A 57,671-nucleotide genomic window follows, 5' to 3' on the forward strand; every position below is an offset into this window, starting at 1 on the left:
TGAACGGTGAGAAACAGCGAGAGTCTTTTTCCGAGCCGGTTCGAGCCTGAAATGAGAGCACCGCGCAGCGGCAACGTTTGCGGCAATAACGGGTGTTACTGAAACATAGCCAGCGAGCGATAGCGCGTGTTGAAAAAGCGTGGGGAAATCCAAAAGGGGAAAAGCACTTTCCCCTTTTGGTCGGTTTCGGCGCCAGCCGCTGAGTGATAGCTGTTCTTGAAAAACCGAAATTTTCCCGGTCATAATCCCAGCCCCTCACTGCAAGTGAAAAGCCGCCCAATTGCAGCGGCTTCTGCAATCTATCACCCGATTGTCATCAGACTCGCATTCCCGCCCGCTGCCGCGGTATTCACACTCAGTGAACGCTCATGCAACAGGCGCTCCAGCAGGATGTTATCTTCGCCGCGCGCAAACCCTTGTACTGAAATAATCGCGCCAGGGCGCTTGGCGATAAGCTGACAAAGTTCGCGGAGCTGATCGGCGTCGCCGTGGTAAATCACCGCGTCAAATACCGGCGCCTCGTTCTGCCAGTCTTTGGCGAAATCGACACGTTCCTGTACCGCTTTCGGTAACTGGCTGAACAGTTCGCGCTGTAACGGCGCATCCGGCCAGAGAATACGGCAACCGGTCGCGGTGACGGCGGCGAGCTGGGTCAGCGCATCATCCTGATTGTCTGACAACGCCAGAACGCGCTCACGCGGCAATAATGCGTAAGTGTTACGTTCCCCGGTTGGCCCCGGCAGGGTACGCAAAGTGCCGCCCTGACTGGTTTGTGCGAAGCGCTCGCACACGGCAATCAGGTCTTCGCGATGTTTCTGCTCCGTCGCCCATTGTTGCAACGCGCGGTGCGGTGCCAGTAACGCTTCGCGTACAGACGTGTCCAGCGGCAGTTCGCGATCCTGACGCAATAACGTTTGCTGCACGGCGTCCTGCGGGCGGCTGCTCAGCAGGCGGTACAGGTACAGCGGACCACCGGCTTTCGGGCCGGTTCCGGATAAGCCTTCACCGCCAAACGGCTGCACACCCACGACAGCGCCGACCATGTTGCGGTTCACGTACATGTTGCCGACGTGCGCCTGCTGCGTCACGCGGTGGATGGTTTCGTCGATGCGGGTATGTATCCCCAGCGTCAGGCCGTAACCGGCGGCATTAATCTGACCGATCAGCTTATCCAGATCCTGACGGGCATAACGCACCACATGGAGTACCGGGCCGAAGATTTCTTTCTTCATTTCATCGAAGCTTTCCAGCTCGATAAGCGTCGGTTTGATGAAGGTTCCGCGCGTCCATTCCTGCTGATCGGCGGCAAATTCCTGCGTGGCCTGATACACCGTGCGGCCTTTGGCGCGCATGGCATCGATGTGTTTCTCGATACCGGCTTTGGCTTCGGCGTCGATCACCGGCCCGATATCGGTACACAACCGTTCAGGGTTGCCCATGCGGCACTCGGCCATCGCGCCGCGCAGCATTTGCAGCGTATGGTCGGCGACGTCGTCCTGAATACACAGCACGCGCAGGGCGGAACAGCGCTGACCAGCGCTGTCGAAAGCTGACGCCACGACATCGGTCACCACCTGTTCGGTGAGTGCGGAGGAGTCCACAATCATCGCGTTCAGGCCGCCGGTTTCGGCGATAAGCGGCGTCGGACGCCCCTGCGGATCCAGACGACCGGCGATGTTGCGTTGCAAAATTCCTGCCACGTCGGTGGAACCGGTAAACAGCACGCCGCGGACGCGTTCGTCGTTCACCAGTTGCGAGCCCACTGTTTCCCCCTGGCCCGGCAACAGTTGCAGCACACCCGTCGGAACACCGGCTTCATGCAAAATGCCCACGGCCAGCGCGGCAATCAGCGGCGTTTGCTCAGCCGGTTTTGCCAGCACGCTGTTGCCTGCGGCGAGGGCGGCGGCAATCTGCCCGGTGAAGATCGCCAGCGGGAAGTTCCACGGGCTGATACACACAACCGGCCCGAGCGGACGGTGCGAGTCATTGGCAAAGTCTTCACGGATCTGGCCTGCGTAATAGTGCAGGAAATCCACCGCTTCACGTACTTCGGCGATAGCGTTATTAAAAGTCTTTCCGGCTTCACGCACCAGTACGCCAAGCAAGCTTTGCAACTGCGCTTCCATCAATTCTGCGGCGCGTTGCAAGATTGCGGCGCGCTCTTCGGGAGGCGTCGCAAACCAGATAGCACCGGCGGCGGTGGACGCATCCAGCGCACGGCTGATTTCGTCCTGCGTGGCTTCACGCACGTAGCCGACGATATCGCCGTTTTCAGCCGGGTTAATGACTGGCAGGAATTCGCCCTCATCGGTCTGTGCATCAATCATCGCCTGGGCTTTCACCGGATGGCTGGCGCTTTGCAGCAGGGCGCTGGAAAGCGACGCCAGACGGTGTTCGCTCGACATATCCAGCCCCGCAGAGTTCACGCGTTTGTCGCCGTACAAATTGCGCGGCAACGCGATACGCGGATGCGGTAAACCGACCTGACCTTCGCTGGCGGCCAGCGCTTCGACGGCCAGAACCGGATCGGCAACCAGTTCGTCAATCGGCAAGGTGGCGTCAGCGATACGGTTAACGAAGGAGGTGTTCGCACCGTTCTCCAGCAGACGACGCACCAGATACGCCAGCAGCGTTTCATGCGTGCCGACCGGGGCATAAATGCGGCAAGGGCGGTTCAGTTTGCCCTCGCTGATTTTGCCGACAACCTGCTCGTACAGCGGTTCGCCCATGCCGTGCAGGCACTGGAATTCGTACTGACCGGGATAGTAGTTGTTACCGGCCAGCTGATAAATTGCCGCCACGGTGTGCGCGTTGTGTGTCGCAAACTGCGGATAAATGAGGTTGGGCACCGCCAGCAGTTTGCGGGCACAGGCCAGATAGGAAACGTCGGTGTAAACCTTGCGGGTGTAAACCGGATAATCTTCCAGCCCGTCCATCTGGGCGCGCTTAATCTCGCTGTCCCAGTACGCGCCTTTAACCAAACGGATCATCAGGCGGCGGCGGCTGCGCTGCGCCAGATTGGTCAGGTAATCGATGACCATCGGGCAGCGTTTTTGGTAAGCCTGAATAACGAAGCCGATGCCGTTCCAGCCCGCCAGTTCCGGCTCAAAGCAGAGTTTTTCCAGCAAATCGAGGGAGATTTCCAGACGGTCGGCTTCTTCGGCGTCAATATTGATGCCGATGTCATAACTGCGCGCCAGCAGCGTCAGCGAGAGCAGGCGCGGATAAAGCTCTTCCATCACGCGTTCGTACTGCGCACGGCTATAGCGCGGATGCAGGGCGGAAAGTTTGATTGAAATGCCCGGCCCTTCATAAATGCCACGACCGTTTGAGGCTTTACCAATCGCGTTAATCGCCTGCTGATATGACTGCAAATACGCCTGCGCGTCTTTTTCGGTCAGCGCCGCTTCACCCAGCATGTCGTAGGAGTAACGGAAACCTTTTTCTTCATGTTTACGCGCGTTAGCCAGCGCTTCCGCGATGGTTTCGCCGGTCACGAACTGTTCGCCCATCAGGCGCATCGCCATGTCCACGCCTTTGCGTATCAGCGGTTCGCCACTTTTGCCGATAATACGGTTCAGGGATTTCGACAGGCTGGCTTCATTGTGTGTCGCTACCAGTTTGCCGGTAAACAGCAAACCCCAGGTCGCGGCATTGACGAACAGCGACGGGCTGCGGCCCAGATGTGAATGCCAGTTGCCGTTGCTGATTTTGTCGCGGATTAACGCATCGCGCGTTGGCTTATCGGGAATACGCAACAATGCTTCGGCCAGACACATCAGTGCCACGCCTTCCTGCGAGGACAGGGAGAATTCCTGCAACAGGCTTTGCACCATACCGGCGCGGCCGTTTGCACTTTTCTGGTTACGCAGTTTGGTGGCGATCTCGGCGGCCAGTTTCAGGGCCGCGTCGTTGAGCGGAGCAGGCAGACGGGCCTGTTCGAGCAGCATGGAAACGGCTTCCGGCTCCGGGCGGCGATAGGCGGCGGTAATGGCTGAACGACTGACCGACTGCGGCAAAATCTGCTCGGCGAAATCAAGGAATGGCTGATGCATTTCCTGTACCGGCTGACCGGCGGGATCTTCCGCGTCGCCAGGCGCTGCGCCATTAAGCGCCGGGATCTCCGGCAGCGAATCGCCATTTTCCAGACGTTCCAGATAGGAAAAAATCGCCTGTTTAATCAGCCAGTGCGGCGTGCGGTCAATCTGCTGAGCCGCAATTTTTAGCCTGTCGCGTGTGCCTTCGTCCAGCTTCACACCCATCGTCGTCATACCCATACGCAACCACTCCCTATGAAAAGGTTCAGGTGAATTCATTATCTTTATGGCAAGCAATATCTTCTATGTTGCAACCTTGTGCAACCCTGTTAATGCACGAAGTATGCCTGATGTGATTTATTTGGCATTTTTAACATTGAATCAACGCAGGAAGGACGGGTTATTCGCGGTAACCGCCTTAATAACCTCAAAGTTATAGGTGCAACTGAGGGGAATGTAACGTGCAACCCGCTCTCATCATAAATGTGATGCGCCGTAAATTTTACGTATCCCAAATGTTAAAACATTTGAAATGTAGCGATCACTCAACCAGTATCGCGACCGACAGTTAATTTGAATAAAAACCACATTAAGTACGCTGAAAAAGAAAAAAAATGGAGAGTCATGCTGCATCCTTCGCGGGTTTCAGCCATCATCTCGCCCGGCATGGTTTTGGCCGCCTTTTGAAAAAGGTGTGTCAGGACAGACAGATGCCGACCTGCATTGCAAACACGTATCGCAAAAAATAAGAAAGTGGAGAAGGACATGACAATGAACACACCGATGCTGGTGACGTTTTGTGTTTATATTTTCGGGATGATTTTGATAGGGCTCATCGCGTATTTACGGACCAAAAACTTTGATGATTATATTCTGGGTGGCCGCAGCTTAGGCAGCGTGGTGACGGCACTTTCCGCCGGTGCTTCGGACATGAGCGGCTGGTTATTAATGGGTTTACCGGGCGCGATTTTTCTTTCCGGTATTTCCGAAAGCTGGATTGCCATCGGCCTCACGATTGGCGCGTATCTGAACTGGAAGCTGGTGGCGGGGCGCTTACGCGTTCACACCGAGGCCAACAATAATGCGCTGACGCTGCCGGATTACTTCACGCACCGCTTCGAAGATTCCAGCAAATTGCTGCGTATTATCTCGGCTGTCGTGATCCTGGTGTTCTTCACCATTTACTGTGCTTCCGGGATTGTTGCCGGTGCGCGTTTGTTTGAAAGTACTTTCGGGATGTCTTATCAGACCGCGCTGTGGGCGGGTGCCGCAGCGACCATCATTTATACCTTTATCGGCGGTTTTCTGGCAGTCAGCTGGACTGACACGGTGCAGGCCAGCCTGATGATTTTCGCGCTGATCCTGACGCCAGTGATCGTCATCCTCGCGGTCGGCGGCATTGACAGTTCGATGCTGGTGATTCAGGCGAAAAATCCGGAATACACCGACATGTTCAAGAATATGAATCTGGTGGCAATTGTGTCCCTGCTCGGCTGGGGACTGGGGTATTTCGGTCAGCCGCATATTCTGGCGCGTTTTATGGCCGCCGATTCGCATCATACTATCCGCAGCGCACGCCGTATCAGCATGACGTGGATGATTTTGTGTCTGGCGGGCACCATCGCCGTGGGCTTCTTCGGGATTGCGTATTTCAGCAATAACCCGGCAGTAGCGGGCAATGTGACGCAAAACGCTGAGCGGGTGTTCATCGAGCTGGCGAAAATCCTGTTCAACCCGTGGATTGCCGGGATCTTGCTGTCGGCTATTCTGGCGGCGGTGATGAGCACCCTGAGCTGCCAGTTGCTGGTGTGTTCAAGTGCTATTACCGAAGATTTGTACAAGGCGTTCCTGCGCAAAGGCGCAAGCCAGCGTGAGCTGGTGTGGATTGGTCGCGCGATGGTGCTGGTTGTCGCGCTGGTGGCAATTGCGCTGGCCGCCAACCCTGAAAACCGCGTGCTCGGTTTAGTCAGCTACGCCTGGGCAGGTTTTGGCGCGGCATTCGGGCCGGTGATCCTGATTTCCGTGATGTGGAAACGCATGACCCGCAACGGCGCGCTGGCCGGAATGGTCACCGGCGCCGCGACGGTGATTCTGTGGAAAAGTTACGGCTGGGTTGAACTGTACGAAATCATTCCTGGGTTTATTTTTGCTTCGATCGCCATCTGGGTGGTCAGCCTGATGGGGCGTAAACCTTCCGTGGCAGTCGAAGAGCGCTTCAACGCTGCCGAAGCGGAATACAACACTCTCTGATTTTCCCCGCGTTATCGTGATAAACCGGGATCGTCCTGATCCCGGTTTTCTGTTTTTTCGTGCGCATTTCCCCGACAGGTTTCAAAAAAGAGCCCGTCACCTCTTGTATTTCTTTTGGCAAGAATGATAATCACTATCGTTTCTTTTTACTTTTCTTTACAGAGACCTTACAGTTTTTGCCGATCAACGGGGTCAGGAGTTTTCGCTATGTTCGTTCCGTTTCTCATTATGTTTCGCGAAGGGCTGGAGGCGGCGCTGATTGTCAGCCTGATCGCCAGTTACCTTAAACGGACGCAGCGCGGGCAGTGGCTCGGTGTGGTCTGGATTGGCGTGTTCATTGCTGCAGCACTGTGTCTGGCGCTGGGGCTGTTCATCAACGCCACCACCGGCGAGTTTCCGCAAAAGCAGCAGGAGTTGTTTGAAGGCATTGTGGCCGTCATTGCGGTGTGCATTCTGACCTACATGGTGTTCTGGATGCGTAAGGTGTCGCGTTCCATCAAAGTGCATCTGGAAGGCGCGATTGATAACGCGCTCAATTCCGGTCGCGGTCAGGGCTGGGCGCTGGTAGCGATGGTGTTTTTCGCGGTCGCGCGTGAAGGGCTGGAATCGGTATTTTTCCTGCTGGCGGCGTTCCAGCAGGATGTCGGCATTGAAGCACCCATCGGTGCGTTACTCGGTCTGGGCGCGGCCATCGTGCTGGGTTTCCTGATTTACTACGGCGGCGTGAAGCTGCATCTGGCGAAGTTCTTCAAGTGGACCAGCCTGTTTATTTTGTTCGTCGCGGCAGGTCTGGCGGCCGGCGCTATCCGCGCTTTCCACGAAGCCGGTTTGTGGAACAGCATGCAGGATATCGCGTTTGATTTCAGCGGCACGCTGTCCACGCATTCCCTGTTCGGTACCTTGCTGGAAGGGATGTTTGGTTATCAGGAAGCGCCGACCGTCAGTGAAGTCGCGGTGTATTTCCTGTACCTGATCCCGGCGCTGTTCCTGTTCTTTATGCCTCAGGGAAAATCAGCCGTCACGGCTCCGGCCGGACAAAAAACACAACGCTGATTTTTAACAATATTGTTGTTCATACATTCTCTATTCACACAGTTTGTCACGGAGTGGTACATGTCATATTCATCCCCGCTGTTTCGCCGTAAAGCTTTACAGGTCGCGCTGCTGTCACTGCCCGCTTTTGCGCTGAGCGCTAATGTGCTGGCGGCTGATGTCCGTCAGGTCAAAATTGCTGTAAACGACAAACAATGTGAACCGATGGCGCTGACCGTGCCGGCCGGTAAAACGCAGTTTGTTATCCATAACAACAGCCAGAAAAACCTGGAATGGGAAATTCTGAAAGGCGTGATGGTGGTGGAAGAGCGTGAAAACGTGGCGCCGGGCTTCACGCAGAAAATGACCGCCAATCTGGAGCCGGGCGAATACGACATGACCTGCGGCTTGCTGAGCAATCCGAAAGGCAAACTGACCGTCACGGCGGAAGGCGCGGCGACCTCCGCAAAACCTGACGCCATGGCGCTGGTTGGCCCGATTGCGGAATACAAAGTGTATGTGACGCAACAGGTTGCTGAACTGGTTTCCCACACCAAAGCGTTCACGGATGCGATTAAGAAGGGCGATCTGGCGAAAGCGCAGGCGCTGTACGCCTCTACCCGCGTTTATTACGAACGTATCGAACCGATCGCCGAGCTGTTCTCAGACCTCGACGGCAGCATCGATGCCCGTGAAGATGACTTCGAAAAGAAAGCCGAAGACCCGAATTTCACCGGTTTCCACCGTCTGGAGAAAATCCTGTTCGCCGATAAAACCACTAAAGGCGCTGAGCCTTTTGCTGACAAGCTGTATACCGACACCGTTGATTTGCAAAAACGTATCACCGACCTGACTTTCCCGCCGAACAAAGTGGTCGGCGGTGCAGCAGGCCTTATCGAAGAAGTGGCATCGAGCAAAATCAGCGGTGAAGAAGACCGTTACAGCCGCACAGACCTGTGGGATTTCCGTGCAAATCTCGACGGCGCGCAGAAAATCGTGAACCTGCTGCGTCCGCTGCTGGAAAAAGCCGACAAGCCGCTGCTGGATAAAATCGACGCGAACTTTAAAACCGTGGATACCCTGCTGGACAAATACAAAACCAAAGACGGTTACGAGAACTACGAGAAACTCTCCGACGCTGACCGTAATGCGATGAAAGGGCCGATCACGACGCTGGCAGAAGATTTAGCCAAGCTGCGCGGTGTTTTAGGTTTAGATTGATACTCCTCCCCCTGCGAAGGGAGAGGCTGGGAGGGGGTTTAGCAGACCATACAATGGCTGATGCACACTTCAACTTTTTGATTTTGCTTTAATACCCCACCCCAACCCTCCCCTTCGCAGGGGAGGGAGCTTTTAAATTCCTGAGGCATAGCAATGAGCAATAAAAACGATAATAAGTCCGTACAACAGGACGCGACTTCTTCTTCACGCCGCCGTTTACTCAAAGGCGTGGGATTGTTAGGCGGGGCATTTGCCCTCGGCGGCGCGGCCGGTGCGCAGGCAGAAAAAACACCGGGTGCCAAAAAAGAGTACACACCGGGAACCGTTTCTCCCGATGAACGCTGGGGCAAGCAGCCTTATTACGGCGAACATCAGGCAGGGATTTTAACGCCGCAGCAGGCGTCAATGATGCTGGTGGCGTTTGATGTTCTCGCGACCACCAAAGCCGATCTCGAGCGTCTATTCCGTCTGCTCGATACCCGTTTTGTCTTTCTGACTACCGGCGGCACGGCGCCATCGGTAGATCCGAAATTCCCGCCGATGGATTCGGGCGTAATGGGCGCGGAAATCTACCCGGACAATTTGACCATGACGCTTTCCGTGGGCGATTCGCTGTTTGACGAACGCTTCGGGCTGGCCGCTCACAAACCGCTTAAATTGCAGCGCATGGCGCGTTTTCCGAATGATTCCCTTGATGCCAAACTCTGCCACGGCGATTTGCTGTTGCAGATTTGCGCCAATAACAGCGACACCGTGGTTCACGCGCTGCGCGACATCATCAAGTACACGCCGGATTTGCTCAGCGTGCGCTGGCGTCGTGACGGATTTATTTCTTCCCACGCCGCGCGCAGCCAGGGCAAAGAAACGCCGGTTAACCTGCTGGGCTTTAAGGACGGCACGGCGAACCCGGATGCCAAAGATAAACCGCTGATGGACAAAGCCATCTGGGTAACTGCCGATCAGGGCGAACCGGGCTGGACGACCGGCGGCAGTTATCAGGCGGCGCGTCTGATCCCGTTCCACGTTGAGTTTTGGGATCGCACGCCACTTCAGGAACAGCAGACGATTTTTGGTCGCCACAAAGCGACCGGTGCGCCGCTGGGCATGGAAAAAGAGCATGATGTGCCGGATTACAGCAAAGATCCGGAAGGGAAGGTGATCCCGCTGGATGCGCATATTCGTCTGGCCAATCCGCGCACCAAAGAAACCGACGACAACCTGATGCTGCGTCGCGGCTACAGCTATTCGCTGGGCGTCACCAATTCCGGGCAACTGGAAATGGGGCTGCTGTTTGTCTGCTATCAGCACGATCTTGAGAAAGGTTTCCTGACGGTACAAAAACGCCTGAACGGTGAACCGCTTGAGGAATATATCCGGCCGGTCGGCGGCGGTTTCTTCTTTACGCTGCCGGGCATCCCGGATGAAAATCACTATCTGGGGCAAACCCTGATCGAAGCCTGATTTGTTTTCCTCCTCCGTTCCCCGCGGAGGAGGAATATTACCGGTCATCTTTTTTACCGTTCGTTACCGAATTCACGCCCTGTTAATACACCCGCGCACTCCTGAAAACGTCAGTAATGTCATGATGATAAATCGTTAACGGCTTTATCACGATGCCTGCCCTGAGACTGCTATGACCATCAGCCATTCCCGCAGAAAACTGCTGATTTTCGGCATTGGCCTGTCGCTGGCGACACCGCGCCTGTACGCCGCACAAAAGGCCGTACGCGTTTCAATGATGTCCGATGCGCGCCAGATTACCGTATCCCTGCCCGCCGCCGATAAACGCAGCCGCGTATTCAGGCTCGGCGCACCGGAACGGGTGGTGATCGACATGCCGGTGGCGTCATTTCCGCCTGAACTGGAACATGCGCTGACGGTGGTCCGCCAGAAATTCCCGTGGATTGAGGAAGGGCGCATTGCCCATTTCAGCCCGGACGTGGCGCGTATTGTTCTGACGGTGAAGGGTAAACCGGTGATCACGCGCACCACAGAAAACGGCGTGATGAAGGTTGTCATCACGGAGGAAGGCCTCGCTGCACAAACGGCAGCGCAGGCTTTGCCTTTAGCCACCAAAGCGCCACTGGCGGAAAAACCCCTGCTGGTGATGATTGATCCCGGCCACGGCGGGAAGGACCCCGGCGCGATTGGCAATGAAGGGACCTATGAAAAACACGTGGTTCTGCACATCGCCAAACGGCTGCAAACCTTGCTGGATCAGCAGCACGGTATTCACGCGGTGCTGACGCGGCAGGATGACGTTTTTATTCCGCTTTATCACCGCGTCAGCCTGGCGCATCAGCACGAAGCCGACCTGTTTATTTCTATTCACGCCGACGGATTTACTAACGATCAGGTATCCGGCGCATCGGTTTTTGCGCTGTCAGAACACGGCGCGGGCAGCGCGATGGCGCGGTATCTTTCGCAGAGCGAGAACAGCGTCGACGTGCTGTATGACAATGATTTTAAGACCGACGATGAGTATCTGAAGGAGACGCTTTTCGACCTCGATCAGCACGAAACCATTCACCGCAGCATGGATTTCGGCAGCCATCTGGCGGCGAACATTGTCAAAGTGCATCACATGCACAGCCCGCATCCGGAACAGGCGGGCTTCGCGGTGCTGAAATCCCCGCGCATTCCGTCGGTGCTGGTGGAGACGTCCTTCATCACCAACAAGCAGGAAGAAAAACTGCTCGGCGAACCGGTCTTTCAGGAAAAAATGGCGAGGGCGCTGGCGGAGGGCATTAACAGTTATTTTCTCAACGAAAAGAAAAATAACTTGCTGAGCTGACGTGCGGTTTAACTGATGTTTTGTAAGCTGTTTAGAGAACCCAAACATCAGATATTAATGCGGAGTGCCTGCGTTGAATAATTCCGAAATTTCCAGCCCGTTATGGCGGCTGACGGCAGCGACATTGTGTACCGGCGTGCTGGCCGGTCTCGGTGGCATGATGCTGGCGCTGATCCTGCACTACATCCAGCATCTGGCCTTCGGCTACAGTCCGGATTTTATCATCAGCAGTGAAAGCTTTTTGCAGGGCGTCAGCGAAGCCACGCGCAGCCGGCGGCTGATCGTGCTGATTATCTGTGGTGCGGTTGCCGGCGCAGGCTGGTGGGCGCTGTACCGCTGGGGAAAACCGCTGGTGAGCATTGCCGCGGCGGTGAAATCAGAAAATCCGCGTATGCCGTTTGTCAGCACGACGATTCATGCGTTGCTGCAAATTATCACCGTCGCGCTCGGTTCGCCGCTCGGACGTGAGGTCGCGCCGCGCGAAATCGGTGCGGTCAGCGCAAACTGGCTGTCGCTGCGCTTCAGGCTGACGGCGCGCGAAACGCAAATCATGATTGCCTGCGGCGCAGGTGCGGGGCTGGCGGCAGTGTATAACGTTCCGCTTGGCGGCGCAGTGTTTGTGCTGGAAGTGCTGCTCGGTGCGTTCCGCTGGCCGCTGTTGCTGCCTGCAATAGCGACATCCTCTATTGCTGCGCTGGTGGCGTGGACAGGGCTGGGCAACGAATCGCAATATCACCTGATGCAGCTGAACACCACACCCGCCTTGCTGGTCTGGTCGGCGGTCATGGGGCCGGTATTTGGCGTTGCGGCTTACGGGTTTACGCGGATGACCAACCGGGCGAAAGCGCAGGCCCCGAGCGATGCGCGTCTGATTATTTATAACCTGCTCAATTTTGCGTTTATCGGCATTCTGGCGGGCTGGCTCCCGCAATTATTGGGCAACGGCAAAGGCCCGGCGCAGCTGAGTTTTGATAATCAGATTACCGTAGCGTTAGCGGCAACCGTGCTGGTGGGGAAACTGGTGATTACCTGGAGCACATTACGCGCCGGGGCGCAGGGCGGATTACTGACGCCGGGATTATCCAATGGCGCATTGCTGGCCTGTATTTTGGGCGCGCTGTGGAATATTTTCTGGCCGAGAACATCGCTGGGTGCATTTGCCATTATTGGGGCGGCGGCATTTCTGGCGTCCTCAATGAAAATGCCCGTCACCGCTATTGTGCTGATAATGGAGTTCACGCGGGTGGATCATGACTTCTTAATTCCGATCCTTTTTGCCGTCAGCGGGTCGGTCGCCTGCTTTACTTTATGCAGTAAAATCACGGATAAAAAATAACCAGGGCGAGGATCGTAAAAAAGATCCTCATGATCCTATTGACGACAGTCACAAATTTTTTTACATTTTGGTAACGCAAATGTTTCAGCTGTCATTATACTGAAATTATATCGCGGTAGTTTTCAGGATATACGGGATAAGTTTTCACGAGGTGTCCGGCAACTGCCGTTAATAACACTGCGGGGAGCGCGAATGGTAAAGTCCATGTTTGGGCTGTTGATTGAAAATAACATGCTTCACCCACTGACTCGTTGTTGTCGCGTAAAAGCAAACGAGGGTAAGGCCTCCGACTCTCCAATATTAACCAAAACACTTTCAGTATATTCCTACCGCTTTTTAGAGAAGTTATCATCCACGCACCATCAACCCTGTTCTTTAACTGACTCTTTCATCCCTTTTAAAACAACTGCGAAACGCATTGGCTTTTATTCTGGCAATTTCACTGTGCGGGTCAGCGGTTTGTCATTATCGAGGATTTTACTTTCATTGAGAGTTTTATTTTCGGTGGATATGACAATGCCTCCTTGTGAACAGAAAGCAGCCAAAAGATTATCTCATAATCGCTTTGGTCTATTTTCCTCTTCACGATATTCAATGGCTGTACTTGGTCTAAAAGGAGACCAAAACCTCATTTGTTAGTGAAACATAACCGTGCGGGCATTATGCCTTAGCGTTAAGTGAATCAAACTGTAAGGTGCCACTATGGGAAGACAGAAAGCAGTGATCAAAGCTCGTCGTGAAGCAAAACGTGTAATTCGTAATGATTCACGCAGTCACCGCCAGCGCGAGGAAGAATCTGTGACGTCATTGGTACAGATGGGCGGTTTGGAATCGATTGGCATGGCTCGCGACACTCGCGATACGTCCGTCATCGAAGCGCGTACTGAAGCTCAGGGTCATTACTTATCAGCCATAGAGAATAAGCAGTTAATTTTTGCTACCGGCGAAGCAGGCTGCGGCAAAACATTTATCAGCGCTGCGAAAGCGGCAGAGGCATTAATTCACAAAGAAATCGACAGGATTATTGTTACCCGTCCGGTTCTCCAGGCCGATGAAGATCTCGGTTTCCTGCCCGGTGATATATCAGAGAAATTTGCACCTTATTTCCGTCCGGTCTACGACATTCTGTTACGTCGTCTGGGGTCTTCCTTCCTGCAATATTGTTTGCGGCCGGAAATAGGGAAGGTTGAAATTGCGCCATTCGCTTATATGCGCGGGCGTACTTTCGAAAATGCGGTGGTTATTCTGGATGAAGCCCAGAATGTCACGGCCAGTCAGATGAAAATGTTCCTGACGCGTCTCGGTGAAAACGTGACGGTTATAGTTAACGGTGATATTACCCAGTGTGATTTACCACGTGGAGTTGTATCGGGGCTCAGCGATGCACTGTCCCGCTTCGAAGAAGACGAGATGGTCGGCATCATTAAGTTTGATAAACAGGACTGCGTCCGCTCTGAATTGTGCCAGAGAACGCTGAATGCTTATTCGTAATTAACCTTATTCCCACCACAATGCATCACATAATGAAAAAGGCCGCTCCTGTGAGCGGCCTTTCTTATAATGCTTCACCCCTTCGCAGGGATACGCCGATGTTAAAGCATAATAATCATCATATAGGCGCAGAATAATGCCAGATGCGCCGTGCCGTTCAGGACATTGGTACGGCCTGTCGAGAAGGAAATCTGGCACAAAATCAGCACCGACAGCATGACCACGATGTTCGCCGGGTCCAGCCCGAAAATTAAGTTCTGGCCGGTCAGGGTGGCGATAACGGTCACCGCCGGAACGGTCAGAGAGATGGTCGCCAGCACCGAACCGAAGAACAGATTCATAGCGCGCTGTACCTGATTTTTCAGCACCGCTTTTAACGCACCCAAACCTTCCGGGGAAAGAATCAGCAGCGCCACCAGGAAACCGGTGAACTGCGCAGGCGCGTTCAGTTCAGTCAGCAGGCTTTCCAGCGGATTGGCGTTGAATTTGGTGACGGCAATGACCAGCACCAGATGCACCAGCAGCCACAGTGTGTGCGTCAGATTGCTTTTTGAAGAAGGCTTTCCGTGGCCGTCTTCTTCGCCTTCATCTTCATGTTCATAGATAAACAGGCTCTGGTGCGTTTTGGTCTGAATCAGCAGGAATACGCCGTACATGGCGGCGGAAATCACCGCAACAAACAGCGCCTGCGGCGTGCTGAAATTACCGCCCGGTAAGGCTGCGGGCAGAACAAGTACGATCACCGCCAGCGGGAAAATCGCCATCAGATACTGTTTAATGCCGCCGAGATTGACGTATTGCGTCGCAAATTTACGGCCACCCAGCAGCAGGGCGACACCCACCAGCCCGGCGGTCACGATCATGATGATGGAAAATAATGTGTCACGCATCAGCGCGGGCGCGGCGTCACCGGTTGCCATCAGGGCCGAAATCAGACTGACTTCGAGGATGACCACTGAAAGGCTGAGGATGAGCGAGCCGTAGGGTTCACCTAAGCGGTGAGCCAGGACGTCGGCGTGACGTACAACGCTGAATGCGCTGGCGAGAATACCGACCAGCGCAATTAAATTGATGCCCACGACGGAGGCGAAGTTACTGCTGTTGCCCCAGAGGACGAGAACAATCAGGGCGGCAATAGGGAAAATCAGGGAGTATTCCTGATGGCGGGTTTTGATTTTTGGATGTTCCTGTGACGACACCATGATGATTATTCTCCTTATAAACACTCACGAAGTAACAACCGCCTGTCCCCGGTTGTCAGTAAAATGCATAGCAGCATAAAGATGTAACTCATTAAGTATAGTAGATAAATTAATCTGTTAACAGGAAAAAGTTGATGTTAGTCATTGAAATATCAGTTAGTCAGTATTTGTTGGTGGATAATTTGCATTAACTGTGCTTTTTTCTTTACTTAAATTTTATTGTTAATAAATTAAAGTTATAAATAACAGTTAGTTAGTTTTTGTTATGTGTTTAATGCTGATGATGCGTCAATTTATGTAAATGATTACTATACCCATAAGGTTAGTGCGCAAAAATCAGCTTTTTTTTTCCCGAAAGAACAGAAACGCAGACTAATCTGGCAGGATCCATTGAGGGTAGCAGCTAGACTTATTATTGTGCACAGACTGAGCACACAATGAATGTGATGAAGATGAACGTAATGAAAAAGGAGAATAATCATGCCTTATCAGAATCGCTCAGCGCTACCCGATTCCGTGCGAAATGTCCTTCCTGCTCACGCGCAGGACATCTATAAAGAGGCCTTCAACAGCGCCTGGGACGAATATGCAAAAGCCAAAGACAGGCAGGGTGATGATTCGCGTGAGGAAACTGCGCATAAAGTGGCCTGGGCTGCGGTAAAACATGGCTATGAAAAAGGGGATGACGACAAGTGGCACCCCAGGAAATCCTGATATCCCCCGGCAGGCACCCGGACGCCGGGCCTGCCGGACTCCTCCTCCCAAACACTATTTCTCACGCCCGTTTTTTCTGATCCCCTGCTTAAAAGTCAATATTCTTACAATGTTCACAAAATAATCACTTTATTTTCGTTTTGTGATCCCCCGCAACCTTGATTGCAACGACAGAAACGAATAAGGTTTCAACAAACACGGGAATACTAAACTTCCTAAAATTTAAACGGCGGCCTCAGTTAAATGCCGGGCTTGTCCGATAACAGATATCACTCGCACCCACGACAGCGGAGAACACAGCGTTAACAGCATGGCATGTTCAAAAGTAAGTGGTACAGAAGGGGGGAATGAATGTTAACTCGAGATTTCCTGCGTAACGCAGATTGTAAAACAGCATTCGGCAATATCGACGAATCGATGCTACTGACCCCTGAACAACGCGCCGCCTCATTAGGTTGTGCTCTGGCGCGTCGCCCCGACAACAGCCCGGTGTGGATTTTTGGCTACGGTTCACTGATGTGGAACCCGGTCTTTGATTCCGAAGAGGCGCGTCCTGCCACCCTGCATGGTTATCACCGTGCATTCTGTTTACGTCTGACTTCCGGGCGAGGAACCCATGCCCAGCCGGGCCGTATGCTGGCGCTGCGCGACGGCGGAAAAACCACGGGTCTGGCGTTCCGTCTGCCGGAAGACAAACTGCATGAAGAGCTTGAACTGCTGTGGAAACGCGAAATGGTGACCGGCTGCTACCGTCCGACGTGGTGTGAGCTTGAGCTCGACGACGGGCGCAAAGTCACTGCGCTGGTTTTTATCATAGATCCGTCGCATCCGCAGTATGAAGCTGACACTGACTATCAGGTTATCGCACCGCTGATTGCGCAGGCCAGCGGACCGCTGGGCACCAACGCGCAATATCTGTTTGCGCTGGAAAAAGAGCTGAATAATTACGGCATGCGGGATGACTGCATGAGCGAGCTGGTGAAACAGGTGAGAATGCTTCTGTCTGTTTCACCCGGTTTTGATGTTCCCGGCCTGAGCTGATTTTCCTGAAACACGTTTTTCCGCTGCGCGGGCTCCCTGCGCAGCGTTTCCTTTCTCCGCCGTCGTTTTTATCTTTCTGAATTCAAGCGATTAGCCTTAGTTTCCTGCCGTTATGATTTCCGTTTGATACTTAAAACCCCCATTAACATCCTGTTTACTATGATTTTTTAACGAAAAGTCAGTTGCAATTGCAAAACGCCTGAGCATAATCCGAATGGTTTTAATAATTATTCTCATTATCGATTGAACTTTTCAGGGAATCCTCAATGCGCGCTCAACGTGAAATTTTTCACACGCCTGTTTTCGCCCGTAAATTGCTGCCAGTGGTGATCTCTGCCGCACTGGCGGCGGTTACGCTGCCTGCACATGCGGCCACCACCACAACACCTGCGACTGACGCTGTTGATACGGCGTCGTCTAAAACCGGCGACACCATTACTGTCACTGCCGCACAGACCGATTTTAAAGCGGGCGGCGAGACACCGGTGCCGGCATATCTTGACGGCGACGTGGCCAACGGCGGGCGTCTCGGCGTTCTGGGTCAGCAGGACGCCATGAATGTGCCGTTCAACGTCATCAGTTTCACCAACAAACTGATTCAGGATCAGCAAAGCCGCACGCTTGGTGATGTGCTTAATAACGACGCCAGCGTTCAGACCGGTTACGGCTACGGAAACTATGCGGAAACCTTCAATATTCGCGGGTTTGCGTTAGACGGCGAAGACATTTCCTACGGCGGCCTGTACGGCGTATTGCCGCGTCAGCTGGTGCCGATGGAATTGGCAGAGCGCGTGGAGCTGCTCAAAGGCTCCAGCGCCTTTCTTAACGGCGTACCGCCGGGCGGCACGGGCGTGGGCGGTAACGTCAACATTGAACCCAAACGCGCCACGGATACGCCAGTCAACCGCGTGACTGTTGATTACACCTCATCTTCTCAGGTGGGCGGCGCGGTGGATGTCGGTCGTCGTTTTGGTGATAACAACCAGTGGGGCGTGCGCGTCAACGCCGTGAACCGTGAAGGCGAAACGGCTGTTAATGACGAACACCGCCGCCTGACCATGGGCTCCGTTGGCCTCGATTATCGCGGCGATCGTTTCCGCTCTTCCTTTGATTTTGGCGTGACCAAACAGACTGTTCACGGTGGTCGTCCGGTTGTCTATCTGGGCAATGCGACCAAAGTGCCGGATGCGCCTTCAGCGACCAAAAACTACGGGCAGGATTTTGCTTCCAGTAATCTGGAAAATGAATTCGGTATGCTGAAAGCCGAATACAACGTGGCAGACGACTGGACCGTTTACGGCGCGGTGGGTATGAACCATGACCGTGAATACGGTAACTACAGCTCTCCGACGCTGAAAGATGACAACGGCAACGCCACCATGGGCCGTCTCACCGTGCCTTACGTCTCTGACAGCGTTGCCACGCAGGCGGGTGTCCGCGGTAAATTCGACACCGGCTTTATCAGCCACAGCGTGAATCTGGGCATGTCGAGCGTGTACCGCAAATACAAAACCGCGTACACCATGTCGGCATCGTCGATCAATACCAATATTTATGATCCGGTTGACGCCAGCTCTCCGGCCACTTTGTATGCGGGCGGTAGCATGGGCGATCCGGCGCTGCGTAACCGTGTCCAGAACGTCGGCGTGTCGGTTTCCGATACCTTATCGATGCTCGACGACCGTCTGCAACTGATTGCTGGTCTGCGCCGCCAGAACGTCATCGTGAAGGATTACAGCTACACCGGAACCGAAACTGACTCCTTTGAGCAGATGAAAGTCACGCCAGCCTTCGGCCTCGTCGTGAAACCGTGGGAACACGTTTCCTTCTACGCGAATCACATCGAAGCCTTGCAGGCCGGTGAAGTGTCAGGCACCACGTACAACGGAAAAGTCGTCACCAACGGTGGTCAGGCTTCCGGCATTGAAACCTCCAAACAGGATGAGGTCGGCGTGAAAACTGACTTTGGCCGTATTGCGGGCACATTGTCTCTTTATCAGATTAAGAAACCGGTCGGTATGTATCGCGCCACCGGCGACACCTATGAATATGGCACATACGGTGAAGTCCGTAACCGTGGCGTAGAGCTGAACGTGTTTGGCGAACCGGTGCTGGGTGTGCGTCTGAACGGCAGCGTGACCTGGATGAACCCGGAAATGACCCAAACGCAGGACGGTGCTTACAACGGCAAAGATGCGGTGGGTATTCCGCGTTACCAGTGGGTGCTTGGTGGCGAATGGGATATTCCCGGCGGCAGCGGTGTGACGGCGCTCGGCAAAGTGATCCGCTCCGGTTCGCAATATGCCGATGAAGAAAACAGCCTGAAAGTGGACGGCTGGACGCGTCTGGATCTTGGTTTGCGTTACGTGATGCCGGTCGGCCAAAACACGCTGACATGGCGTGCCAGTCTGGAAAACGTCACCAACGAAAAATACTGGGCATCAGCGACGGGCGGTTATCTGACGCAAGGTGACCCGCGTGAATTTAAGCTCTCCGCGACCTACGACTTCTGATTTTAATGCACTCCCTTTCCTGTGCCGGGGAAGGGAGTTTTTTCACGTATTTTGTACAGTAACAATCCCCGGCAAACGCCCGTCCTGACTCATTAATAACCAATCAGATAACGTTATGCAAAATATGCATAACGATAGTATTTATCAGACTTTCTGGTAGGTTGAAGAAACTTTACACTAATAAGACGTTAGCAATTTCGCTACATTGGAGAGTGTTTCTTGATGAAAGCTTTATTACCGTCCGTCCTGTTTACGGCTATTGCGGCCAGCTTCTCTGTTCAGGCTGCCACGCCGCCGGACACACTGGTTATCGCCCAATCCATTGATGACACCTCCAGTTTTGACCCGGCTCAGGGTTTTGAGCTGACGACGGTTCAGGCTTTCAACAACATTTACCAGCGCCTGGTGCAGTCAGACCCGAAAAATCCAATCGATTTAAAACCGACGCTGGCGACTTCATGGGAAGCCGCGAAAGACAACCGCAGCCTGACGTTTACACTGTCGCCAAAAGCAGTGTTCGCCAGTGGTAATCCGCTGACCGCCGATGACGTTATTTTCTCGCTGTCGCGCGTGGTGAAACTGAATCTTGAGCCCTCATTCATCCTGACGCAACTGGGCTGGACCGACAAAAACGTCGATACCTTCCTGACTAAACTCGATGACCATCACGTCAAAATCAGCTGGACCGCCGACGTCAGCCCGTCATTCGTGCTGAGCCTTCTGTCTGCGCCGGTGTCTTCCATCGTTGACAGCAAACTGGTGAAAACCAATGCTGCCGCTGACGATCTCGGTCACCAGTGGCTGAGCAACCACTCCGCCGGTTCCGGCCCGTACCAGATCCGTAACTATATTCCGCATGAAGTGGTCATTCTTTCCGCGAACCCGACCTCACCCGAAGGCGCGCCGAAGCTGAAAACCATTCTGATTAAAAACGTGCCGGATCCGGCTGCACGCCGCCTGCTGATTGAACAGGGTGATGCCGATATGGCGCGTAACCTCGGTTCCGACCAGATGGCTGCGCTGGAAGGCAAGAAGGGCGTGAAGCCGCTGGCGATCCCTTATGCTTCCCTGTATTTCCTGCAATTTAATGCCAAAGCTTCTCCGGCGCTGGGCAATCCGGCTTTCTGGGAAGCGGCACGTTACCTGTTTGACTACAACCACATCGCGCATGATCTGATGAAAAATCAGTTCCAGGTGCATCAGGCATTCCTGCCGGAAGGCTATCTCGGCGCGGTAAATGACACGCCGTACACCTATGATCCGGCCAAAGCCAAAGCGATTCTGGCCAAAGCAGGTCTCACGAATGTGAGCTTCACGCTCTCCACGTCAAACCAGCCACCGTATCTGGACATCGCGCAGGCCTTGCAGGCCAGCTTCGCGCAGGGCGGCGTGACCGTGAAACTGGATCCGGGCTTAAGCCAGCAGATCTCCACCAAAGTGAAATCACACGATTACGACGCGTACATGTCTTCGTGGGGCCCGGATTACTTTGACCCGAATACCAATGCCTCTGCGTTTGCGTTCAACCCGGAAGATGGCAGCAAAACGCTGGCATGGCGTGCTAACTGGTCAATTCCTGCCCTGAACAAACTGACGCTGGCCGCTATTGCAGAGCCCGATCAGGCAAAACGCGTGGCGGATTATCGTCAGCTGCAACTTGAAGTGCAGAAAAACTCACCGTTTGTCGTTGGTTTGCAGGCCAAAAGCCTGATTGCCGTGCGTGACAACATTAAAGGATATGTTCAGGGCATCAACCCGGACATGGTCTTCTACAGCAAGGTCACTAAGTAATGACAGACAGTTCAACGCCCGCCGGATTCGTCCGGCAGGGTTGGCGCTGGTCAGGCCGTTTGCTGACCGGCGTGATTTCGCTGGCGCTGACATTGCTCGGCTTGCTGGCGTTCACCTTTACGCTTTCCCATCTTGCCCCGATTGACCCGACGTTGCAGGTCGCGGGCGATCACGCCAGTGAGGCCACCTACGCGCAGGTACGTCGCGATCTGGGGCTGGACCAGTCGGTTCCCGTGCAGTTCGCCAAATATCTGGATCACCTCGCGCATGGCGATATGGGGATTTCCCGCATCACCGCGCAGCCGGTCGCCAGCGATCTGATGCGTACCTTTCCGGCGACGGTAGAACTGGCAACCTGTTCCATTTTGCTGGGCGGAACGCTGGGGATTTTGCTGGCGCTGCTGGCCGTGTGGAAACCCGGAAGCTGGCTGGATAACATCGCCCGGTTTGTTTCGCTGCTCGGTTATTCCGTGCCGATTTTCTGGTTAAGTCTGCTCGGCCTGCTGTTGTTTTACGCCGTACTGCACTGGGCGGGCGGCCCCGGACGGCTCGACGATTTGTACATGTACACCATGACGCCGCGCACCGGTTTTGTGCTGATTGATACCTGGCTTTCCGGCGACCGTGACATGTTCTACAACGCGATCAGCCATTTATGGTTACCGGTGACGGTGCTGGCGATGCTGTCGATGGCAGGGATTACGCGCCTTTTGCGTGCGTCCATGCTGGGCGAAATGAACAAAGAATACGTGATCCTGGCGCGCTCAAAAGGCGCGGGCAGGGTGCGCGTGTTGCTGTGCCACGTCTTCCCGAACGTGCTGGGCACGCTGATTACCGTGCTCACCCTCTCTTATGCCAGCCTGCTGGAAGGGGCGGTACTGACGGAAACAGTGTTTGCCTGGCCTGGCGTCGGACGTTACCTGACCACTGCGCTGTTTGCAGCGGATACCCCGGCCATTCTCGGCGCAACATTGCTGATCGGCACCTGTTTCGTGCTGCTCAATGCGCTGGCTGACGCCCTAACTTATTTGCTCGATCCGCGGACCCGGTAGTTTTCGCTTATGACTCAACAAATGATCCCTGAACAACCGGCGCAGGTTGACGCCGGGGCTAACGTCTGGAAGCCCGCGCGCCGTATCACTGCGCTCTCAGTCGGCCTGGTACTGGTGGCAATTCTGGTGCTGACCGCGCTGCTCGCACCGCTGCTTGCGCCTTTTGACCCCAATATTCAGCACATCGAATTACGCCTGCTGCCGCCGTCCGGCGCGCACTGGCTGGGCACTGACGGCTTTGGCCGCGACCTGCTTTCCCGCGTGATTTACGGCGCACGTCCGACACTGCTGCTGGTGTCGCTTATCCTGATCCTGACCATCCCTGTGGGGCTGTTAATCGGCATCAGCGCCGGGTATATCGGTGGCTGGTTTGAGCGCATTCTGATGCGCCTGACCGACATCGTGATGTCATTGCCGAGTCTGGTCATGGCACTGGCACTTGTCGCTATTATGGGGCCGGGGCTGATGAACGGCGCACTGGCGCTGGCCTTCACCAGCTGGCCGCCGTTTGCGCGTCAGGCGCGGGCGGAAACGCTGGCGCTGCGGCGCAGTGATTATCTGGCGGCGGCGAGAATGCAGGGCATCGGCGGTTTGCGTCTGATGTTCGGCCATATTCTGCCGTTGTGTCTGCCCAGCGCGGTCGTGCGTGCGGCGCTCAGTCTGGGCGGCATTATTCTGGCGTCTGCCGGTCTGGGGTTCCTGGGCATGGGCATTCAGCCACCCACCGCCGAATGGGGCTCGATGGTTGCCGAAGGCAGTAAAGTGATTTTCGACCAGTGGTGGGTAGCGGCTGCGCCGGGTGGCGCAATTCTGTTTGCCAGTCTGGCTTTCAACCTGCTGGGCGACGGCCTGCGTGACAAAATGGATCCACGACATGGCAACTGATGCTCAAACGCTTCATCAGCAACACAATCACCAGAAGACGCAGCACACCGACCGGCTGACGGCGAAAGATCTCACCATTTATCTGCCGGGCGAACGCCCGCTGGAACTGGTGAAATCGCTCTCTTTCAGCGTCGGGCAGGAACGTGTGGCGCTGGTGGGGGAATCGGGTTCCGGTAAATCCCTGACCGCGCGCGCCCTGATGGGATTACTGCCGAACCCGTGCAAGCTGCGCGCTTCCGAGCTGACGCTCGGTGACAATGATCTGACCACGCTGAAAGAACGCGAGTGGAGCCGTCTTCGCGGGAACCGTGTGTCGATGGTGATGCAGGATCCGAAACACGCGCTGAATCCGACGCAGAAAATCGGCAAACAGGTGGAAGAACCGCTGCGCCTGCATACGCGTCTTGGCCGCAAAGAGCGGCAGGAAAAAGTCGCCGATATGCTTAACGCCGTCGGCCTGCCAAATCCGGCCTTTCTGCAACAACAATATCCGCATCAGCTTTCCGGCGGGATGGGCCAGCGCGTGATGCTGGCGATTGCGCTGATCAACGATCCGCAATGGCTGATTGCTGATGAACCGACGTCTGCGCTGGATTTCGACATGCGCGAACAGGTTCTCGGGCTGATTGAACGGCTGGTGGAACAGCGCAACATGGGGCTGATTCTGATCAGCCACGACCTGCAACAGGTTGCGCACCACTGCGAGCGCGTGCTGGTGATGTACAAGGGCGAATTGCTGGATGAACTGCCGGCAGACCAGCTGGCGCAGGCCACGCATCCGTATACGCATACGCTGTGGTCATGCCGTCCGAGCAAATTTACGCACGGAGAACGCCTGCCGGTGCTGGATCGCGCACTGCTGGCGTCACTGAAAAAGGAATCTCGCCATGACTGAAATCGTTGCGGAACTGGATAAGCTGAGCGTTTCGCACCGTCAGGGTTACGAAGTGCGTACCGTGGTGTATAACGTCAGCCTGACGATTAACAAAGGCGAATGTTTCGGTCTGGTCGGGCCGTCCGGCTGCGGTAAATCCTCTTTGCTGTGGGTACTCGCCGGGCTGAACGGCAACTGGGACGGCAGCCTGACGCTGCTGGATCACAAAGTGAAACCGGGCAAACCGTTTACCGGCAGCCTGCGCCGCGATGTGCAGATGGTATTTCAGGATCCGTATGCCTCGCTGCACCCGAAACACAAGCTGCTGCGCACGCTGGCGGAGCCGCTGAAAATCCTCAAAGAGCAGGATATCGAACAGAAAATTGCCGAAGGTTTCCGTCAGGTCGGGCTGGATCCGGCGCTGATGAACCGCTATCCGCACCAGATTTCCGGCGGCCAGCGTCAGCGCGTGGCGATTGTGCGTGCACTGTTGCTTAAACCCAAACTGCTGCTGCTCGATGAACCGACCTCCGCGCTGGATATGTCGGTACAGGCGGAAATCCTCAATCTTCTGAATGACCTGAAAGCGACCAGCGATCTGACCATGATTCTGGTGAGCCACGATGCGGATGTGATTGATCATATGTGTGATCGGGCGGTGCATATGGCCAAGGGGTATGTGCTGAGCTGAAGCTGTTGAGGGTTTTAAGTTCAAATTCAAGGCCATATTCACGGTCAAATTCAAAACCGCGGGCGTCGGCCCTCAGCGACTTGGGGGCGGCATATCGCCGCCGTTCCTCAGGTCTCCGGCACGCTCCGTTCAGCAAAATTTTGAGTGCGCCATAGTGGCTTTATAAAAAGCGAGTCTTTTTCATTCCTTAATCTATTTTATTAAAATACATAGCTTTATTTCATTGTTCTGGCCTTGCCGCTGCACCTCTACACTCGGAAAAACTGTCTTTTCACCTGTGGAGATCGACCTCAATGAAAGTACGTGTTCCTTCCCTGTTATTCCTGCTGATGATGGCCGTGACCCGCGTGGATGCGGCGACGCCAAAAGATACACTGGTCGTCGCAGGTTCGCTCGAAGGCATTATCAGTCTGGATCCGGCGGAAAGTTTTGAAACCGTCAGTTCCGGCAATCTGGTAAACCTTTATCAGCAACTGGTGCAATCCGACCGGCAGCATCCCGATAAGCTCGACCCGGACGCCGCTGCCAGCTGGCAGCCGGGGCCGGACGCGCACAGTCTGATCTTCACCCTCAAGCCTGGCCAGAAATTTTCCAGCGGCAATCCGGTGACGGCCGACGATGTGATTTATTCGTTTACCCGCGTGGTGAAACTCAATAAAAGCCCGTCGTTTATTCTCGGTGAACTGGGCTGGACGCCGGATAACGTGGATGGCAATCTGAAAAAAATTGCTGATGACAAAGTGCAGCTTAGCTGGCCGGCCGATATCGGCAGCGGGCTGGTGCTGAGCATTCTGTCCGCGCCGGTCGCCGGGATTGTGGACAGCAAATTGCTGAAAGAGCATGTCGATCAGAATGATTTCGGCAACAGCTGGCTGCGTTCACGCTCTGCGGGCAGCGGCGCGTTTGAAGTGCGTAACTATGTGCCGCACGAAGCGCTGATTTTCAAACGTAACCCGAACGCTAAACCGCTGGCGAAGATTGAGAATGTGCTGTTTAAAAACGTGGGCGACCCGTCAACGCGCCGTCTGCTGGTGCTGAACGGCGATGCGGACGTGGCTTACGATTTGGGGGCTGACCAGTTCAGCTCGCTGCAAAAAGAGAAGGGCGTTCACGTTGCGCAATTCCCGGCGGCCAAAGTGTTCTATCTGGCGTTTAACGTTGGCGATACCACGCAACCGGCGCTGGCAAACCCTGCGCTGTGGGAAGCAGCGCGCTGGCTGGTCGATTATCAGGGGATTTCTACCGACCTGCTGAAAGGCCAGTACGGTATTCATCAGACCTTCCTGCCGGACGGTCTGGCGGGCGCGATTGACGATCAGCCCTATAAATACGATGTCGCCAAAGCCAAAGCGATTCTGAGCAAAGGCGGGATTGCGCCGGGCACCAAAATCGATTTAATCGTGATCAACCAGCCACCGTATTCTGATATTGCGCAGGCATTGCAGGCCAGTTTCGCTAAAGCGGATATCAATTTAGTGGTGCATCCGCTGGTGGAAAGCGACGTGCTTACCCGCATGCGCGCGCACAAATTCCAGTCGATCTTCACTTACTGGGGCGCGGATTACCTCGACCCGAACACTAACGCCAGCACCTTCGCCTATAACGTGCCAAACGGCCCGAAAACGCTGGCGCAACGCATTCAGTGGGTGATCCCGGAAATCAGTAAACAAACGCGCGCAGCCGCGGCGGAATCTGATCCGACCAAACGTAAAGCGCTGTACGCCGATTTACAACGCGAACTGCAAAAAAACTCGCCGTTTGTGGTGGCGCTGCAAAGCAAATTGCTGGTGGCAATACGCGATAACGTGAAAGGTGCAAGCCAGAACGTGGCGGGCAGCCAGTTGTATCTGGATACGGTGACGAAGGAATAAGGGGCTTTATGAACCCGTATTCCTGAGTATTGTGAAAATTTAGGTTTCGCACGAACGGTGATTACTCCGCAACAGTGGCCGAAACTGCCCAAAGGAGGAAAGTGCTTTTCCTCCTTTGGATCCCTCCACGCCCGACTTTTTTTGTCCTACTATTACCTCACATCCCATCACTAAGACCTCCATGCAGACTCAATCTACTCGGCAAAAAACCGGTGCGGTGTGCTTCGCCCTCGGCGGTATTCTGTATTTACTGGCGGAAAAAATCAGTTCCACGGGCTGGCGGGATCCTTCCTATTCATATCTGCATAATTACATCAGCGATTTGGGTATTGCCTCGTGTGGCATGACGCCAGACGGCCGCGACATTTGCTCACCGCTGCATAACGTGATGAACGCGGGTTTCGCGGCCGAAGGCATTCTGTTCTTTATAGCCTGCTGGCTGCTACGCCCGTTATTCAGCGGTCCGGGTCGCAACGTATTTCTCTTATCCGGTTTGCTGCATGCTATCGGCGGTGTGCTGATTGCGCTGTTCCACAGCGGTGGCAGTACGGGCGGTGTGACGGTTCATCAGGCCGGCGCGGTGCTGGCGATTGCGGGCGGCAATGTGTGTTTGCTGTCGGCGGGCTGGATGAAACGTCGCCGCACAGGATGGCGGGCATTTTCACTTTTCAGCCTGGCGCTGGGCTGTACCGGGCTGGTTAGTATGGTGACAATCTCGTCCGGCATTCTGCCTACCGGTCTTGTCGAGCGGATGTCCGTTTATCCCATCACGTTTTGGCAGATACTCTCCGGGTACTGGATCCTGACGTCCAGAAAGCAAAGTGCGTGAAAACCAAAAATTTCACCGTTTCGTTGTAAATTGATACTCTTACCCCGCCAATGTTCAGACCACTGAGACCCTATGAGCCTGAAAGCCCTCAATCCTGAATCCCTGCAAAAGAGCGACCTGATTAATTTGCTGATTGCCATACCCGCCGGGATCGTCGCCGCGCTGGTGACTATTGCGTTTCGTGGGGCGATTTCCGGCATCAACGGTCTGATGTTCACCGACGGCAGCGATATCACCAAAGCGTTCAGCGAATACCCGCGAATAGTCTGGCCGGTGATCACCACGGCGGGCGGCGTGATTGCCGGATTCATTTTGCTGTGGGCGCTGCGCCACGAAAGCAGGCACGGCAAGATGCCGGATTATCTGGACGTTATCGATCAGCGTTTACCGGGTATTCCGGTGGTGAGTACCGTGCTGCGCGGGCTGTCGTCGCTGGCCAGTATCGCCAGCGGCGGTTCTATCGGGCGGGAAGGCGCGATGGTGCAGCTTTCTGCGCTGAGCGGCAGTCTGCTCGGGCGGTTCTCGCGTTTTCAGGGCGTTCATCAGTCAGATATTATCGCGATGGCCGCGGCGGGCGGGCTGGCGGCGGTCTATCATGCGCCGTTTGCCGGTGCGCTGTTTGTGGCGGAAATCGCCTTTGGCGTGACTGCCGTTCAGCGGCTGATCCCGCTGTTTATTTCGGCGTCAGTTGCGGTGCTCACGGTCAGATCACTGACGGATTACGCGCCGCTCTATCTCTATTCCTCTGTTTCTTTCAGTCCGTCTTTGGGGGCGATTTTCACCGTGCTGTTTATCGGTGTGGCGACGGGCATTCTCGGGCCATTATTCATCTCGTCTATCGATAAAGTCCGTCAGTGGATGAAACCCATTTCGCATCCGGCGCTGCGCCTCGGGCTGGGTGGCCTGGGCGTCGGGCTGGTGGCGATGATCTCGCCGCTGGTGCTCGGCAACGGTTTTGAAGTGATTGATTTAATACTCAATAACGGCAATTTACAGACGCCACTGCTGGTGCTGCTGATCCTGAAAATTGTTGCCACGGCGATCACCATCGGTTCCGGTGCGGTCGGCGGTTTGTTTACGCCCTCGCTGCTGATCGGCGCGGCGGGCGGGGCGCTGGTGTGTACTTTTCTGCAATGGCTGGGGTTTGATCCCGGTCCGGTCGGGCTGTATGCCGCCATCGGCATGAGCGCACTGCTGGCGGCGACCAGCCATGCGCCGCTGATGTCGATCATGATGGCGTTTGAAATGACGCTCAACAGTTCGCTGTTATTCCCGCTGATGCTGGCGACAGCGATTTCGTATGTGGTGGCGTCGCGCCTGAAAGTCGGCGGAACTTATCCGGTACTCACCCGGCATAATGCGCGCTTTGCCGCAAAAAATGCGTTTGAATACAGCACGGTGGCCTCGCTGATTTCGCCGTGCTCAAAAATGTACGTTGACGCCACGCTTTCGGAAGTGGTGAGCGAAGGGCTGAAACAGCGCACGCGGTATGTGTACGTGGTGGACAGGGAGGAACGCTTTCTCGGGGTGGTGCCGACCAACGTGGTTGCCAGCGGGATTATTGACGGCAGCCTGAAAGCCGGCAGCGCGATTGACCCGTTTATCGAACAGGAATTTACCACACTCTTTCAGCACGCCAGCTACGAACAGGCCTGGGCAATGTTCAGCAATTCCCCGCTCGAACGCCTGCCGGTGCTGGAAAACGCCGAATCACGCCGTTTGCTGGGCGTGATTACCAAAGCGGCTTTGCTCAGTAAAGCCAAAGACTTTCTGTAACCGCGCCATCCACTAGCCGTCGTCGCGGCGTTTAAACGCGTACCAGCCCGCCAGAAGGGTGAATAACCCGACAATCACCACCAGCAGGATAAAACCGTGGTGATTGCCGGCGAGCGGAATTCCTCCCACGTTCATGCCGAAAAAGCCCGCCACAATGTTGATGGGCAACGCCAGCACGGTAATGACGGTCAGCACGTACAGCGTGCGGTTGCTTTGCTCCATCTGGCGCGAAGTGATCTCTTCCTGAAGCAGGCGGATACGTTCGGTCAGCGCAATCAGGTCATTGAGCACAACGGAAAACTCTTCGGCAAACTGGCGTAAATCCTGCACCACGCCTGGCGCAATCCAGGCCGGAGGGCGATTGAGCAGGCGGAAAAGCGCCGTCGGTTCCGGGGCGAGTAAACGCTGGAAACGCAAAAGCATCCGGCGTAAACGCCCCAGATTGGCGCGGTTCTTTTTGACGTGATGGCTCAGCAGGCGCTCTTCGATGGTGTCCACGTACTGATTGGCGCGACGGACAATCTGCTCAAGCAAATCCTCCTGTTCTTGCAGCAGATGCACCAGCAGCGCCGTCGGCGTGGTGATGTTCAGATGCTCCAGGCGTTTGAATAACTGCTCGATCAGCCGCACCGGTTTGTGGCGCGCGGTAACCACCAGTTGCTGATGACAACTCAGCCACAGCGTCGAGACTTCATCACTGGCTTCATCCGGGCGAAAAATGACGTCGTTGAGCACCGCCAGTAACGTGTCATCGAGCCTTTCGATGCGCGTACTGCGCGAACCTTCACGGATTTCTTCAAAGAAAACCTCGCCGACGCCGAAATGCTTCTTCAGCCATTTTTCGGACATGGCGTGATTAAGATTAACGTGGATCCAGACGAATCCCTGATCGTGGCAGATCTGCTGATACGCTTCCTGAACCTGCTGCGAGGAAACGCGTTCAGCGGGGCGATGTGGGCGAAAAACGAAGCCGTAAATCATTCCGGTGACTTCATCGTTGAAATTAAGAACGGCGGGTTTTTCTGTCTGCATTAAGGGTTTCTGGTAGCCAAAACGGGTCGCTCCATTACGCCAGACATCGGCGTAAATACAATATCCTCCTGCGTGATTTCACAATACTGTCACATTCAGACTCCCTTACCCCCAATTTTCCTCCTGAGGGCTTCCTCCTCTCATTTTTGTTCTCCTTATGAAATTATTCTTTATTAATTATAAGGTTATATGCAATGAATTTTATACCTCTTTGGGGGTATCTGGCGTTATGTAAATAAATACATGACGCGAAGGCGTTGATCGCAATCAAGTAGGCGCGCGTGTGGGGTGCATACCCTGAGGCCAACGTGAGCAATGAAGTTGTATTCCCCGCCATTCACATAATGACAAAGCGCCTCAGGCCTTTGCACAGGAGAGTCCCGGATGAGCAAGTTTCTTGACCGGTTTCGCTATTTCAAACAGCTAGCTGAACCTTTCGCTGACGGCCATGGCCAGACGCTGAATACCAATCGTGACTGGGAAGACGGCTACCGCAGCCGCTGGCAGCACGACAAAGTGGTCCGTTCCACGCACGGTGTTAACTGCACCGGTTCATGCAGCTGGAAGATTTACGTCAAAAACGGTCTGGTTACCTGGGAAACCCAGCAGACAGACTATCCGCGCACCCGTCCGGATTTGCCGAACCACGAGCCGCGCGGTTGCCCGCGTGGTGCCAGTTATTCCTGGTATCTCTACAGCGCAAACCGCCTGAAATATCCGCTGATGCGCAAAAAGCTGATCCAGTTATGGCGTGAAGCCAAACTGAAGCACAGCGATCCGGTCGATGCCTGGGGTTCGATTATTAATCAGCCGGAGAAAGCCAAAGAATATAAAGCCGCACGTGGGCGCGGCGGTTTTGTCCGTTCGAGCTGGCAGGAAGTCAATGAGCTGATTGCGGCCTCTAACGTTTATACCGCCAAGACTTTCGGGCCAGACCGTATTATCGGTTTCTCGCCCATTCCGGCGATGTCGATGGTGTCTTACGCGTCCGGCGCACGCTATCTGTCGCTGATTGGCGGCGTGTGTCTGAGTTTTTACGACTGGTATTGCGATTTGCCACCGGCTTCTCCGCAAACCTGGGGTGAGCAGACCGACGTGCCGGAATCGGCCGACTGGTACAACTCTTCTTATATTATCGCCTGGGGTTCGAACGTTCCGCAGACCCGTACGCCGGACGCCCATTTCTTTACCGAAGTGCGCTACAAAGGCACCAAAACGGTCGCCATAACGCCGGATTACGCCGAAATCGCCAAGATTTGCGACCAGTGGCTGGCACCGAAACAAGGCACCGACAGCGCGCTGGCGCTGGCAATGGGCCATGTGATCCTCAAATCCTTCCATATCGATAATCCGAGCCAGTACTTCACCGACTACGTGCGTCGTTACACCGATATGCCGATGCTGGTGATGCTTGAACCGCGTGAAGACGGTTCGTATGCCGCAGGCCGAATGCTGCGTGCGTCTGATCTGGTGGACAACCTCGGTCAGGAAAATAACCCGCAGTGGAAAACCATCGCCTTTGACGAAAACACTGGCGAGCTGGTGTCTCCGTTAGGTTCCATCGGTTACCGCTGGGGCGAAAAGGGCCAGTGGAATCTGGAGTCCCGCGAAGGGAAAGATCATAAAGACGTCAGTCTGCAACTTAGCCTGCTTGATAATCACGATGAAGTTGTGAACGTCGGTTATCCGTACTTCGGCGGCGCAGTCAGCGAGCATTTCAACAGCGTGGCGCTGGATGAAATCCTGATGCACAAACTGCCGGTGAAACGCCTGCAACTGGCCGACGGCAGCACCGGTCTGGTCGCCAGTGTTTACGACCTGACGCTGGCGAACTACGGCATTGAACGCGGCCTGAATGATCAAAACTGCGCGCAAAGCTTTGACGAAATCAGAGCCTATACGCCAGCCTGGGCCGAGAAAATCACCGGCGTTTCGCAGCAGAACATCGTGCGTATTGCTAACGAATTTGCTGATAACGCCAACAAAACGCATGGCCGTTCGATGATCATCGTCGGCGCCGGGATGAACCACTGGTATCACCTCGACATGAACTATCGCGGCCTGATCAACATGCTGATCTTCTGCGGCTGTGTGGGGCAGAGCGGTGGTGGCTGGGCTCACTACGTCGGACAGGAAAAACTGCGCCCGCAAACCGGCTGGCAGCCGCTGGCGTTTGGCCTTGACTGGCAGCGTCCGCCACGCCACATGAACAGCACCTCGTTCTTCTATAACCATTCCAGCCAGTGGCGTTATGAAACCGTCGCGCCGCAGGAACTGTTATCCCCGCTGGCGGATAAATCCAAATTCACCGGCAGCATGATTGATTTCAATGTGCGCGCCGAACGTATGGGCTGGTTGCCGTCTGCGCCGCAGCTCAACGTTAACCCGCTGCACATCGCGGAACAGGCGAAAGCCGCCGGTCAGTCTCCGGCAGATTTCACCGTCGCAGCCCTGAAAGACGGCAGCGTGCGTTTCGCCGCGGAACAACCGGACAACCCGCAGAACTTCCCGCGTAACCTGTTCGTCTGGCGCTCCAACCTGCTGGGTTCTTCCGGCAAAGGCCACGAGTACATGCTGAAATATCTGCTGGGCACCGAACACGGTATTCAGGGAGAAGATTTGGGCATTCAGGGCGGCGTGATGCCGGAAGAAGTCGAATGGCAGGCGCAGGGCGGTGAAGGCAAACTGGATCTGGTGGTGACGCTTGATTTCCGTATGTCCAGCACCTGTCTGTATTCCGACATCGTTCTGCCGACCGCGACCTGGTATGAAAAAGACGACATGAATACCTCGGATATGCATCCGTTTATTCATCCGCTGTCTGCCGCTGTGGATCCGGCGTGGGATTCGAAAAGCGACTGGGAAATCTACAAAGGCATTGCCAGAGAATTCTCACGGGTTTGCGTCGGGCATCTTGGCGTGGAAACCGATGTGGTGACGTTGCCAATCCAGCACGATTCTGCCGCCGAACTGGCGCAGCCGCTGGGCGTGGAAGACTGGAAAAAGGGCGAATGCGACCTGATCCCGGGACGCACCGCGCCGCATCTGATGACCGTTGAACGTGATTATCCGAATACCTATGAACGTTTCACCTCAGTCGGGCCATTGCTGGAAAAACTCGGAAACGGCGGTAAAGGCATCAGCTGGAACACTGACAGCGAAGTCGATTTACTGAAAAAGCTGAACTACACCAAGCCGGATGGCACCGCCAAAGGCCAGCCGATGATCAACTCCGCGATTGATGCGGCGGAAGTCATCCTGACGCTGGCACCGGAAACCAACGGTCAGGTGGCGGTGAAAGCCTGGGCGGCGCTGAGTGAAAATACCGGCCGCGACCATACGCATCTGGCGCTCAATAAAGAAGACGAGAAAATCCGTTTCCGCGATATTCAGGCGCAACCGCGCAAAATCATCTCCAGCCCGACGTGGTCAGGTCTGGAAGACGAACACGTTTCTTACAACGCCTGTTACACCAACGTGCATGAGCTGATCCCGTGGCGCACGCTGTCTGGCCGTCAGCAGCTTTATCAGGATCACGCGTGGATGCGTGCTTTCGGTGAAAGCCTGCTGGTGTACCGTCCGCCAATCGACACCCGCGCGGCGCAGCCGTTGCTGAATGCGAAGCCAAACGGCAACCCGGAGATGGCGCTGAACTTCCTGACGCCACACCAGAAATGGGGCATTCACTCCACCTACAGCGACAACCTGCTGATGCTGACCTTAGGCCGCGGCGGTCCGATTGTCTGGCTCAGTGAAGACGATGCCACAAAACTGGGCATCGAAGATAACGACTGGATCGAAGCCTTCAACGCCAACGGCTCGCTGAGCGCCCGTGCGGTGGTCAGCCAGCGCGTACCGGCGGGGATGACCATGATGTATCACGCGCAGGAACGCATCGTGAATATTCCGGGCTCAGAAATCAGCCAGCAGCGCGGCGGTATTCACAACTCGGTGACCCGCGTTTGCCCGAAACCGACCCACATGATCGGCGGTTACGCGCAGCTGTCTTACGGTTTCAACTATTACGGCACCGTCGGTTCTAACCGTGATGAGTTCGTGATTGTCCGCAAAATGAACCGCATCGACTGGTTAGATGATGAAGGTAACGACTACGTGCAGGGCGTGGCGTCACAGGAGAAAGCCAAATGAAAATTCGTTCACAAGTCGGCATGGTGCTGAATCTCGACAAATGCATTGGCTGCCACACCTGTTCCGTGACCTGTAAAAACGTCTGGACCAGCCGCGAAGGGATGGAATACGCGTGGTTCAATAACGTGGAAACCAAACCGGGTCTGGGTTATCCGCACGACTGGGAAAATCAGGAAAAATGGAAGGGCGGCTGGATCCGCAAAATCAACGGCAAACTGCAGCCGCGCATGGGTAACAAAGCCAATCTGCTGCATAAAATCTTCGCTAACCCGCACATGCCGGAAATCGATGATTACTACGAACCGTTTGATTTTGATTATCAGCATCTGCACACCGCGAAAGACGGCAAACATCAGCCGGTAGCCCGTCCGCGCTCGCTGCTGACCGGCAAGTGCATGAAGAAAATTACCGGTGGCCCGAACTGGGAAGACGATCTGGGCACGGAGTTCAGCAAACGTTCTGCCGATCAGAACTTCGCCAATATGCAAAAAGAGATGTACGGCGAGTTTGAAAACACTTTCATGGCATACCTGCCGCGTCTGTGCGAACACTGCCTGAATCCGGCGTGTGTGGCGACCTGTCCGAGCGGTGCGATTTATAAACGCGGCGAAGACGGCATCGTACTGATCGACCAAGACAAATGCCGCGGCTGGCGTATGTGCCTGACCGGTTGTCCGTACAAGAAAATCTACTTCAACTGGAAAAGCGGCAAGTCAGAAAAATGTATTTTCTGCTATCCGCGCATCGAAGCCGGCCAGCCAACGGTCTGTTCCGAAACCTGCGTGGGTCGTATCCGCTATCTCGGCGTGGTGTTGTATGACGCCGACCGTATCGCCGAAGCGGCATCAGTCGAAAACGATAAAGACTTGTACGAAAGCCAGATGAGCATCTTCCTCGATCCGAACGACCCGGAAGTGATCGCGCAGGCTGAAAAGGACGGCATTCCGCTTTCTGTGATGGACGCTGCGCGTCAGTCGCCGGTTTACAAAATGGCGATTGAATGGAAGCTGGCGCTGCCGCTGCATCCTGAATACCGCACGCTGCCAATGGTCTGGTACGTGCCGCCGCTGTCTCCGATTCAGTCCGCAGCCGACGCCGGTGCTTTGCCGCACAGCGGCGTGTTGCCGGATGTCGAGAGCCTGCGCATTCCGGTGCAATATCTGGCGAACCTGCTGACCGCGGGCGACACCGCGCCGGTGCTGCGTGCGCTGAAACGTATGCTGGCGATGCGTCACTTCAAACGTGCTGAAACGGTGGAAGGCGTAACGGACACCAGCGCGCTGGAACAGGTCGGGTTGTCTGCGGCGCAGGCCGAAGAAATGTACCGCTATCTGGCGATTGCCAACTACGAAGACCGTTTCGTGGTGCCTTCCAGCCACCGTGAACAGGCCCGGGAAGCGTTTCCGGAAGCCAAAGGCTGTGGTTTCAGCTTCGGAGACGGTTGTCACGGCAGCGATACCAAATTCAACCTGTTCAACAGCAAACGCATTGATGCCATCGACATCGGCGCGAAAACAGAAAGGAAAGGCTAATGAACAGTTTACGCATCATCGGCCTGCTGCTCGATTATCCGTCTGAAGATCTCTGGAACCATAAGATGGAGCTTCTCGAGGCGGTCACACAGTCAGCAGAACTGAACTCAGAGCAGCGCCTGGATCTGGCGCTGTACATCACGGATTTCTGCCAGAAAGATTTACTCGACGCGCAGTCGGCGTACACCGGTTTGTTTGACCGTGGCCGCGCGACATCGCTGCTGTTGTTTGAACACGTTCACGGCGAATCCCGTGACCGCGGGCAGGCCATGGTCGATCTGATGGAGCAATACCGTGAAGCCGGGCTGGAAATCGACAGCCGCGAGCTGCCGGATTACCTGCCGCTGTATCTGGAATACCTCACCACGCGTGATGAAGCTCAGGCGCGCGAAGGGTTGCGGGATATCGCGCCTATTCTGGCCTTGCTCAGTGCCCGTTTGCAGGAACGCGACAGCCATTACGCCGAACTGTTTGATTTGCTGCTGGCGCTGTCCGGCAGTGATATCGCCACCGAAACCGTGCGCGAAGGGATCAAACAGGAAGCCCGTGATGACACACCGGCTGCGCTGGACGCGGTCTGGGAAGAGGAACAAATCAAATTCCTCGGTGAGCAAAGTTGTGCGTCGGGTGAAGAAGCCGCGCATCAGAAACGCTTTGCCGGTGCGGTTGCACCACAGTATCTGAACCTTGATGAAATGCCTGCGGGGGAACCACGCAAATGACCGACTTCCTCAACAACTTCTTTTTCAATATTTACCCGTACCTGTGCGGCACGGTGTTTCTGGTCGGCAGCTGGCTGCGTTACGACTACGGCCAGTACAGCTGGCGCGCCGGTTCCAGTCAGATCCTTGAGAAAAAGATCCTGCGCATCGCTTCGCCGCTGTTCCACGTCGGTATTCTCGGTATTATCGCCGGTCATGCCTTCGGGATGCTGACGCCGCACTGGATGTACGAATCCTTCCTGCCGGTGCCGGTAAAACAGCAAATGGCGATGATTGCCGGGGGTGCCTGCGGGGTGATGACGCTGGTCGGTGGCGGTATGTTGCTGTGGCGTCGTCTGAGCAACGAGCGCGTGCGTGCCACGTCCAGCTTTGGTGACATCATGATTATCGCGCTGCTGGTTATCCAGTGTGCCCTGGGGTTGAGTACTATTCCGTTCTCTGCGCAGCATATGGACGGCAGCGAAATGATGAAACTGGTCGGCTGGGCGCAGTCTGTGGTGACTTTCCACGGCGGTGCGGCAACCTATCTGGATGGCGTGGCGTTAATCTTCCGCGTGCATCTGGTGCTTGGGATGACCTTATTCCTGCTGTTCCCGTTCTGCCGTCTGGTGCATATCTGGAGCGCGCCGGTGGAATATCTTACCCGTCGCTACCAGCTGGTTCGCAACCGCCGCTGAAAACCGGCTGAAGTTGTGAGCAGTCTGTTTTGACATAAAAATCAGGGGCGCTATTATGCGCCCTTATCATTATTTTTTTGCTCAAGGACGCACTGATGGCCACTCCAAGACAACCTATGACTGTCGCCCGTCGTTTATTACGCAACAGCCTGATTTTACTGGTAATCGGCGTTGTCGCCACGCTTCACGGCCTGATTGTGGGCAGCCCTGAAACCCCGCCGGGTGAAATGGCACCGCAGCTGATGCTTGGCATCTGGTTCATCTTTATTGGTGTGGTGATGGCGCTGATCAGCTGGCTTGTGATCCGCAATAAAAAGAAGAAAGGCGAAATGTGACACCTTCGGGTGACTTTCTGAAAAGCGCTCAACGGAGCGCTTTTTTTATGCGCCGGACACCAGAAACCTGCGTTACGTCAACATCGCCTGCTCAGTTTTCACGCAGTTTATTCCTGTGACTCAGGTAAGCTAATAAAAATCCTATTTCAATTTGGCCAGGAAAAATAACATGACCAGAACGGTATACCTCAACGGGGAGTTTGTTGCCGAGCAGGATGCGAAGGTGTCTGTCTTTGATCGCGGTTTCTTATTTGCGGATGCGGTGTATGAAGTGAGCGCCGTCCTGAACGGCCGGTTGCTGGATAACGCCGCGCATCTCGCCCGGCTGGCGCGTTCGTGTCAGGCGCTGGATCTGCGGCTACCTTGCGCACCAGAAGAAATCGAAATCCTGCAAAACCGGCTTATCGCCGAAAATAATTTGCGCGAAGGGGCGGTTTATCTGCAAATAAGCCGTGGCAACAGCGGCGACCGTGACTTTGATTTTCCCGGCGAAACTGTCAGCCCGACTTTCCTGATGTTCACGCAGGCCCGTCCGCTGATTCATCACCCGAAATCCCAAACCGGCATCCGTATGGTTTCCGTGGATGACATCCGCTGGCAGCGTCGCGACATTAAAACCGTCGGTTTGTTAGCTCCGTGCCTCGCCAAAGAGTACGCGCATAAACACGATGCGGACGACGCGCTGCTGGTCGAAAACGGTCTGATCACCGAAGCCAGTTCCAGCAATGCCTGGATCGTCGATGCCGGGGGCACGCTCATCACCCGTCCGCTGAGCACCCATATCCTGCACGGGATCACGCGTCAGGCGCTGCTCGAACTGGCGAAACAAAACGATCTGCGATTCGAAGAACGTCCGTTCACGCTGGAAGAGGCGCAGTCTGCGCGGGAGATTTTCATCAGTTCGGCCACCACCTTTATCTGGCCGGTGGTGAGCCTGAACGGGAAGGCGATCGGAGATGGGAAACCGGGGGATATTACCGCGAAATTGCGGGAGATATATGTTCGGATGGCGGTTGAGGTAACCGGGGGAGTTGGGCGTTAAATTCAACTTCAACTTCAACTTCAACTTCAACTTCAACTTCAAGGTCGTGGGCGTCGGCGTCGGCCCACACCGACCAAAGACCCGTTAACGCGCGGGTCTCTGGACTCTGCGCTTTTTTAACTGTGTGCTATCGCCAGGTCGACGGACGTGTTCTGTTATTCCGGCATGTGGCGCGAAATCTTGCCGCTGCGCGGTGCCTTCCCTGCGGGCTTCGAGCCTTGCGGACTCGAACCCTCGGTCAGCAAAAATTTCTGAGCGCGCCAGATTGCCTTTTCTAAAAGATTAAGGCCAGCCTGATTTTGAATTTAAATAAGCCTCTGGTCGGTTTCGGCGCGCAAAGCCATGTGATCGCCGCTCGTGAGAAACCGAAATTTTCTCGATCCCGATTAAGCCTTCACCGCAAGTGAAAAACTGAAACGTTCTCACTCCGTTGGGCCCGTTTGGGCGGCGAGCCCATGAACATCACTCTTCCCCCAAGGGCAGTTGATTCCTCTTCATTCCCTCGATCCCGATCAGCATCTGATACAACGGCGCTATGCGCAGAAAATCAGCCCTTAAAATCCCCACCAGTTCACTGCTCAACACCGGCTCCATATCCCTATGGGAACTCATCAGCGCAAAGGATTTTTTGTTGTACCAGGCCGCCAGCGCCGGATCCTGATCTTTAATCAGCGGGCGTTTATAACTGTCGCCTTCGATGGTGAAATTCGGCTCGATGCATTTCGCCATTTCCAGAAACTCTGCGGGCTTTTTCAGAAGCTGCTGGCGGAAAAGGTCCATCGTGGTTTTTGACGCGCTGTAATAACCCAACCCGTAACGCCACCAGTCCTGACCGAATTCAAAGAAGTACACCGGCGCATCGGTCCAGTTTTTGCGGGAACGCTTGAAGGTCAGCCACAAATTGCAGCGGTAGACTGACTTATCGTGAGAGAAACGCGTATCGCGGTGCATTCTGGAAATGGTTTTGCCAATCGCCGGACGCGTTTCAAACAAATCATCAATGATGACCATATCCTGACTCAAATCTTCGACCAGCTTGCGCATCGGTTCGAGAAGATGTTCCTGATAAATATCACGATTTTCGTCAAACCACTCTTTATTGTTGTTCTGGCGAAGCGCCTGCAGGAAGTTCAGGCCAGACTGCGTGAAACCGGTAAATTCTCCCATGACGTGCCCTTATTCTTTCGCAATGATTGTTTACTGTGTATTTAAACAGTATCCCCGATTTTTGTAACCAGATCAAAAGAGAATGCCGGTTTGCCTGGAACGCGTCTCACACGCAGGCACATAAAATTCTCTGATTGATAACAATTTTCATCTAGACTGGTCGCTTCGCCTTTACAGGCTGGTAATCTTAATTAGAGGATGCATGATGCTCCGCCGTTTTTTCTCTTATTACGCGCCTTATAAAAAACTGTTCTTCCTCGACTTCGGATGCGCAATCCTCGCCGGATTGCTGGAACTGGGTTTTCCGATGGCGATCAAAACTTTCATTGATAAGCTTCTGCCTGCTCATGATTGGGTGCTGATCATCGGCGCGACAGTCGGCTTGTTGCTGATCTACCTGTTTAACACCGCGCTGATGGCGATTGTGAACTACTGGGGCCACGCGCTGGGCGTCGGGATTGAAACTGACATGCGCCGCCAGGCTTTCAGCCATTTACAGAAACTCTCTTTCCGTTATTACGACAATACCAAAACCGGCCATATCATTACGCATGTGACCAAAGATCTGGAAGAGGTCGGGGAAGTCGCGCACCACGGGCCGGAAGACGTGTTTATTGCGGTGATGACTTTCATTGGTGCCTTTATTCTGATGGCTACCGTGCATATGCAACTGGCGCTGATGACCATCATTATTGTGCCCGCGATGACCTGGATGGTCAGCCGTTACGGGGCGCAAATGACAGAAACCTGGCGGCGGCTGTTCGGGCAGGTGGGGAATTTCAACGCCCGTATAGAAGAAAGCATCGGCGGTATCCGCGTGGTGAAAGCCTTCGCCAACGAAGAACATGAGCAAAAACTGTTCGCGCATGACAACGATAAATACCGGACGACGAAGCTGAAAGCCTATCAGATCATGACTGCCAGCCTGACGCTGAGTTATCTGAGTACGCGTCTGGTCCAGCTGATCGTGATGGTCGCGGGCACCTGGTACGTGATCAATGACCAGCTGACTTACGGCGGTTTCGTGGGTTTCCTGCTGCTGGTGGAAGTGTTCTTCCGCCCGGTGGCGAAAATCAGCTCGGTTCTGGAAAGCTATCCGAAAGGCATTGCCGGTTTTAAACGCTTCACGCAGCTGATCGATACGGCGCCGGATATCGTTGATCGTCCGGACGCGCAGGTCGTCAGCCATCTGCGCGGCGACATTCATTATGACAATGTGGTGTTCGGTTATACGCCTGCCAGCAAAATTCTGAACGGGATCACGCTGTCGATTAATGCCGGTGAAACGCTGGCGTTTGTCGGGCCGTCCGGTGCAGGGAAAACCACGCTGTGCTCGCTGCTCCCTCGTTTCTATGAAATTGACAGCGGCAGCATCACGATCGATGGCATCGACATCCGTGATATGACGCAAACCTCGCTGCGCCACAACATCGGCATTGTGCAGCAGGACGTCTTCCTGTTTGGCGGCACAATCCGTGAGAATATTGCTTATGGCAAGCTGGATGCCAGCGAAGAAGAAATCCGTCTGGCCGCCAGCCGTGCGCGCCTTGATGATGTGATTGACGCGCTGCCGCTGGGGATGGACACGGTGATCGGTGAGCGGGGTGTTAAACTGTCAGGCGGCCAGAAACAGCGGCTTTCCATTGCCCGCATCTTCCTCAAGAATCCGCCGATCCTGATCCTGGATGAAGCGACCTCTGCGCTGGATACCGCAACTGAACAGGCCATTCAGCAATCGCTGGCCGAGCTTTCCGAAGGGCGAACCACGCTGGTCATCGCGCACCGCCTGGCGACGATCCAGAATGCCGACCGCATTATCGTGGTCGACAAAGAAGGCATCGTCGAGCAGGGCACACACGAATCTCTGCTGTCCCTCCGGGGGCGCTATGCACAACTTCACGCCGCGCAGTTCCGTTAATTAGCGGCCCCCTCCTTTATAGAGAGGAGGGGGCAAAGAGGTATTACTCATCCTTTGTTGTACAAACCTGCAAATTCCTCCTCCCTTGAGACGACTTCCCTTCGCAGCAAAACAGTAATCACAATTTACAAAGCCCGTTTTGAATAAAAAAAGCACAATACGGTCACGAAGGAATACACATTTTTGTTCAATTCAATCACCCGCGAAATTATTTTTAGATTCAATTTGGCTTTATTTCTCTCAGGTCATTTATTAAAAGTTAGAATGCAGATGAAATTGCGTAGTACAAAAATCTTATGGTCGCATTTTCTATTTATTTGCTAATGAACTTATCAACAAAATAATTACCATGCTATGCACTATTTAAATGCACTACTCATTTTCCTATTGTGAATTCATTAACGATTGTTAACAGTAAAAAACCTTTTGAGAAAGGTGATCCCGCTTGCAACTGCTTTACAAAAGTAAACCTTAAATGCACCAAAATAAGGCGTAGCACCATAATGGTGCAAAATGTTATGCGAAAACCGCATATAATCAGGGGGTTAGAGACTTATAATAGAAATATTTAGTTACATATCTTTACTCAAAAAAGACTTAGTGTGGCGAACTTTTCCATTTTAACTTTTTGTGCTCAGTGTTAAGGTTCAAATCGTTTTACAGACAGACGCATTTAAAAACATGTACAAATACTCAGAGCCCGATATTCAGATATTTAAATAAAGCGGGCATGAGAAATCCTTTATAAAAAATCAAGGAATCTTAAATAATGATGAAGCGCAGTGTGTTGGCCTTAGCGGTCTCTTTAATTGCAGTGGGAACTACCGCAAACGCAACCGAAATCTATAACAAAGATGGTAATAAACTGGACCTTTACGGTCGCGTAACCGCTAAGCATTATTTCTCTGATGACGCTGGTTCTGATGGCGACATGACTTATGTTCGTCTGGGCTTTAAAGGCGAAACACAAATTAATGACACACTGACCGGTTATGGCCAGTGGGAATATAACGTTCAGGCTAACCATGCTGAAAGCCAGGGCACGACCGGTACTAAAACCCGTCTGGGCTTTGCAGGTCTGAAAGTTAAAGATTTCGGTTCTATCGACTTCGGCCGTAACTACGGTGTGGTTTATGACGCACTGGGCTTCACCGATATGCTGCCAGAGTTTGGTGGTGATACTGCTAACTCCGACAACTTCATGGTTGGCCGTGCTAACAGCCTCGCAACTTACCGTAACCAGGACTTCTTCGGTCTGGTGACTGGCCTGAACGTGGCCCTGCAATATCAGGCGAAGAACGAAAACGATGGCCGTGCTAACAACAAAGGCAACGGCGACGGTTATGGCGCATCTATCGATTATGAAGATATCGCAGGTTCCGGTATCGGTGCTGTTATCGCAGGTTCTTCTTCTGACCGTACCAATGGCCAGACTAACTCTCAAATCGGTGGCGGCGATAAAGCTTCTGCATGGGCGACTGGCCTGAAATACGATGCAAACCAGGTTTACCTGGCAGCAATGTATAACGAAACCCGCAACCAGGCGCCGATCACTGTTAACGGCACTGCCGGCTATGCAAACAAAACTCAGGGTTATGAGTTAGTTGCACAGTACCAGTTCGAAAACGGTCTGCGTCCGTCAATCGGTTACGTTCAGTCTAAAGCGAAAGATGTTGAAGGCGTGGGCGATGCTGACCTGGTCAAATACTTCGAAATCGGTGCGACTTACTACTTCAACAAAAACATGTACACCTATGTTGACTACATGATCAACCAGATCGATGACAACAACAAACTGGGCGTAAGCTCTGACGACATCGTTGCTGTTGCACTGACTTACCGCTTCTAAGTTAGTGAACAAAATTATTACCCCATTCTGTGTCTGAAAAAGGTAATCGCAAAGGCAGAGTTCATTGGCTCTGCCTTTTTTTATTGCTGTTTTTCCGTGAATTCTCCGTACTCAGTTTATTTTTCCTCTCTCCCTGTACGTCATAAATAACCCCATAAATTCAATAAACTGAGCCCTATAGCCTGAGGTTATACCCCAGCGCTAAACAAGTATTCGCCGGGTTGTGTCGCCCGTGGAATAGTGACCTCCGGCCTGACTTAAAACACATTCTAAAATTCATTTCCGGAGAAACTGACATGCAGCAAATACCCAAGCCTTACCTGTTATTCCTGGGCGATGTGATGGATCCGCTGGCGGCGAAAACGGCGCGCGGGATACACGTCTGGCGCCCTGAAGCGTGCGTCGGGCAAATTCGTCTGGCGACTGACTCTGTCTCCCTCGGGCTGCCGGATCTGGATATCGACACAGCGGTGGCGCAGGGCGCAAAAACCATGGTGCTGGGTACGGCGAATTCGGGCGGTAAATTACCGGCGCACTGGATTGATTCCATTAAAACGGCGATCCGCGCCGGGCTGAACGTGGCGAACGGTTTGCATCAGGGGCTGAACGATATTCCTGAGCTGGTGGAACTGGCCGCTGAGCATAACGTGCAGCTGTTCGATGTTCGCCATATGCAGCCTGAGCTGGATACCGGTACCGGTAAGAAGCGCAGCGGTAAACGTATTCTGACCGTCGGCACGGACTGTTCCGTCGGCAAAATGTATACCTCGCTGGCGCTCGAATCTGCCATGCGTGAACTGGATTTGAAAGCCGATTTCCGCGCAACCGGCCAGACCGGCGTGCTGGTGGCCGGTGCGGGTATTGCGATTGATGCTGTGATTGCTGACTTTATTTCCGGTGCGGTTGAAGCGCTGGCACCCGCCAATGACGACGATCACTGGGACATCATTGAAGGGCAGGGTTCGCTTTATCATCCGTCATTTGCCGGCGTCAGCATGGGCCTGATCCACGGCGCGCAGGCGCATTTGCTGGTGATGTGTCATGAACTTGGCCGCCCGCACATGCGCCATCTGCCGCATCAGTTTATGCCGACGCTGCGCCAGTGCCTGGACACCAATCTGGCGGCGGCCAGCCTCACCAGCCCGGACGTCAGAATTGCCGGTTTCTCGCTGAACACGTCTGCCGTGAGTGAAGAAGAAGCCAAAATCGCGCTGGCCGAAATCAGTGAAGAATTCGGCGTTCCGGCGACCGATCCGGTGCGTTTCGGCATCAAAAACATCGCGCAATGGATCAGGGATAACGGCTGATGACTCAGATGACTTTCCTGTCAGCCGAACTGCCGCTGGCTAAGCCTTTTGCGATTTCACGCGGCACCCGCACCGCGGTGACGGTAGTACGTGTGACCCTGACGGACGGTGAATTTACCGCAACCGGCGAATGCACGCCCACCGCGCATTATCAGGAATCCCCGCAAAGCGTTTGCGAACAGCTGGATTTGATCCGTCCGCGGGTTGAAGAGGGGCTGACCCGTGAAGCGTTGCAGGAAGTGATGCCGATCGGCTCGGCGCGCAATGCCCTCGACTGTGCAATGTGGCGTCTGGATGCGGCAAAACAGGGCAAAACCTTGTGGCAACTGCTTGATATGCCGAAGCCTGTTTCGGTGATTACGGCAGAAACGCTGAGCCTGGATTCTCTGGAAAACATGGCGAAAGCGGCCGGGATTGCCGTGGCCGGTGGCGCGCAGTTGCTGAAAATCAAACTCGATCGTGAGCAGATTATCGAGAAAGTGGCGGCTATCCGCGCCGCAGCACCGCTGGCGACGCTGGTCGTGGATGCCAACGAAGCTTGGCAGGGTTTAGATCTCGGCAGCCTGTTTCAGGCACTGCACGAATTTAACGTGGCGATGATTGAACAACCGCTTCCGGCAGGCAATGACAAAGATCTGGTGCGTTGTTTGCATCCCATTCCTGTCTGCGCCGACGAAAGCTGTCACGAACTTTCGGATATCGCCGGTCTGCGCGACCGTTACGAGATGATCAACATCAAACTCGATAAGTGCGGCGGGCTGACCGAAGCGCTGGCGATGACCGAAGAAGCCCGCCGTCTGGGGTTGCGGATTATGGTCGGGTGCATGCTCGGTTCTTCTATTGCCATGGAAGCCGCGCTGCCGGTGGCGGTTCAGGCCGAACGTGTCGATCTGGATGGCCCGATCTGGCTGGTGCAGGACGCTGAACCGGCATTGCGCTACGAGAACGGCGAAGTCTGGTTGTAATTTTGCCCTTATTTAAAGGAGACGTTTTTTGATTAATGAACAGCCATCGCCAATCTTGCAGATTAACGATTTGTCGGTCACGTTTTCCGGCCGTCAGGGCAAAACTCAGGCGCTGAAGGGCGTTTCCTTTTCTATTAATAAAGGTGAAGTCGTCGCCGTGGTCGGCGAAAGCGGCTCCGGTAAATCTGTCACGTCGCTCAGCGTGATGGGCCTGTTGCCGGATTCCGCTCATATCAACGGCGGCAGCGTGAATTTTTTCGGGCGCGACGGCACACGCCACGCGCTCAATTCCCTTTCGGCAGAATCTCGGCGCAAACTGCGTGGCCGCGAAATGTCGATGATCTTTCAGGAACCGATGACGTCGCTCAACCCGGTATTACGGGTCGGCGATCAGCTCACGGAAGGGCTGATTGACCACGGGATGGCGACCAAAGCCAATGCACTGACCAAAGCCCGCGAACTGCTTAAACAGGTGCGTATCCCCGACGTTGAACGCATTCTCAAATGTTATCCCCACGAACTTTCCGGCGGTATGCGTCAGCGCGTCATGATTGCGCAGGCGCTGGCCTGCGATCCGGCATTGCTGATTGCCGACGAACCCACCACTGCGCTGGATGTCACCGTGCAGGCGCGCATTCTGCAAATTCTGCGTGACCTGCAACAGGGCACCGACATGTCTGTCCTCTTTATTACGCATGATATGGGCGTTGTCGCCGAAATTGCCGACCGCGTGGTAGTGATGTATCAGGGCAACGTGGTGGAACAGGGCAGCGTGACCGAAATTTTTGCCCATGCGCAGCACCCTTATACCCGCGCGCTGCTGGCCGCCGTGCCGAAACTGGGCGACATGCGCGGGCTCAAATGGCCTCGCCGTTTTCCGCTGCTCAGCGCGCCTAAAAATGATGCGAATAAGCAATCGATTGCAGGTGATGGAGCTCACGTTTCAGTCGCCGACGGCGATCAGAAAACCGCGAATTACGACGCGCCGCCGCTGCTGGATGTGCGCGGGCTGCGGGTCTGCTATCCGATCCGTTCCGGCGTGCTGTCGCGTGTGACCAAAGAAGTTCACGCCGTTGAGCAAATTGATTTTTCAATCTGGCCGGGCGAAACGCTGGCGCTGGTCGGGGAAAGTGGCTGTGGAAAATCCACCACCGGGCGAGCGATTTTGCGTCTGGTCGGCAGCGAATCTGAAAGCATTCATCTGGAAGGCAAAGAAATCACGCTGATGCGCGACACGCCGTTTCAGGCCGTCCGCCGTCAGATCCAGATGGTGTTTCAGGATCCCTATGCCTCGCTGAACCCGCGTCTGACCGTCGGTTTTTCTATTGCGGAGCCTTTATTACTGCACGGCCTGAAAAAATCACTGGCAGATGCCACGCCGGTGGTAAATCAGCTGCTGAAAAGCGTCGGGTTGGATCCCTCTTCTGCGCGCCGCTATCCCCATGAATTCTCCGGCGGCCAGCGGCAGCGTATTGCCATCGCGCGCGCGATGGCGTTGCAGCCGCAGGTAATTATTGCTGACGAAGCGGTGTCGGCGCTGGATGTTTCTATTCAGGCGCAGGTGGTGAATCTGATGATGGATTTACAGCGCGACACCGGCGTGGCGTGGCTGTTTATCTCGCACGATATGGCAGTGGTGGAACGCATCGCCAACCGGGTTGCGGTGATGTACAGCGGGCAGATTGTGGAGATTGGTCCGCGAGATGCTGTGTTTAGCAATCCTCAACATTCATACACCCGTCGCCTGCTCAGTTCGGTGCCGGTGGCGGATCCGACGCAGCGTGCATTGCGCAATTTTGATGATGTGGAAGTGAAATCGCCGGTGCATCCGGCCGGTGTACAGATAGAAAAACTCAGGTACAGCCAGGTTTCGCCGCACCACTGGGTGGCTGAACAACAGGCATAACGTTAATTTTTTCTTTTTTGGAATACACAGGAGAAGTTCATGCACTCAACGTTCCTACGTAAAAGCCTGCTGGCCGCAGGGCTGGCGCTGTGTTTTGCCGCCTCTGCACAGGCGAAAGATCTGCGCATTTCCATGTATGCCGACGTGACCGGTTTTGACCCGCACGACACCACGGATACGCTGAGTTATTCCATTCAGAGCGGCATTTTTGAACGTCTGTTCCAGTTCGATAACAAAATGGCCGTCGTGCCGGTGCTGGCGACCGATTACACCAGTAACAGCGACGCCACAGAATTTACTATTAACCTGCGTCACGACGTGACCTTCCAGGATGGCACGCCGTTTAACGCCGATGCGGTGAAAGCAAACCTCGATCGCCTGGCGAATCCGGCCAATCATCTTAAGCGTAACTCACTGTTCAGCATGATTAAATCGGTAGATGTAGTTAGTCCGTATCAGGTCAAAATCACGCTGAATAAACCGTTCGGCGCGATGATCAACACGCTGGCGCACCCGTCTGCGGTGATGCACAGCCCGGCATCGCTGAAACAGTATCCGAATGAGCAGGATCTGAGCGTGCATCCGGTCGGTACCGGTCCGTTTAAATTTGTCGAATGGCAGCAGGGCAAAGACGTCAAACTGGTGAAATACGATAACTACTGGCAGAAAGGCTGGCCGAAAGTCGATTCCGTGACGCTTTACCCGACGCCGGAAGATTCCACGCAGGTAGCAAAACTGAAATCGGGCGGCGTGGATGCGGTGTATCCGCTGCCGTCTGATCTGGTGGAAACCGTGAAAAGTGATCCTAAACTCGATATCGCGCAGGATCCGGGCATCTACCTGTATTACATCGCCTTCAACACGCAGAAAAAAGAGTTCTCTGACGTGCGCGTCCGTCAGGCGATTAACTACGCCATCGACCGTAATCTCTGGCTGAAAGTAGGCTTCGCCGGTTTAGGTTCGCCGTCCACGTCGCCGCTGCCGAAAAACGTTCAGTTCTACCAGAAGCAAACTACGCCGGATTACAGCTACAACATCGCCAAAGCTAAAGAGCTGATGAAAGAAGCCGGGTATGAAAAGGGCTTCGACGTGGAAATGTGGAGTTCCAACAAGACCGACCGTATCCGCAGTGCGCAGTTCCTGAAACAGCAACTCTCACTGATTGGCGTGCGTGTGAAACTGGTGCCGATGGACGCCGGAACCCTGACACAGCGTCTGTGGAGTACGCCGAAACCGGCAGATGCGAAAGTTGAAATGTATTACGGCGCATGGTCGGCCTCGACGGGTGATGCTGACTGGGCGCTGCGTCCGCTGTTCGCGACCGAATCGTGGATCCCGTCGGCGTACAACGTGTCGTACTACAGCAATAAACAGGTCGATGCGGCGATCACCGCCGGGCTGCAAACCGCCGACGTTGAAAAACGTAAAGCGGCCTATGCCGATGCGCAGAAACTGCTGTGGGCCGATGCGCCGATGGCGTATCTGGGCGTACCAGACAATCTGGTCGGTAAGAGCAAAGCGTTGTCCGGCGTCTACATGCTGGCCGATGGTTCTCTGATTTTCAATCAGGCACAGTTTAAGTAACAGAGGTGCTGTTTTACTCCCTCCTTTTTACCGGGAGGGAGTTTACTGAATTCAGGGAATCCCTTTTATGCTGACCTATTTTCTCCGCCGGATACTGGAAATGATCCCCGTTTTACTGGTGGTGTCGTTACTGGTTTTCGGCTTTATCAAGCTGCTGCCGGGGGATCCTGCGCGTATTTACGCCGGTCAGGATGCGCCGATTGAGGCGGTTGAGTCAGCGCGGCAACTGCTTGGACTGAACGATCCGTTGCCTGCGCAGTACTGGCACTGGCTGAACGGCATGATACATGGCGATCTGGGCACGACATACCGCACGCGTCAGCCGGTGTTAAGCGTGATTGAAAGCGGATTTATGCCCACGCTGCTGCTGGCGCTGGCCGGTTTCGCCTGGTCGGTAGTTTTGGGGCTGGTGATTGGCGTGGTCTCGGCGCTGAAACGCGGCAAATGGCAGGACTGGGCGCTGATGAGTATGGCGGTCGGCGGGATTTCCATGCCGCCGTTCTGGCTCGGATTGCTGCTGATTCAGTTTGTTGCCATGCCGTTTGGGCTGTTTGCCGTCAGTGGTTTTAACCAGCCAACTGACATCATTTTACCGGCGATTACGCTTGGTTCTTCGGTCGCAGCGGTCATGGCGCGTTTCACCCGTTCGGCGTTTCTCGATGTCGCGCAGGAAGATTACGTACGTACTGCCAACGCCAAAGGCTTACGGGCGCGGCGGGTGACCTGGAAACACATCATGCGCAATGCGCTGATCCCGATACTCACCATGCTCGGCTTGCAGTTTGGCTTCCTGCTGGGTGGTTCAATTATTGTCGAAAGCGTCTTCAGCTGGCCGGGGCTGGGCTGGTTACTGATCGAATCCATCAAAACGCAGGATCAGCCGGTTATTCAGGCGCTGGTGATGCTGTTTGTGTTTGAATTTATTCTGATTAATCTGCTGGTGGACCTGCTTTATGCGGTGGTTAACCCGGCGATTCGTCTGCGCTAGGAGCTGTAAATGACCGAACCTGTCTCAGTGCCTGGAGAAAACCAACCGGCAACGGTTGCCCCGCACAGTGATGATATCCGCTCGCCGTGGTACGACTTTTTTCAGACGTTTATCCGTCATCCGATGGCTCTGGTGTCCGGCGGATTTATTCTGCTGCTGATCCTGGTGGCCATTTTTGCGCCGTGGCTCGCGCCTTATGATCCGATGACGCCTGACTGGATGGCGCTGGGCGTCGGCCCGACGCCGGAACACTGGTTTGGCACCGATGATTTAGGCCGCGACGTGCTCAGCCGCATTATTTATGGCGCACGGATTTCCCTCTACGTCGGCATTTTCTCGGTCACGCTGGGCATGATTGCCGGTGTATTGCTCGGGTTACTGGCAGGCTATTATGGCCGCTGGGCCGACATGCTGATCATGCGCGGATCCGACGTTCTGTTTGCGTTTCCCGGTATGTTGCTGGCGATAGCCGTTGTCGCCATTCTCGGCCCCGGCCTGAATAACGTGATTATCGCCGTGGCGGTGTTCAGCGTACCGGTTTTCGCCCGCATCGTGCGCGCGGCAACATTATCCATCAAACAAAGTGCATACGTAGAAGCGGTGCGCTGCGTCGGTGCGCCTGACCGCGTGGTGATTCTGCGCCACATTCTGCCGGGCACGCTGTCGAATGTGATTGTCTATTTTACAATGCGTATCGGCACCAGCATTCTCACCGCCGCCAGCCTGAGTTTTATCGGTCTGGGACCTGAGCCGGACGTGCCGGAGTGGGGGAACATTCTTGCGATGAGCCGTAACATGATGATGGCGGGCAAATGGAATGTCAGCGTTTTCCCGGGTCTGGCGATATTCCTCACGGTTCTGGCGTTTAATTTGCTCGGCGACGCGCTGCGTGACACGCTCGATCCTAAACTGAAGAAGTAATTTCTGACTGAACTCATGACATGAAATGGAAGACTGATGCACCCGCAAGATAATGAAGATGAATTCACGCAGCAGGCGCTGGCGGCCTTGCTGCAACGCTGGCGCAAAACGCGTCAGATCTTCCACCCGCGTTTTCCCTGCGGGCCGGCCAATTCCATCACTGACGTCGCGGGCGTGACCGTCGGCCACAGCACGCTGGCAGCAGGGGATATCCAGACCGGCGTCACCGCGATTGTGCCGCCGGGCGATAATCTTTATGAATACCCGTTGCCGTGCGGTGCGGCGGTGTTGAATGGTTTTGCCAAACCGATGGGGCTGATCCAGATAATGGAACTGGGCGAACTGCAAACACCGGTTCTGCTCAGCAATACCTTCGCCACCGGCACCCTGTTTAACGCGCTGGTGAAACGCAGTTGCGAACAGTTTCCCCAAATTGGCCGACCGGACGCGACCATTAATCCGGTGATCCTCGAATGTAATGACTTCTATCTTAACGATATTCAGGCGATGGCGGTCAGTGAAGACGACGCGCTGACCGCACTCGACGGCGCGACAAAAATATTCGCCCGTGGCAGCGTGGGAGCAGGGCGTGGCATGAGCAGTTTCGGCCTGAAGGGCGGGATTGGCTCGGCGTCGCGCTGGTGTGAAGAGCTTAACGCTACGCTCGGCGTGCTGGTGCTGGCGAATTTTGGCAAGTTGTCCGAACTGACCCTCGACGGCGTGCGCGTCGGGGACGCCATCGCGCATATCCATCCACAACTTGCTCCGCAGGTAGACGCCGGTTCCATCATTATCATCATGGCTTGCGACCGTTATCTCGACAGCCGCCAGCTCGGACGGATCGCTAAACGCGCCGGTGCCGGGTTAGGGCGTCTGGGCAGCTACTGGGGCCACGGTTCGGGTGATATCGCGCTGGCATTTTCAACAAAACGTGACGGTGTCACGTTGGCGGATGCGAAATTAGAACCACTGCTGGCGTGCGCGGCAGATGCTACAGAACACGCTATTATTGATGCCTTACTGAATGCAGAAACCGTCTGCGGATTCGACGGACATTACCGGCTGGGGCTGAGTTATCTCCTTGATAATCTGGCAAAGTAGTCGTTTGCAAAACCCCCTCCCGACCTCACCTTTACAGGGAGAGGAGCAAATAAACTGAAAGGGAACCCAATATGAAAATCTTTATCTCTGCTGACATCGAAGGTATTGCGGGTGTGATGCGCCCCGAGCAATGCAGCCCGGGCAATGCGGATTACGAGGCCGCGCGGGCGCTGATGGAAGGCGAAGTGAATGCTGCCATTGACGGTGCATTTGCCGGTGGCGCAACCGAAGTCACGGTCGCTGACAGCCACGCCATGATGCAGAACCTGCGTGCGGACAAAATTGACCCGCGCGCCCGTCTGGTACAGGGCAAACCGCGCGGATTATCGATGGTTGAAGGCCTGCAACAGCAGCAATACGACGGCCTGATGTTTGTCGGCTATCACACCGCCGCCGGAGAAAACGGCGTACTGGCGCATACGATTAATGGCCGCGCCTTCTATCGCGTCAAACTCAACGGCAACGTGGTCGGCGAAAGTGATTTGTATGCCGCCGCCGGTGCCGAACTGAATGTTCCGCTATGGCTGGTGACCGGCGACGATCATCTCGAAACCTGGATCCGCCGCCATTACCCGGAATCCCAGTACGTCTGCGTAAAACGCGCGATTTCCGCCAATGCCGCCGAATCCGACAGCCCGTCAATTGCCTGCGCCAAAATCCGTAAGCAGGCGACGATTGCCGTCAGCAAACCCGCGCCGCTCACCGCCGGAAGATTCAGCGGGCCGTACCATCTGGAGCTGATGGCCGCCAAACCGGTTCTGGCCGACTTGTTCAGTCTGATCCCAGGCGTTGAGCGCATCGACGCCGTCACCGTCGGCTATCACAGCCCGAACGTTGCCAATATTATCAGCCTGTTAAGCGCATTTTCTTACCTTGCGACGACGCAGAAATAAATGCGCTTACGCCACATTGAAGTCTTTCAGGCGGTCTTACAGGCGGGAAGCGTCAGCGGCGCGGCGCGCCTGCTCAACGTTTCGCAGCCCAACGTCAGCCGCGTGTTGAACCACGCCGAGCAGCAGCTGGGTTTCACGCTTTTTGACCGCACGCCTCAGGGACTGATCGTCACGCCCGAAGGCCGCCGTCTGATGCCGGAAGTCGAGGCGTTGTTCAGCCATATTCAGGCGATTGGCGAACTGGCAGAGCAGCTGCGTCAGGGCGAGGGCCAGCATGTGCGCATCGGCTCTGCGCACGCGCTGGGGCACAGCGTGATGGCACCGGTGCTGGTGGATTTTCGCCGCCAGACGCCCGGCGGTAGCGTCGAACTGGTGACCGGGCATTTCAACACGCTAAGTCAGGATCTGCTGCAATACAAAATGGATTTTGCGCTGGCGTTCGGCGAGCAGGCCACGCAGGAACTGGTGGCCGAGTCGATTTATCAGGCCAACATGGTGGCGCTATTACCGAAAGATGCTGAGGTCGAAGGCCCGGTATCGCTGGCGTGGCTGTGTGAAAACGACTTACTGATGCTCCAGCAGCAGGATCCGCTCGGGCAGGTGCTCAACCGCGTCCTGCGCGAGAACGGCCTGATGCCGCATTCCGCGTTGTTCATCAAAACCTATTCCGTGATTGCCGACATGGTGCTGGCAGGCGGCGGTGTTGGCGTTGTCGATACGTTTACCGCCCGGCGATACGTCGATCAGCTGAAGATTGTGCCCGTCGTGGAAGCATTGCCGTTTGAGGTGATCCTGCTGAGCAGGAGAGATCAGCCTGCTTCACAGGCCGCGTTAAGGTTGAAACAGCTGATTCGGCGGAAATTGTGGGAGCTTGGGGAGGAAAAAGGGGGCTTTTGAATTCCTGAGTTCAACACCTTGAGTTGCCACCCAAACTGGCCTTAAGAGACGCCTGTCGCCGCGCCTCTTAAGAATCTCCGGCTCTTTTACTGCCCGCTATCGCTCGCTGGCCATGTTTCAGCACCTCCGGCTAGTGCCGCAAACGCCGCCGCTGAGCGATCACTGCCACTAAAAAACCGAAATTTTCTCGATCCTTCTAAAGCGCCTCACTGCCAGTGAAAAACCAAAACCTTCTCAATCAAGCTTATGAAAACGGGTCTTAGGGTAACCCCTAAAAAAATCCCAAAAAAAAGCCCCGAAACAGTTTCAGGGCTTTCTAAGTCAGCAACCAATCAATGTTAGTTGATTTGCACCGGCATACCTGCACGCATCTCGATTGCGCGCTGAACTACAGTCTGGTTAACAGACGGAGACGATACAACGGTGTTTGCGCTGCCGGTCAGCGTAATCGGAATCGGCTGTTGGGAATCAAACTCTTCCTGGTTGGAAGACAGCGGGTTGTGGATCTCAATATAACGTTTGCCGTCCGGCTCAACGGTGGCTTTCACCGGCTCGTTGATGAACTGAACGCGGGTATCTTGCGGCACATTGTCGTACAGCCATTTGATATCTGCGTCACGCAGACGCACACAACCGTGGCTTACGCGCAGGCCGATACCGAAGTTGGCATTGGTACCGTGAACCGCATACAGACGGCCAACGTACAGCGCGTACAGCCCCATCGGGTTGTCCGGGCCGGCAGGGAAGACTGCTGGCAGGAACTCACCACGGGCGGCATATTCCTGATGCATTTTTGCAGTCGGGGTCCAGGTCGGGCCCGCTTTTTTACGCTGTACAGTCGTCACCCAGTTCATCGGGGTGTCTTTGCCCAGTTCGCCGATACCGATTGGCAGAACGACAACGGTATTGGTGCCTTTCGGGTAGTAATACAGACGCATTTCAGCACTGTTGATGACGATGCCTTCATGTGGCGTTTCCGGCAGGATCAGTTGCTGAGGAATGGTCAGCACGGTGCCCGGCGTTGGCAGGAACGGGTCAACGCCAGGGTTGGCTTCGAGCATGTTGCTCAAACCCATCTGGTATTGCGCTGCAAAATGTTCCAGCGGCAGGCTGCTGCCCTGCGGAACGGTTACCGTAATGTTTTCACCGACCAGACGACCATTGTTCGCCGGAAGAGGATAGACCACAGCAAAAGACGCCTGGCTATATGCAGCAACTGCCAAAACCAGGGTAAGGATTGCGCGAATGCTCATTTTCATATTTTCGTTGGTCGTTAATGCCACACTGGCAGTTGTTGTCAGGATGTTGATTTCCCCCCGATGCGGAAGTTTCCGCCCGGAGGAATAGTGTACTTGCACATAGCTCTTGAAAGGGACTCAGTAACTGTAACGAATCGCATTTCAGGGCCGCCAATTATAAGGATTTATTTCAAACAGGCCAAAGCTTTCTCACCCTGTTCGAAAAGTTCCCTCCGGCAACCGCATTTTTTGCGGCTGCCTGCACAATTGCTTCACATTTCCACCCTCATTTACGGCAAAACGGCACCATCACCAGCGCAGCAATGAACATCCACGCCATGACCTGGAAGATATCGTTGAAAGCCAGCGTCAGGGATTGCGCCGCCACTTTTGCGCCGAACAGACCTTTAGCCATCAGCAACGCGTGTGCGGTGTCCGGCGTCAGGTGGCCGATTTTTTGCGCCAGCGATCCAATCACGTCCTGCGCGTGGTCGCCGTATTGCCCAAGACTTTCACCGAAACGCGCCGCGTGAACGCGCGTCCAGTCCTGCAACCAGGTATTCACCGTCGCAATACCGACAGCGCCGCCCAGATTTCGCATCAGGTTAAACAAGCCTGAGGCATAGCGCAGTTCCGGCCCCTGAAAGGCAGTCAGCGCCATATTCACGCTCGGCACGATGCACAACATAATGAATAATCCGCGCACGACCTGCGGCCAGAAAAACTGTTCCGCGCCCCAGTAAGGTGTGACGGCGGTCGTCAGCCATAAGCTCAGCGCGAAACCGGATAATCCCACAGTGATTAATATCCGGCGATCGACGCGGTTGATTAATCTCGCGGCGATCAGGGTACTGAAAAACTGCCCGACGCCAACGACAAAGACCGTCGTGCCAATTTCCAGGCTGTTGAAATCACGGATACGGCCGAGGAAAACCGGTGTCAGGTAGGTCGAGGCGTACAAACCAAAACCCACGACCAGATTGAATAAACAGGCGAAGGTAAAGGTCGGATCGCGAAAGGGCGTCAGGCGTACAATCGGGTTTTTGGAATAGAAGGAACGTTCGAGAAACAGAACAAAGGCCACCAGCGAAAACCAGGCTGAAATTTGGATCTGCGGATCGCTGAACCAGTTTTTACGCGGGCCTTCTTCGAGCACGTACTCCAGGCAGCCGAGAGCGACGGCCATCGAAAATAAATGCACCCAATCGATACGTTTGAGCATCGAAAAATCGGCTTTATCGACGTGGATGAACATCACCGCGCCGGTCGCCACCAGCACGCCGGGTAATATGTTGATGAAGAAGATCCAGCGCCAGTCGAGAACCTGTGTCACCACGCCGCCCACGGTCGGCCCAAGCGTCGGTGCCAGCACGCTGACCATCCCGAGGATCGCCGGAATGATCGCCTGCTGTTTGCCCTGAAACATGGCGAAGCCGGTTGCGAAAACCGTCGGCACCATCGCGCCGCCGGTAAAGCCCTGCAACGCGCGGAAGAAGATCATCGACTCAATATTCCAAGACAATCCGCAGCCGATGCTGCTGAGCGTAAACAGGGCGGCGGACGCGCTGAACAGCCAGCGGGTCGAAAGCGCCTGCGCCAGAAATGCCGAGAACGGGATCATCACCAGTTCGGCGATCAGGTATGAGGTTTGCACCCAGCTGATTTCGTCCGGCCCGGCGGAAAGCCCGGCCTGGACATCATTAAGCGAAGCGGCGACGATCTGAATGTCGATCAACGCCAGAAACATGCCGAACGCCATTATGCTGAAAATCAGAAACTTGCGTGATGTCGGGTAATCCGCTGGCGAGATCGCGGCGGGGTGATTCAGGGTGGCTGACATTTTTGTGAGATCCCGGGGCTTGTTTATATGATTATCATCATATTAATATGATATCCATCATGCAATGAGGTGCGAGAAAAAATGAGCGAAGCAACAGTGAGTGGTGAGGTTGTCACCCCGCAGTCAAAAGTGAATAAGCGATCAAAACGTATCTGGGTGGTCAGTGCGGTTGCTCTGGCTGTGGCGCTCGGCGGGGCGGCCTGGCTGC

The 57,671-nt window shown here is 54.8% G+C and carries 44 protein-coding genes (1 of these 44 running past the window's edge); 37 read left to right on the plus strand and 7 right to left on the minus strand.

Translation table 11 applies throughout. The features are described 5' to 3' along the window. On the minus strand, window positions 1-243 hold a 243-nt coding region (locus J8X26_RS22250; RefSeq protein WP_208951986.1), incomplete at its 3' end, for a hypothetical protein. A 59-nt stretch (window positions 244-302) separates the two neighbouring features. Continuing rightward, the gene (putA, locus tag J8X26_RS22255) at window positions 303-4,277 is read right to left on the minus strand and encodes a trifunctional transcriptional regulator/proline dehydrogenase/L-glutamate gamma-semialdehyde dehydrogenase (protein WP_208951987.1); all 3,975 of its coding nucleotides are present in this window, start codon (window positions 4,275-4,277) and stop codon (window positions 303-305) included. Between the two features lie 525 nt (window positions 4,278-4,802). Between putA and putP the strand changes: the two genes are divergently transcribed. From putP to phoH, 8 genes are all read left to right on the plus strand, one after another. Next, a complete protein-coding gene (putP, locus tag J8X26_RS22260; RefSeq protein ID WP_208951988.1) occupies window positions 4,803-6,287 on the plus strand; it encodes a sodium/proline symporter PutP in 1,485 nt (494 codons plus the stop codon). Window positions 6,288-6,494: 207 nt separating this feature from the next. Then, window positions 6,495-7,340 (plus strand): iron uptake transporter permease EfeU, encoded by an 846-nt coding sequence (gene efeU / locus J8X26_RS22265; RefSeq protein WP_152326996.1) that lies wholly within the window; start codon window positions 6,495-6,497, stop codon window positions 7,338-7,340. Window positions 7,341-7,400: 60 nt separating this feature from the next. Further along, window positions 7,401-8,540, plus strand: coding sequence for an iron uptake system protein EfeO (gene efeO, locus J8X26_RS22270; RefSeq protein ID WP_152326997.1), 1,140 nt, complete (start codon window positions 7,401-7,403; stop codon window positions 8,538-8,540). Window positions 8,541-8,693: 153 nt separating this feature from the next. Continuing rightward, complete coding sequence (gene efeB / locus J8X26_RS22275; protein WP_152326998.1) at window positions 8,694-10,001, plus strand: iron uptake transporter deferrochelatase/peroxidase subunit; 1,308 nt, start codon at window positions 8,694-8,696, stop codon at window positions 9,999-10,001. Window positions 10,002-10,278: 277 nt separating this feature from the next. Continuing rightward, the gene (locus J8X26_RS22280; RefSeq protein ID WP_374101302.1) at window positions 10,279-11,334 is read left to right on the plus strand and encodes an N-acetylmuramoyl-L-alanine amidase; all 1,056 of its coding nucleotides are present in this window, start codon (window positions 10,279-10,281) and stop codon (window positions 11,332-11,334) included. A 73-nt stretch (window positions 11,335-11,407) separates the two neighbouring features. Further along, on the plus strand, window positions 11,408-12,670 hold the full coding sequence (locus J8X26_RS22285) for a chloride channel protein (protein WP_244370796.1): 1,263 nt from the start codon (window positions 11,408-11,410) through the stop codon (window positions 12,668-12,670). A 192-nt stretch (window positions 12,671-12,862) separates the two neighbouring features. Then, window positions 12,863-13,309: a hypothetical protein gene (locus J8X26_RS22290; RefSeq protein ID WP_152327000.1), complete on the plus strand. Its 447-nt coding sequence runs from the start codon at window positions 12,863-12,865 to the stop codon at window positions 13,307-13,309. A 63-nt stretch (window positions 13,310-13,372) separates the two neighbouring features. Beyond that, a complete protein-coding gene (phoH, locus tag J8X26_RS22295) occupies window positions 13,373-14,161 on the plus strand; it encodes a phosphate starvation-inducible protein PhoH (protein WP_152327001.1) in 789 nt (262 codons plus the stop codon). 101 nt (window positions 14,162-14,262) lie between these two features. Here phoH and chaA read toward each other — a convergent pair whose 3' ends face one another. Beyond that, entirely contained in the window at window positions 14,263-15,363 is a 1,101-nt protein-coding gene (chaA, locus tag J8X26_RS22300) for a sodium-potassium/proton antiporter ChaA (RefSeq protein WP_152327002.1), read from the minus strand. 480 nt (window positions 15,364-15,843) lie between these two features. Between chaA and chaB the strand changes: the two genes are divergently transcribed. The 11 genes from chaB (at window position 15,844) to J8X26_RS22355 (ending at window position 29,400) form a co-directional block, all read left to right on the plus strand. Continuing rightward, window positions 15,844-16,077, plus strand: coding sequence for a putative cation transport regulator ChaB (gene chaB / locus J8X26_RS22305; RefSeq protein WP_165057850.1), 234 nt, complete (start codon window positions 15,844-15,846; stop codon window positions 16,075-16,077). Window positions 16,078-16,428: 351 nt separating this feature from the next. Next, window positions 16,429-17,118 carry a gamma-glutamylcyclotransferase gene (locus J8X26_RS22310; RefSeq protein ID WP_208951990.1) on the plus strand — a complete coding sequence of 230 codons (690 nt, stop codon included), beginning with the start codon at window positions 16,429-16,431 and terminating at the stop codon, window positions 17,116-17,118. A gap of 266 nt (window positions 17,119-17,384) precedes the next feature. After that, on the plus strand, window positions 17,385-19,631 hold the full coding sequence (locus J8X26_RS22315) for a TonB-dependent siderophore receptor (protein ID WP_208951991.1): 2,247 nt from the start codon (window positions 17,385-17,387) through the stop codon (window positions 19,629-19,631). 222 nt (window positions 19,632-19,853) lie between these two features. After that, window positions 19,854-21,422 carry an ABC transporter substrate-binding protein gene (locus tag J8X26_RS22320; RefSeq protein WP_208951992.1) on the plus strand — a complete coding sequence of 523 codons (1,569 nt, stop codon included), beginning with the start codon at window positions 19,854-19,856 and terminating at the stop codon, window positions 21,420-21,422. Continuing rightward, window positions 21,422-22,474, plus strand: a complete 1,053-nt coding sequence (locus J8X26_RS22325) for an ABC transporter permease (protein ID WP_152327007.1) — start codon at window positions 21,422-21,424, stop codon at window positions 22,472-22,474. The genes J8X26_RS22320 and J8X26_RS22325 overlap by 1 nt, the downstream gene beginning before the upstream one ends. A 21-nt stretch (window positions 22,475-22,495) precedes the next feature. Continuing rightward, window positions 22,496-23,359, plus strand: a complete 864-nt coding sequence (locus J8X26_RS22330) for an ABC transporter permease (RefSeq protein ID WP_374101303.1) — start codon at window positions 22,496-22,498, stop codon at window positions 23,357-23,359. Then, complete coding sequence (locus J8X26_RS22335) at window positions 23,349-24,254, plus strand: ABC transporter ATP-binding protein (protein ID WP_244370797.1); 906 nt, start codon at window positions 23,349-23,351, stop codon at window positions 24,252-24,254. The genes J8X26_RS22330 and J8X26_RS22335 overlap by 11 nt, the downstream gene beginning before the upstream one ends. Further along, entirely contained in the window at window positions 24,247-24,924 is a 678-nt protein-coding gene (locus tag J8X26_RS22340) for an ABC transporter ATP-binding protein (RefSeq protein ID WP_208951993.1), read from the plus strand. Before J8X26_RS22335 ends, J8X26_RS22340 begins: the two co-directional genes overlap by 8 nt. A 293-nt stretch (window positions 24,925-25,217) precedes the next feature. Beyond that, the gene (locus tag J8X26_RS22345) at window positions 25,218-26,795 is read left to right on the plus strand and encodes an ABC transporter substrate-binding protein (RefSeq protein ID WP_208951994.1); all 1,578 of its coding nucleotides are present in this window, start codon (window positions 25,218-25,220) and stop codon (window positions 26,793-26,795) included. A 181-nt stretch (window positions 26,796-26,976) separates the two neighbouring features. Beyond that, a complete protein-coding gene (locus tag J8X26_RS22350) occupies window positions 26,977-27,624 on the plus strand; it encodes a DUF998 domain-containing protein (RefSeq protein WP_208951995.1) in 648 nt (215 codons plus the stop codon). 72 nt (window positions 27,625-27,696) lie between these two features. Further along, window positions 27,697-29,400, plus strand: coding sequence for a chloride channel protein (locus tag J8X26_RS22355; protein ID WP_208951996.1), 1,704 nt, complete (start codon window positions 27,697-27,699; stop codon window positions 29,398-29,400). Between the two features lie 12 nt (window positions 29,401-29,412). Here the strand turns inward: J8X26_RS22355 and J8X26_RS22360 are convergent, their stop codons facing one another. After that, window positions 29,413-30,432, minus strand: coding sequence for a transporter (locus J8X26_RS22360; RefSeq protein ID WP_208951997.1), 1,020 nt, complete (start codon window positions 30,430-30,432; stop codon window positions 29,413-29,415). A 384-nt stretch (window positions 30,433-30,816) separates the two neighbouring features. Here J8X26_RS22360 and J8X26_RS22365 point away from each other — a divergent pair, with 384 nt between their 5' ends. From J8X26_RS22365 to J8X26_RS22390, 6 genes are all read left to right on the plus strand, one after another. Then, a complete protein-coding gene (locus J8X26_RS22365) occupies window positions 30,817-34,581 on the plus strand; it encodes a nitrate reductase subunit alpha (RefSeq protein ID WP_208951998.1) in 3,765 nt (1,254 codons plus the stop codon). Beyond that, window positions 34,578-36,113, plus strand: coding sequence for a nitrate reductase subunit beta (narH, locus tag J8X26_RS22370; protein WP_208951999.1), 1,536 nt, complete (start codon window positions 34,578-34,580; stop codon window positions 36,111-36,113). The genes J8X26_RS22365 and narH overlap by 4 nt, the downstream gene beginning before the upstream one ends. Continuing rightward, window positions 36,113-36,835, plus strand: a complete 723-nt coding sequence (gene narJ / locus J8X26_RS22375; RefSeq protein WP_165057839.1) for a nitrate reductase molybdenum cofactor assembly chaperone — start codon at window positions 36,113-36,115, stop codon at window positions 36,833-36,835. The genes narH and narJ overlap by 1 nt, the downstream gene beginning before the upstream one ends. Beyond that, entirely contained in the window at window positions 36,832-37,512 is a 681-nt protein-coding gene (gene narI, locus J8X26_RS22380; protein ID WP_208952000.1) for a respiratory nitrate reductase subunit gamma, read from the plus strand. The genes narJ and narI overlap by 4 nt, the downstream gene beginning before the upstream one ends. 95 nt (window positions 37,513-37,607) lie before the next feature. Continuing rightward, a complete protein-coding gene (locus tag J8X26_RS22385) occupies window positions 37,608-37,847 on the plus strand; it encodes a hypothetical protein (protein ID WP_152327018.1) in 240 nt (79 codons plus the stop codon). Between the two features lie 169 nt (window positions 37,848-38,016). Further along, on the plus strand, window positions 38,017-38,889 hold the full coding sequence (locus J8X26_RS22390; protein ID WP_152327019.1) for a D-amino-acid transaminase: 873 nt from the start codon (window positions 38,017-38,019) through the stop codon (window positions 38,887-38,889). 462 nt (window positions 38,890-39,351) lie between these two features. Here J8X26_RS22390 and J8X26_RS22395 read toward each other — a convergent pair whose 3' ends face one another. Continuing rightward, on the minus strand, window positions 39,352-40,056 hold the full coding sequence (locus J8X26_RS22395; protein ID WP_152327020.1) for a DUF2461 domain-containing protein: 705 nt from the start codon (window positions 40,054-40,056) through the stop codon (window positions 39,352-39,354). A gap of 205 nt (window positions 40,057-40,261) precedes the next feature. Here J8X26_RS22395 and J8X26_RS22400 point away from each other — a divergent pair, with 205 nt between their 5' ends. The 11 genes from J8X26_RS22400 (at window position 40,262) to J8X26_RS22450 (ending at window position 54,385) form a co-directional block, all read left to right on the plus strand. Further along, window positions 40,262-41,974 carry an ABC transporter ATP-binding protein gene (locus J8X26_RS22400; protein WP_208952010.1) on the plus strand — a complete coding sequence of 571 codons (1,713 nt, stop codon included), beginning with the start codon at window positions 40,262-40,264 and terminating at the stop codon, window positions 41,972-41,974. A 769-nt stretch (window positions 41,975-42,743) separates the two neighbouring features. Continuing rightward, complete coding sequence (locus tag J8X26_RS22405; protein ID WP_152327021.1) at window positions 42,744-43,823, plus strand: porin; 1,080 nt, start codon at window positions 42,744-42,746, stop codon at window positions 43,821-43,823. A 296-nt stretch (window positions 43,824-44,119) separates the two neighbouring features. Beyond that, entirely contained in the window at window positions 44,120-45,130 is a 1,011-nt protein-coding gene (dgcN, locus tag J8X26_RS22410) for an N-acetyltransferase DgcN (RefSeq protein WP_152327022.1), read from the plus strand. Then, on the plus strand, window positions 45,130-46,095 hold the full coding sequence (dgcA, locus tag J8X26_RS22415) for an N-acetyl-D-Glu racemase DgcA (protein WP_208952001.1): 966 nt from the start codon (window positions 45,130-45,132) through the stop codon (window positions 46,093-46,095). The genes dgcN and dgcA overlap by 1 nt, the downstream gene beginning before the upstream one ends. 28 nt (window positions 46,096-46,123) lie before the next feature. Continuing rightward, entirely contained in the window at window positions 46,124-48,001 is a 1,878-nt protein-coding gene (locus J8X26_RS22420) for an ABC transporter ATP-binding protein (protein WP_208952002.1), read from the plus strand. A 39-nt stretch (window positions 48,002-48,040) separates the two neighbouring features. Beyond that, entirely contained in the window at window positions 48,041-49,585 is a 1,545-nt protein-coding gene (locus J8X26_RS22425) for a glutathione ABC transporter substrate-binding protein (protein WP_165057831.1), read from the plus strand. A gap of 67 nt (window positions 49,586-49,652) precedes the next feature. Further along, window positions 49,653-50,573 carry an ABC transporter permease subunit gene (locus J8X26_RS22430; RefSeq protein WP_152327025.1) on the plus strand — a complete coding sequence of 307 codons (921 nt, stop codon included), beginning with the start codon at window positions 49,653-49,655 and terminating at the stop codon, window positions 50,571-50,573. Window positions 50,574-50,582: 9 nt separating this feature from the next. Next, on the plus strand, window positions 50,583-51,494 hold the full coding sequence (locus J8X26_RS22435) for an ABC transporter permease subunit (RefSeq protein ID WP_208952003.1): 912 nt from the start codon (window positions 50,583-50,585) through the stop codon (window positions 51,492-51,494). A 36-nt stretch (window positions 51,495-51,530) separates the two neighbouring features. After that, on the plus strand, window positions 51,531-52,595 hold the full coding sequence (locus tag J8X26_RS22440) for a P1 family peptidase (protein ID WP_208952004.1): 1,065 nt from the start codon (window positions 51,531-51,533) through the stop codon (window positions 52,593-52,595). A gap of 71 nt (window positions 52,596-52,666) precedes the next feature. Beyond that, on the plus strand, window positions 52,667-53,488 hold the full coding sequence (locus J8X26_RS22445; protein WP_152327028.1) for a M55 family metallopeptidase: 822 nt from the start codon (window positions 52,667-52,669) through the stop codon (window positions 53,486-53,488). Next, the gene (locus tag J8X26_RS22450) at window positions 53,489-54,385 is read left to right on the plus strand and encodes a LysR family transcriptional regulator (protein WP_165057825.1); all 897 of its coding nucleotides are present in this window, start codon (window positions 53,489-53,491) and stop codon (window positions 54,383-54,385) included. Window positions 54,386-54,723: 338 nt separating this feature from the next. Here the strand turns inward: J8X26_RS22450 and J8X26_RS22455 are convergent, their stop codons facing one another. Together J8X26_RS22455 and J8X26_RS22460 are read right to left on the minus strand one after the other, a co-directional pair. Continuing rightward, window positions 54,724-55,644 (minus strand): L,D-transpeptidase family protein, encoded by a 921-nt coding sequence (locus tag J8X26_RS22455; RefSeq protein ID WP_208952011.1) that lies wholly within the window; start codon window positions 55,642-55,644, stop codon window positions 54,724-54,726. A 265-nt stretch (window positions 55,645-55,909) separates the two neighbouring features. Next, window positions 55,910-57,463, minus strand: a complete 1,554-nt coding sequence (locus tag J8X26_RS22460) for a DHA2 family efflux MFS transporter permease subunit (RefSeq protein WP_152327031.1) — start codon at window positions 57,461-57,463, stop codon at window positions 55,910-55,912. An 81-nt stretch (window positions 57,464-57,544) separates the two neighbouring features. Between J8X26_RS22460 and J8X26_RS22465 the strand changes: the two genes are divergently transcribed. Continuing rightward, a protein-coding gene (locus J8X26_RS22465; protein ID WP_152327032.1) for an HlyD family secretion protein crosses the window boundary here: on the plus strand, window positions 57,545-57,671 show its beginning. It continues 998 nt past the right edge of the window; the window shows 127 of its 1,125 coding nt (coding positions 1-127); the start codon lies at window positions 57,545-57,547; its stop codon lies off the right edge, out of view.

The organism is Rahnella sp. ChDrAdgB13 (assembly GCF_017655185.1).
In the GTDB taxonomy this organism is placed as follows: Bacteria; Pseudomonadota; Gammaproteobacteria; order Enterobacterales; family Enterobacteriaceae; genus Rahnella; species Rahnella contaminans.

Excerpts from the sequence above, each read along its gene's own strand:
- J8X26_RS22315 (WP_208951991.1), top strand. The coding sequence starts at position 17,385 with ATGCGCGCTCAACGTGAAATTTTTCACACGCCTGTTTTCGCCCGTAAA.
- J8X26_RS22365 (WP_208951998.1), top strand. The coding sequence starts at position 30,817 with ATGAGCAAGTTTCTTGACCGGTTTCGCTATTTCAAACAGCTAGCTGAA.
- narH (WP_208951999.1), top strand. The coding sequence starts at position 34,578 with ATGAAAATTCGTTCACAAGTCGGCATGGTGCTGAATCTCGACAAATGC.
- J8X26_RS22290 (WP_152327000.1), top strand. The coding sequence starts at position 12,863 with ATGGTAAAGTCCATGTTTGGGCTGTTGATTGAAAATAACATGCTTCAC.
- J8X26_RS22430 (WP_152327025.1), top strand. The coding sequence starts at position 49,653 with ATGCTGACCTATTTTCTCCGCCGGATACTGGAAATGATCCCCGTTTTA.
- J8X26_RS22325 (WP_152327007.1), top strand. The coding sequence starts at position 21,422 with ATGACAGACAGTTCAACGCCCGCCGGATTCGTCCGGCAGGGTTGGCGC.
- J8X26_RS22350 (WP_208951995.1), top strand. The coding sequence starts at position 26,977 with ATGCAGACTCAATCTACTCGGCAAAAAACCGGTGCGGTGTGCTTCGCC.
- J8X26_RS22395 (WP_152327020.1), bottom strand. The coding sequence starts at position 40,056 with ATGGGAGAATTTACCGGTTTCACGCAGTCTGGCCTGAACTTCCTGCAG.
- narI (WP_208952000.1), top strand. The coding sequence starts at position 36,832 with ATGACCGACTTCCTCAACAACTTCTTTTTCAATATTTACCCGTACCTG.
- J8X26_RS22280 (WP_374101302.1), top strand. The coding sequence starts at position 10,279 with ATGTCCGATGCGCGCCAGATTACCGTATCCCTGCCCGCCGCCGATAAA.
- J8X26_RS22385 (WP_152327018.1), top strand. The coding sequence starts at position 37,608 with ATGGCCACTCCAAGACAACCTATGACTGTCGCCCGTCGTTTATTACGC.
- J8X26_RS22405 (WP_152327021.1), top strand. The coding sequence starts at position 42,744 with ATGATGAAGCGCAGTGTGTTGGCCTTAGCGGTCTCTTTAATTGCAGTG.
- J8X26_RS22310 (WP_208951990.1), top strand. The coding sequence starts at position 16,429 with ATGTTAACTCGAGATTTCCTGCGTAACGCAGATTGTAAAACAGCATTC.
- narJ (WP_165057839.1), top strand. The coding sequence starts at position 36,113 with ATGAACAGTTTACGCATCATCGGCCTGCTGCTCGATTATCCGTCTGAA.
- J8X26_RS22455 (WP_208952011.1), bottom strand. The coding sequence starts at position 55,644 with ATGAAAATGAGCATTCGCGCAATCCTTACCCTGGTTTTGGCAGTTGCT.
- chaB (WP_165057850.1), top strand. The coding sequence starts at position 15,844 with ATGCCTTATCAGAATCGCTCAGCGCTACCCGATTCCGTGCGAAATGTC.
- J8X26_RS22400 (WP_208952010.1), top strand. The coding sequence starts at position 40,262 with ATGCTCCGCCGTTTTTTCTCTTATTACGCGCCTTATAAAAAACTGTTC.
- chaA (WP_152327002.1), bottom strand. The coding sequence starts at position 15,363 with ATGGTGTCGTCACAGGAACATCCAAAAATCAAAACCCGCCATCAGGAA.
- J8X26_RS22340 (WP_208951993.1), top strand. The coding sequence starts at position 24,247 with ATGACTGAAATCGTTGCGGAACTGGATAAGCTGAGCGTTTCGCACCGT.
- putA (WP_208951987.1), bottom strand. The coding sequence starts at position 4,277 with ATGGGTATGACGACGATGGGTGTGAAGCTGGACGAAGGCACACGCGAC.
- J8X26_RS22330 (WP_374101303.1), top strand. The coding sequence starts at position 22,496 with ATGATCCCTGAACAACCGGCGCAGGTTGACGCCGGGGCTAACGTCTGG.
- J8X26_RS22355 (WP_208951996.1), top strand. The coding sequence starts at position 27,697 with ATGAGCCTGAAAGCCCTCAATCCTGAATCCCTGCAAAAGAGCGACCTG.
- J8X26_RS22445 (WP_152327028.1), top strand. The coding sequence starts at position 52,667 with ATGAAAATCTTTATCTCTGCTGACATCGAAGGTATTGCGGGTGTGATG.
- J8X26_RS22450 (WP_165057825.1), top strand. The coding sequence starts at position 53,489 with ATGCGCTTACGCCACATTGAAGTCTTTCAGGCGGTCTTACAGGCGGGA.
- efeO (WP_152326997.1), top strand. The coding sequence starts at position 7,401 with ATGTCATATTCATCCCCGCTGTTTCGCCGTAAAGCTTTACAGGTCGCG.
- phoH (WP_152327001.1), top strand. The coding sequence starts at position 13,373 with ATGGGAAGACAGAAAGCAGTGATCAAAGCTCGTCGTGAAGCAAAACGT.
- J8X26_RS22360 (WP_208951997.1), bottom strand. The coding sequence starts at position 30,432 with ATGCAGACAGAAAAACCCGCCGTTCTTAATTTCAACGATGAAGTCACC.
- putP (WP_208951988.1), top strand. The coding sequence starts at position 4,803 with ATGACAATGAACACACCGATGCTGGTGACGTTTTGTGTTTATATTTTC.
- J8X26_RS22335 (WP_244370797.1), top strand. The coding sequence starts at position 23,349 with ATGGCAACTGATGCTCAAACGCTTCATCAGCAACACAATCACCAGAAG.
- J8X26_RS22390 (WP_152327019.1), top strand. The coding sequence starts at position 38,017 with ATGACCAGAACGGTATACCTCAACGGGGAGTTTGTTGCCGAGCAGGAT.
- J8X26_RS22440 (WP_208952004.1), top strand. The coding sequence starts at position 51,531 with ATGCACCCGCAAGATAATGAAGATGAATTCACGCAGCAGGCGCTGGCG.
- J8X26_RS22460 (WP_152327031.1), bottom strand. The coding sequence starts at position 57,463 with ATGTCAGCCACCCTGAATCACCCCGCCGCGATCTCGCCAGCGGATTAC.
- dgcA (WP_208952001.1), top strand. The coding sequence starts at position 45,130 with ATGACTCAGATGACTTTCCTGTCAGCCGAACTGCCGCTGGCTAAGCCT.
- dgcN (WP_152327022.1), top strand. The coding sequence starts at position 44,120 with ATGCAGCAAATACCCAAGCCTTACCTGTTATTCCTGGGCGATGTGATG.
- efeU (WP_152326996.1), top strand. The coding sequence starts at position 6,495 with ATGTTCGTTCCGTTTCTCATTATGTTTCGCGAAGGGCTGGAGGCGGCG.
- J8X26_RS22425 (WP_165057831.1), top strand. The coding sequence starts at position 48,041 with ATGCACTCAACGTTCCTACGTAAAAGCCTGCTGGCCGCAGGGCTGGCG.
- J8X26_RS22320 (WP_208951992.1), top strand. The coding sequence starts at position 19,854 with ATGAAAGCTTTATTACCGTCCGTCCTGTTTACGGCTATTGCGGCCAGC.
- efeB (WP_152326998.1), top strand. The coding sequence starts at position 8,694 with ATGAGCAATAAAAACGATAATAAGTCCGTACAACAGGACGCGACTTCT.
- J8X26_RS22345 (WP_208951994.1), top strand. The coding sequence starts at position 25,218 with ATGAAAGTACGTGTTCCTTCCCTGTTATTCCTGCTGATGATGGCCGTG.
- J8X26_RS22435 (WP_208952003.1), top strand. The coding sequence starts at position 50,583 with ATGACCGAACCTGTCTCAGTGCCTGGAGAAAACCAACCGGCAACGGTT.